Origin of the sequence: Hymenobacter endophyticus (assembly GCF_032464715.1) — a bacterium.
In the GTDB taxonomy this organism is placed as follows: domain Bacteria; phylum Bacteroidota; class Bacteroidia; order Cytophagales; family Hymenobacteraceae; genus Hymenobacter; species Hymenobacter endophyticus.
On record NZ_JAWDJT010000019.1, the window covers coordinates 1 to 49,773 of the forward strand.

43 protein-coding genes and 1 pseudogene are annotated in these 49,773 nt (G+C 61.0%); 16 read left to right on the forward strand and 28 right to left on the reverse strand.

The features are described 5' to 3' along the window. Positions 1–277: 277 nt before the first annotated feature. From ROI90_RS20335 to ROI90_RS20350, 4 genes are all read right to left on the reverse strand, one after another. Complete coding sequence (locus tag ROI90_RS20335) at positions 278–1,147, reverse strand: DUF4097 family beta strand repeat-containing protein (protein WP_316000121.1); 870 nt, start codon at positions 1,145–1,147, stop codon at positions 278–280. Then, positions 1,095–2,030, reverse strand: coding sequence for a zf-HC2 domain-containing protein (locus tag ROI90_RS20340; protein ID WP_316000122.1), 936 nt, complete (start codon positions 2,028–2,030; stop codon positions 1,095–1,097). Before ROI90_RS20340 ends, ROI90_RS20335 begins: the two co-directional genes overlap by 53 nt. Continuing rightward, positions 2,005–2,577, reverse strand: coding sequence for an RNA polymerase sigma factor (locus ROI90_RS20345; protein ID WP_316000123.1), 573 nt, complete (start codon positions 2,575–2,577; stop codon positions 2,005–2,007). The genes ROI90_RS20340 and ROI90_RS20345 overlap by 26 nt, the downstream gene beginning before the upstream one ends. A gap of 210 nt (positions 2,578–2,787) precedes the next feature. Then, positions 2,788–3,135: a low molecular weight protein tyrosine phosphatase family protein gene (locus ROI90_RS20350; RefSeq protein ID WP_316000124.1), complete on the reverse strand. Its 348-nt coding sequence runs from the start codon at positions 3,133–3,135 to the stop codon at positions 2,788–2,790. Between the two features lie 495 nt (positions 3,136–3,630). Between ROI90_RS20350 and bglX the strand changes: the two genes are divergently transcribed. Together bglX and ROI90_RS20360 are read left to right on the forward strand one after the other, a co-directional pair. Next, on the forward strand, positions 3,631–5,952 hold the full coding sequence (bglX, locus tag ROI90_RS20355; RefSeq protein ID WP_316000125.1) for a beta-glucosidase BglX: 2,322 nt from the start codon (positions 3,631–3,633) through the stop codon (positions 5,950–5,952). 3 nt (positions 5,953–5,955) lie between these two features. Then, positions 5,956–7,098: an acyltransferase family protein gene (locus tag ROI90_RS20360; RefSeq protein ID WP_316000126.1), complete on the forward strand. Its 1,143-nt coding sequence runs from the start codon at positions 5,956–5,958 to the stop codon at positions 7,096–7,098. A gap of 387 nt (positions 7,099–7,485) precedes the next feature. Here the strand turns inward: ROI90_RS20360 and ROI90_RS20365 are convergent, their stop codons facing one another. From ROI90_RS20365 to ROI90_RS20405, 9 genes are all read right to left on the reverse strand, one after another. Continuing rightward, positions 7,486–8,952 (reverse strand): glycoside hydrolase family 30 protein, encoded by a 1,467-nt coding sequence (locus tag ROI90_RS20365; protein ID WP_316000127.1) that lies wholly within the window; start codon positions 8,950–8,952, stop codon positions 7,486–7,488. A gap of 31 nt (positions 8,953–8,983) precedes the next feature. Further along, entirely contained in the window at positions 8,984–10,435 is a 1,452-nt protein-coding gene (locus ROI90_RS20370) for a glycoside hydrolase family 30 protein (protein ID WP_316000128.1), read from the reverse strand. 62 nt (positions 10,436–10,497) lie between these two features. Continuing rightward, the gene (locus ROI90_RS20375; protein ID WP_316000129.1) at positions 10,498–12,459 is read right to left on the reverse strand and encodes a sialate O-acetylesterase; all 1,962 of its coding nucleotides are present in this window, start codon (positions 12,457–12,459) and stop codon (positions 10,498–10,500) included. A gap of 257 nt (positions 12,460–12,716) precedes the next feature. Further along, positions 12,717–14,852, reverse strand: a complete 2,136-nt coding sequence (locus tag ROI90_RS20380; protein WP_316000130.1) for an RICIN domain-containing protein — start codon at positions 14,850–14,852, stop codon at positions 12,717–12,719. Positions 14,853–15,073: 221 nt separating this feature from the next. After that, entirely contained in the window at positions 15,074–16,498 is a 1,425-nt protein-coding gene (locus tag ROI90_RS20385; RefSeq protein ID WP_316000131.1) for a glycoside hydrolase family 30 protein, read from the reverse strand. Positions 16,499–16,605: 107 nt separating this feature from the next. After that, positions 16,606–17,898: a sugar MFS transporter gene (locus tag ROI90_RS20390; protein ID WP_316000132.1), complete on the reverse strand. Its 1,293-nt coding sequence runs from the start codon at positions 17,896–17,898 to the stop codon at positions 16,606–16,608. A 583-nt stretch (positions 17,899–18,481) separates the two neighbouring features. Beyond that, the gene (locus ROI90_RS20395; protein WP_316000133.1) at positions 18,482–18,613 is read right to left on the reverse strand and encodes a hypothetical protein; all 132 of its coding nucleotides are present in this window, start codon (positions 18,611–18,613) and stop codon (positions 18,482–18,484) included. A 59-nt stretch (positions 18,614–18,672) separates the two neighbouring features. Further along, the gene (locus ROI90_RS20400) at positions 18,673–20,067 is read right to left on the reverse strand and encodes a DEAD/DEAH box helicase (protein ID WP_316000134.1); all 1,395 of its coding nucleotides are present in this window, start codon (positions 20,065–20,067) and stop codon (positions 18,673–18,675) included. A 131-nt stretch (positions 20,068–20,198) separates the two neighbouring features. Continuing rightward, the gene (locus ROI90_RS20405) at positions 20,199–21,137 is read right to left on the reverse strand and encodes a YihY/virulence factor BrkB family protein (RefSeq protein WP_316000135.1); all 939 of its coding nucleotides are present in this window, start codon (positions 21,135–21,137) and stop codon (positions 20,199–20,201) included. 109 nt (positions 21,138–21,246) lie between these two features. Here ROI90_RS20405 and ROI90_RS20410 point away from each other — a divergent pair, with 109 nt between their 5' ends. Beyond that, positions 21,247–21,774: a DUF2062 domain-containing protein gene (locus ROI90_RS20410; RefSeq protein WP_316000136.1), complete on the forward strand. Its 528-nt coding sequence runs from the start codon at positions 21,247–21,249 to the stop codon at positions 21,772–21,774. A 62-nt stretch (positions 21,775–21,836) separates the two neighbouring features. Here ROI90_RS20410 and ROI90_RS20415 read toward each other — a convergent pair whose 3' ends face one another. The 5 genes from ROI90_RS20415 to ROI90_RS20435 all read right to left on the reverse strand — a co-directional run bounded on the left by ROI90_RS20415 (position 21,837) and on the right by ROI90_RS20435 (position 25,032). After that, complete coding sequence (locus ROI90_RS20415; RefSeq protein ID WP_316000137.1) at positions 21,837–22,823, reverse strand: enhanced serine sensitivity protein SseB C-terminal domain-containing protein; 987 nt, start codon at positions 22,821–22,823, stop codon at positions 21,837–21,839. Positions 22,824–22,967: 144 nt separating this feature from the next. Continuing rightward, positions 22,968–23,384: a c-type cytochrome gene (locus ROI90_RS20420; RefSeq protein WP_316000138.1), complete on the reverse strand. Its 417-nt coding sequence runs from the start codon at positions 23,382–23,384 to the stop codon at positions 22,968–22,970. Next, entirely contained in the window at positions 23,381–24,070 is a 690-nt protein-coding gene (locus ROI90_RS20425; RefSeq protein ID WP_316000139.1) for an SCO family protein, read from the reverse strand. The genes ROI90_RS20420 and ROI90_RS20425 overlap by 4 nt, the downstream gene beginning before the upstream one ends. A 1-nt stretch (position 24,071) precedes the next feature. Beyond that, positions 24,072–24,452 carry a hypothetical protein gene (locus ROI90_RS20430; RefSeq protein ID WP_316000140.1) on the reverse strand — a complete coding sequence of 127 codons (381 nt, stop codon included), beginning with the start codon at positions 24,450–24,452 and terminating at the stop codon, positions 24,072–24,074. 103 nt (positions 24,453–24,555) lie between these two features. Then, on the reverse strand, positions 24,556–25,032 hold the full coding sequence (locus tag ROI90_RS20435) for a DUF4112 domain-containing protein (protein WP_316000141.1): 477 nt from the start codon (positions 25,030–25,032) through the stop codon (positions 24,556–24,558). Positions 25,033–25,178: 146 nt separating this feature from the next. Here ROI90_RS20435 and ROI90_RS20440 point away from each other — a divergent pair, with 146 nt between their 5' ends. Then, a complete protein-coding gene (locus ROI90_RS20440; protein WP_316000142.1) occupies positions 25,179–26,168 on the forward strand; it encodes an aldo/keto reductase in 990 nt (329 codons plus the stop codon). A 234-nt stretch (positions 26,169–26,402) separates the two neighbouring features. Here the strand turns inward: ROI90_RS20440 and ROI90_RS20445 are convergent, their stop codons facing one another. Next, positions 26,403–27,854, reverse strand: a complete 1,452-nt coding sequence (locus ROI90_RS20445; RefSeq protein WP_316000143.1) for a DNA integrity scanning protein DisA nucleotide-binding domain protein — start codon at positions 27,852–27,854, stop codon at positions 26,403–26,405. A gap of 207 nt (positions 27,855–28,061) precedes the next feature. Between ROI90_RS20445 and ROI90_RS20450 the strand changes: the two genes are divergently transcribed. After that, on the forward strand, positions 28,062–28,358 hold the full coding sequence (locus ROI90_RS20450) for a hypothetical protein (RefSeq protein WP_316000144.1): 297 nt from the start codon (positions 28,062–28,064) through the stop codon (positions 28,356–28,358). 18 nt (positions 28,359–28,376) lie between these two features. On the opposite strand, the gene ROI90_RS20455 is transcribed toward ROI90_RS20450, so the two are convergent. After that, positions 28,377–29,612, reverse strand: coding sequence for a BaiN/RdsA family NAD(P)/FAD-dependent oxidoreductase (locus tag ROI90_RS20455; protein ID WP_316000145.1), 1,236 nt, complete (start codon positions 29,610–29,612; stop codon positions 28,377–28,379). Between the two features lie 108 nt (positions 29,613–29,720). Between ROI90_RS20455 and ROI90_RS20460 the strand changes: the two genes are divergently transcribed. Continuing rightward, entirely contained in the window at positions 29,721–30,908 is a 1,188-nt protein-coding gene (locus ROI90_RS20460) for a cation:proton antiporter domain-containing protein (protein ID WP_316000146.1), read from the forward strand. 142 nt (positions 30,909–31,050) lie between these two features. On the opposite strand, the gene ROI90_RS20465 is transcribed toward ROI90_RS20460, so the two are convergent. The 3 genes from ROI90_RS20465 to aroQ all read right to left on the reverse strand — a co-directional run bounded on the left by ROI90_RS20465 (position 31,051) and on the right by aroQ (position 33,388). Beyond that, positions 31,051–31,611, reverse strand: a complete 561-nt coding sequence (locus ROI90_RS20465; RefSeq protein WP_316000147.1) for a MarC family protein — start codon at positions 31,609–31,611, stop codon at positions 31,051–31,053. Positions 31,612–31,723: 112 nt separating this feature from the next. Beyond that, positions 31,724–32,791 (reverse strand): aminotransferase class V-fold PLP-dependent enzyme, encoded by a 1,068-nt coding sequence (locus ROI90_RS20470; protein ID WP_316000148.1) that lies wholly within the window; start codon positions 32,789–32,791, stop codon positions 31,724–31,726. 150 nt (positions 32,792–32,941) lie between these two features. After that, positions 32,942–33,388: a type II 3-dehydroquinate dehydratase gene (gene aroQ / locus ROI90_RS20475; RefSeq protein ID WP_316000149.1), complete on the reverse strand. Its 447-nt coding sequence runs from the start codon at positions 33,386–33,388 to the stop codon at positions 32,942–32,944. Positions 33,389–33,582: 194 nt separating this feature from the next. Between aroQ and xerD the strand changes: the two genes are divergently transcribed. Further along, positions 33,583–34,485 (forward strand): site-specific tyrosine recombinase XerD, encoded by a 903-nt coding sequence (gene xerD, locus ROI90_RS20480; protein WP_316000150.1) that lies wholly within the window; start codon positions 33,583–33,585, stop codon positions 34,483–34,485. Positions 34,486–34,490: 5 nt separating this feature from the next. Here the strand turns inward: xerD and ROI90_RS20485 are convergent, their stop codons facing one another. Beyond that, positions 34,491–34,904: a hypothetical protein gene (locus ROI90_RS20485; protein ID WP_316000151.1), complete on the reverse strand. Its 414-nt coding sequence runs from the start codon at positions 34,902–34,904 to the stop codon at positions 34,491–34,493. Between the two features lie 107 nt (positions 34,905–35,011). On the opposite strand from ROI90_RS20485, the gene ROI90_RS20490 reads away from it, so the two are divergent. From ROI90_RS20490 to ROI90_RS20525, 8 genes are all read left to right on the forward strand, one after another. After that, positions 35,012–36,748: a DUF6044 family protein gene (locus ROI90_RS20490; RefSeq protein WP_316000152.1), complete on the forward strand. Its 1,737-nt coding sequence runs from the start codon at positions 35,012–35,014 to the stop codon at positions 36,746–36,748. Positions 36,749–36,933: 185 nt separating this feature from the next. Next, on the forward strand, positions 36,934–39,945 hold the full coding sequence (locus ROI90_RS20495) for an FtsK/SpoIIIE family DNA translocase (protein ID WP_316000153.1): 3,012 nt from the start codon (positions 36,934–36,936) through the stop codon (positions 39,943–39,945). 109 nt (positions 39,946–40,054) lie between these two features. Beyond that, positions 40,055–40,699 (forward strand): LolA family protein, encoded by a 645-nt coding sequence (locus tag ROI90_RS20500; RefSeq protein ID WP_316000154.1) that lies wholly within the window; start codon positions 40,055–40,057, stop codon positions 40,697–40,699. Positions 40,700–40,847: 148 nt separating this feature from the next. Continuing rightward, a complete protein-coding gene (locus ROI90_RS20505) occupies positions 40,848–42,155 on the forward strand; it encodes a DUF2851 family protein (protein ID WP_316000155.1) in 1,308 nt (435 codons plus the stop codon). Positions 42,156–42,201: 46 nt separating this feature from the next. After that, positions 42,202–43,473 carry a hypothetical protein gene (locus ROI90_RS20510; RefSeq protein WP_316000156.1) on the forward strand — a complete coding sequence of 424 codons (1,272 nt, stop codon included), beginning with the start codon at positions 42,202–42,204 and terminating at the stop codon, positions 43,471–43,473. Between the two features lie 107 nt (positions 43,474–43,580). Continuing rightward, positions 43,581–44,213, forward strand: a complete 633-nt coding sequence (locus tag ROI90_RS20515) for a NeuD/PglB/VioB family sugar acetyltransferase (protein WP_316000157.1) — start codon at positions 43,581–43,583, stop codon at positions 44,211–44,213. An 88-nt stretch (positions 44,214–44,301) separates the two neighbouring features. Beyond that, complete coding sequence (gene trhO, locus ROI90_RS20520; protein ID WP_316000158.1) at positions 44,302–45,255, forward strand: oxygen-dependent tRNA uridine(34) hydroxylase TrhO; 954 nt, start codon at positions 44,302–44,304, stop codon at positions 45,253–45,255. Between the two features lie 189 nt (positions 45,256–45,444). Beyond that, the gene (locus ROI90_RS20525; RefSeq protein WP_316000159.1) at positions 45,445–46,317 is read left to right on the forward strand and encodes a nucleoside phosphorylase; all 873 of its coding nucleotides are present in this window, start codon (positions 45,445–45,447) and stop codon (positions 46,315–46,317) included. A gap of 218 nt (positions 46,318–46,535) precedes the next feature. Here ROI90_RS20525 and ROI90_RS20530 read toward each other — a convergent pair whose 3' ends face one another. Together ROI90_RS20530 and ROI90_RS20535 are read right to left on the reverse strand one after the other, a co-directional pair. Then, entirely contained in the window at positions 46,536–46,847 is a 312-nt protein-coding gene (locus tag ROI90_RS20530) for a hypothetical protein (protein WP_316000160.1), read from the reverse strand. Between the two features lie 227 nt (positions 46,848–47,074). Next, on the reverse strand, positions 47,075–48,100 hold the full coding sequence (locus tag ROI90_RS20535) for an acyl-CoA reductase (RefSeq protein ID WP_316000161.1): 1,026 nt from the start codon (positions 48,098–48,100) through the stop codon (positions 47,075–47,077). Between the two features lie 170 nt (positions 48,101–48,270). Here ROI90_RS20535 and ROI90_RS20540 point away from each other — a divergent pair, with 170 nt between their 5' ends. Beyond that, a complete protein-coding gene (locus tag ROI90_RS20540) occupies positions 48,271–48,621 on the forward strand; it encodes a 4Fe-4S dicluster domain-containing protein (protein WP_316000162.1) in 351 nt (116 codons plus the stop codon). Between the two features lie 258 nt (positions 48,622–48,879). On the opposite strand, the gene aat is transcribed toward ROI90_RS20540, so the two are convergent. Further along, entirely contained in the window at positions 48,880–49,551 is a 672-nt protein-coding gene (gene aat, locus ROI90_RS20545; protein WP_316000163.1) for a leucyl/phenylalanyl-tRNA--protein transferase, read from the reverse strand. 108 nt (positions 49,552–49,659) lie between these two features. Beyond that, positions 49,660–49,773: pseudogene (locus ROI90_RS20550) on the reverse strand (IS5/IS1182 family transposase); the annotation flags it as partial.

The window sequence follows — 49,773 nt, forward strand, 5'->3', positions numbered from 1 at the left end:
GCTGCAAGCACTACTGGCTCACCCCGGACGACTATCGCACCGAGCAAACCCTACGCGACAAGCTCGACTACCTCATGCCCAGAGTCGGAACTGAGTATACGGTTACTTTTAGCTGACCACTTAATGCCGCCACCCACGAGTTTCAGGTGCACGGTGCCGGGCTTGCCCGGCGAGCTTAGCGCCACCACCAGCTGCTCTTTGCTGGTCTGCTGAGCCTGAGCGGACTGCAGCGAAAGGAGCGTGATACAGGTGAAGAGCGTACGATATAGGAGCTGATTCATCGGGTTTGCTGTTTGATGGTAACGTCGCCGTTCAGGGTTTCCAGGCGAATATTGGGCCCGCCTTTTCCGAGGCGTACGGCCGTTTCCTTGCGGATTTTGTAGGTGGTGCCGGCGGTTTCCCGCTCGGTATTCTGGGTAACCTGCACGGGCAGCACTTGCGTCTGCGGAAAGTCGGTATACAGCTCCCCGTGCATGCTCTTGAAGTACAGGTCGGCGGAAGCAGTGGGCGGGTAGCTCACCACAATGTTGCCGTTGATGGTCTTGTAGGAAGCAGCTGCCGAGGGCGCGGCCGTGAGGGTTACTTCTACTTTGCCGTTCACCGTGTGGGCTTTCGAAACCTGCTGCACATTCTGCAGGGAAATACCCCCGTTCACGTTGCTGGCCTGCACCAGCCCGTTCACATTCTCCACCTGCACCTCGCCGCCGTTCACCGTCGAGACGGTTACGTTCATGCCCTGGGGCACTTTCACTGTAAAGTCGAAATTGAAGTGGTAGTGGCGGTCCTCGCTGCTCCAGTTTTGGTTGCGGCGGGGGCGGGAGTCGAAGGGCCCCTGTTGGTATACCACCAGGCTGTCGTTACGCTGCAGGAAGCCCAACTGCACTTCTTTCTGGGCCTGCGCTAGGGAAGCAGCGTCTTCGGCTTTCAGGCTTTTGGTGGCTTCTACCTCTATTTTATTGCCCGTGCTGCCCACTATTCGCACCGAGCCCATGACGTTGTAGAGGACCAGGGTACTGCGGCCGGCATCGGCGGTCAGGGTAAAGTCGCGGCTGATTTTCTCCGTGGCTTCCCGGTTTTGGGCTTGCAGGGAGCAGCTAGGTAGCCACAGAAGCAGCCAGAGTACCAGAGTTATAGGGAAGGGTTTCATTTGATTTTGAAGAGGTTGGAGGTGCCGCGGGGGCACGCTCATGGGACAAAGTCTGAATGCTTTGCTCGATTTTGTTTTTCACTTGCTCGTTCAGGTTGTCCTGCTGGAGCAGTTTGCGCAGGGGGCGCACCGAGCGGCGCTCCTGCAGTTGCACCATCAAATCGGCCAGGGCCGACTGCACGAGCGGAGACTCCTGGTAAGCCAGGGAGCGAACCAGCCCTAAGCGCACCGTAGGGTCGTCGGCCAGGCCGGCCAGCGCATCCAGGGTAGCCAGGCGCACATTCACATTGGGGTCTTGGTTGAGGGTGCTGAACAGCGCCGCCAGTACCCGCTCGTTGGTAGGAGCCACTTCCTCGGCGTCGCTCACGGCTTGCAGGCGCTGCACAGCCGAGGGGTTGTTGAGTCGGGAAATGAGGCCCACCTGCTGGGCCGTAGCCTCAGTAGGTGCCGGTGTGTCCAGCCGGGCCAGGGACTCGTCAGTACCAGTACCCGTTTCGCGGCCTTTCAGTCCATAGCCAATTCCCAGGCCCACTAGCAGCAACACCGCGCTGTAGGCCAGGCGTTGGGCAAAGGCGGGCTGCCACCACTCCCGGAGCCGCTGCAGCAGCCCCGCCACCGACCAGCGCTGCCGGCGCTGCTCTTCGGCCTTGAAGTCGGCCAGCATGGCGTAGAAGTTAGGTCGAAGCTCCTCGCTGGGCGCCGGTACCGGCAAAGCGCCCATGCTTGTCCAGAGCTGCTGCAACGAGTCCAGCTCGTGCTGGCAGCCGGGGCACTGCGCCAGGTGGGCGGCCATGGTTTGCTTGTCCGTTTCCGGCAATTCGCCCGCCAGCCAGTCCATTAGCTCCTGCTGCACTTCCTCACAGTTTCTGAACCTTGCTTCCATTATCCAGTTGCAAATAGATGTCCTTCAATTGGCAGAGGGCCCGGTGCGCGCGCACCTTCACGGCCCCTACCGTAGTATTGAGCAGCTGCGCTATCTGCTCGTATTTCAGCTCCTGAAACCGGCTCAGCACCAGCACTTCGCGCTGGTCGGGGCTGAGACGGGCCATGGCTTGGTGAAGCTGCGCCATTTCCTGAGTGCGCTGCAGGTGGGCGTCGGCCGATGCGCCGCCTGCAATTTTTTCGGCCCAGTCGGCAATGTCCTGGTGGTGGGCCGAGGGTTTGTTTTTCCTGGCCGTATCCGCCAGCACATTGCGCGCTAGGTGGTACATCCAGGTTCGGAATTCGCCTTCCCCCGAGAAGGTGTGCCGGTATTTTAGCATGCGGTAAAACACCGTCTGCACCAAATCCTCGCTGGCCGTGGCGTTGCCGTTGGAGTGGTAAAAGAACGCCAGCAACGGCCGGTGGTAGCGCTCAAACAACAGGCCCATTTTCTCCACCTGACCAGCCTTTACCTGGAGCATGAGCGAGTTGTCGGTTAAGGAGTTCAAGGCGTTGGCAGCTGAGTGAGTGGCGAATTCGGGCGTGGAAACCTCGCCTTTTCGGGAAGGTTACAGCCGAATGAAAAAAAATATTTTTCGGGATGCGGCAACTAGCGGCGCGAACTGTCAGTGCCGCACAATTATCTAGTACCTATAGTGTGTGCTTGAAGCCTCGCAAAAGTGCCTCAGCGTGCCATGCCGCAAATAAAAATTTCCGTTCTACAGAATATCCTCGCCCAAATGCTCCCGCAGCCGCTCCCGCAATACATCCTGCAGGATATGGTCCATGAACTGAAACTTATCGGGGATGCGCAGGGTAATAAGCCGCTTGCCAGCCACCGCCTCCGGAAATTTGTGCCGTAGGTAGTCGGTGTGTTTGCGCTCCATTACTAGTATAATATCGGCCCAGCCCACATGGCCGGCCGTTACGCGCACCCGGGCCCCCGGCTCGGTGCCGGCTGAGCGGGCCTCTACCTCCGGGTGGTTGTCAAACAGCCGTTCGGCCGTGAGGCTACGCCAGCAGTTCTGGCTGCAGATGAACAGGAGCTTGGTTGGGGAGAACTGCATGCAAGAAGGAAACGCCAACGAAGGTAGTAGCCGGGCTTTTTACTAGCCAAACGTCAAAAAAATGAACACCAGCAGTCTTTACTGCTAAAAGCCCTTGCCGTTCATTACGTCACACGTTTCGGCTGGACGCCTGAGGTAAGTAGAGTAGGTAATTTGTTGCAAGCCAAAAAATTGCGGAGTAACCGGTTGCACTGGTACGAGCGGTGGCCGGTTGGCATCAACACTTACGTAACACGCAACAAAACTTGAAGCAGGCAGCAGTGCGAACAGTCGGCAAGCAAACCCTACCTAAGAAGCACTGCCGGGCTTTTGCAGGTAGTGCAGATTTGGTAGTATTGTGCATACAGCGTGGCCCTTTAGTGGCCTATGGAGCCCCACGGCGCGGCCCTCGACCCTCCCAGATTCTGGTTTTTCAATACGAAGTTTTGACCGGGCAGCGGTTTGCCCGCCTCGGTACGCCTAGCTTCCCCTAGTTTTTCAATACGTCATTCCTACATGAAACGAGTTTTCCGAACCGCCCTGCTCATGTCGCTGGGGCTGCTCACGCCCCAACTCCAAGCTCAAAAATCCACCGTTCCCATGGCTGCCTCAGCTATGGCCGACGACCCGAAGATGACCAAGTTCATCAACGAGTTGATGCAGAAGATGACGTTGGAGGAGAAAATCGGTCAGCTGAACCTGATTACGGTGGGCTTCGATGTGACCGGGCCGGTAGTAAGTAAGGATGTGGACGCCAACATCCGTAAGGGCAACGTGGGCGCGGTGCTGAACACGTTTACCCCGGTGGCCGCCCGCAAGCTGCAGGAAATGGCCATGAAGGAAAGCCGCTTGCATATTCCACTCATCTTCGGCTACGATGTGATTCACGGGCACCGTACTATTTTCCCCATTGCCCTGGGCCTGGCCTCTAGTTGGGACCTCACGGCCATGGAGCGTAGCGCCCGCATTGCCGCCGAGGAAGCCTCCGCCGACGGCATCAACTGGGTGTACTCGCCGATGGTGGACATTGCCCGCGACCCGCGCTGGGGCCGCATCAGCGAGGGCTCGGGCGAGGACCCGTACCTGGGCTCCCAGATTGCCCGCGTCATGGTGCGCGGCTACCAGGGCGACGACCTGAGCAAGAACAATACGGTGATGGCCTGCGTGAAGCACTTTGCCCTGTACGGGGCCGCCGAGGCCGGGCGCGACTACAACACCACCGATATGAGCCTGGTGCGCATGTACAATGAGTACCTGCCACCCTACAAAGCGGCCTTCGATGCGGGTGCTGGCTCGGCCATGTCGTCGTTTAATGACATCAACGGAGTGCCTGCCACTGGCAACAAGTGGCTGATGACCGACCTGCTGCGGGGGCAGTGGGGTTTTAAGGGCTTTGTGGCAACGGACTACACGGCCATCAACGAAATGACCGCCCACGGCATGGGCGACGATGCTCAGGTATCGGCCCTGGCCCTGAACGCGGGCATCGACCAGGACATGGTAGGGGAAATCTTCCTCAAAAACCTGGCTCAGAATCTGAAAGATGGCACCGTGAAGCAGGAGCAGATTGACCTGGCCTGCCGCCGCATTCTGGAAGCGAAGTGGAAGCTGGGCTTGTTCAAAGACCCCTACCTCTACACCAACGAGAAGCGCGCCAAGGCCACGATGATGAAGAAAGAGTTCATCACCGATGCCCGCGACATTTCCCGCAAGAGCATGGTATTGCTGAAGAACAGCAACCAAACGCTGCCCCTGAAAAAGCAGGGTACCATTGCGCTTATCGGCCCACTGGCTACCCGTCAGCGGGATATGATTGGCTCCTGGAGCGGGGCCGGCGACTGGAAACAGGCCGTGTCTTTGGAGCAGGGTATCCGGAACGTGGCGGGCAGCGGGGTGAAGATTGTAACGGCTCAGGGCGCCAACTTCACCGACGACCAGCAGATGATTGACCGCCTCAATGCTCACGGTGGGGAGCTGAACGTGGACAAGCGTAACTCGGAAGAAATGATTCGGGAAGCTGTGCAAACTGCGCAGGGCGCCGATGTGATTGTAGCAGCCGTAGGCGAAAGCCAAGGCATGACCGGCGAGGCTGCCAGCCGCGCCGATATTGGCCTGCCGGGCCAGCAGCTGGAACTACTCAAGGCCCTGAAGAAAACCGGCAAACCGCTGGTGATTGTGCTGATGAACGGCCGTCCCATGACATTGCCTTGGGAGGATAAAAACGCCGACGCTATTCTGGAAACCTGGTTTGCGGGTACTCAGGCCGGCAACGCCATTGCCGATGTGCTGTTCGGTAGCTACAACCCCTCGGGCAAACTCACCGCCACTTTCCCGCAGTCGGTGGGGCAGATTCCGTTGTACTACAACCACAAAATGACTGGCCGGCCCTACCAGGGTGTGGCCCTGGATAAGTACAAGTCGCGGTATATGGATGTGAGCAACGACCCGCTATATCCCTTCGGTTACGGGCTGAGCTACACCACTTTCGAGTACAGCAAACCCGAACTCAGCACTGCCACGCTGCCCATGAACGGCACCCTGGACGTGAAAGTAACCGTGCGCAACACCGGTAACTACGACGGCGAAGAGGTAGCCCAACTCTACATCCGCGACATGGTAGGCTCTATTTCGCGGCCGGTGCAGGAGCTGAAAGGCTTCCAGAAAGTGATGCTCAAAAAGGGAGAGAGCCGCACACTCACCTTCCGCCTGACGCCCGAGGATTTGAAGTTCTACAATGCCGACCTGCAGTTCGTAGCCGAGCCCGGCGACTTCCAGGTGATGGTGGGCGGCAACTCCCGCGACGTGCAGATGGTCCCTTTCAAGCTGGCTGCGCAGTAAGTAATGGCTGATACCGTTCCCGCCAAACCGCATTTTCCGGCTCTGGATGCGCTACGTGGCGTGGCGGCATTGCTGGTGGTGGCTTTTCACCTGCTGGAAGTACACGCCACCAGCCACTTGGACCAGCTCATCAACCACGGCTACCTGGCCGTCGACTTCTTCTTCCTGCTCTCCGGGTTTGTGATTGGCTACGCCTATGATGAGCGGTGGAACCAGATGAGCCTGGGAGAATTCTGCCGGCGGCGGCTGGTGCGGCTGCAGCCCATGGTGGTGTTGGGCATGCTGATTGGGGCGCTGGCCTTTTACGGGCAAATGAATCCGCAGTGGCCGCTTATTGCCCAAACCTCCGTGGGTAAACTGGTGCTGGTAACGGTGCTGGGCTGCCTGCTGCTGCCGGTGCCGCCCGCCCTGGATGTGCGGGGGTGGCAGGAAACCTTCCCGCTCAACGGTCCCGGTTGGTCGTTGTTTTTTGAGTACGTGGCCAACCTGCTGTACGCCGTGGTGGTGCGCCGGTTCTCGCGGAGGGCGCTGGCCGTACTGGTGGCGGTTGCCGCGGCGGCGCTGCTGCACCTGACCCTCACCAGCCCCAACGGCGACGTAGTGGGCGGCTGGTCGTTGGAGCCGGTGCAATTACGCATCGGCTTTACCCGGGTAATGTTTCCGTTTTTTGGGGGGCTGCTGCTGTTTCGTACGGTGCGGCCCGGCCGCATCCCCTATGGCTTACTATGGAGCGCCTTGCTGTTGGTTACCCTGCTAGCCTTGCCACGCATAGGTAGCGCGGGGCAGCCGTGGCAGAACGGGCTGTACGAGGCGGGCAGCATCCTGATTGGCTTTCCGCTGGTGGTGTATCTGGGCATTAGCCATGCGCAGGCTTCGGCAACGGTTCAGCGCGCGAGCCGGGTACTGGGGGAGCTTTCCTACCCCTTATACATGGCGCACTTTCCCTTCGTGCACCTATATTTTGCCTGGGTGCACACCCATGGACTAACGCTGCCGCAGAGTGCGCCCGTAGCCGCCGGAGTGTGGCTGGGCACGGTGGCACTGGCTTACGCCTGCCTGAAATTGTACGATGAGCCGGTGCGGGCCTGGCTGAGCCAGCGGGTCCTGCGGCTGGCCCGGCCGGTGAGTAAAGCGCCAGGAGTATAACTACCTAACCCTAACCTGCGCCTTGTGTGGGACAAGCGCGCGGGGGCTCCCGGAAACCAGAATGCTAGTTAGGGGAGCGGACTGATTTTCCGGGAGCCGTGTATACAAAAAGGGCGAAGCCACAATGGCCTCGCCCTTTTTGTTTGTCCTTCCGATCAAGGCGAGGAATCAGGACTTAACTTCTAACGCTAACCCAGATTCCGCGCTTTGCTCGGAAGGACAACTCACTACTCAAACTGCAACTGCTGGTTGAAGAACGGCAGCAGCTTCTGGTACACGCGCCCCTCCCGGCCCGTGCGGTTGCCCTGGTAGCTTTTAGCCAAGGGTATTGATGCTTCGACCTCGCTCAGCATGACGGTCTAGCACTTGTCAGCCGGCAGGGGCTAGTTAGTTCACTACCATCGTCATGATGGAGTGGGCCGGGCTAGTGGTTTGGGCGGCCTGGCCTTTAATCCAGAGCTGGAAGGGCTGCTCTTTCTCGGTCTGGTTCATGACTACCACGGCTACTTTGCCATCGGTGTTCAGGAAAGCCGTGGCCTGCAGCACGTCGCGGCTGGAGGTAACGGCCACGCGCTTGGCCCCGGGGCGGATGAACTTGGAGAAGTGGCCGATGTAGTAGTAGCTGTTGGTGTAGATGAGCTTGCCGCTTCTGGTGTCGCCGATAACGGGGGCGTAGCAGAAGTTGCCCACGTGGTTGGGGCCGCCGGTTTCGTCCAGCAGCACGTTCCAGTCGGTCCAGGCCACGGTGCCGGCATTAAAGTCGTTGATCATGGAGTTGCCGTACCGCTCCCCCAGGGTCCAGTCCTGCACCTTAGCCAACTGAAAATTCTCCACGCAGCCTTCCGTAAACACCAGGTTTTTCTCGGGGTAGGTTTCGTGCACGCGGCGCAGGTTATCGAACTGCATGGCGCTGCCGGTCCAGGTTTCGTACCAGTGAAAGCCCAGGCCCCAATAGTACTGGCTGGCTTCAGGGTCATCGAACAAGGTGCTGGCCCGCTGGAACATCAGGTCCCGGTTATGGTCCCAGCCAATCAGCTTTTTGCCGCCCATGCCGCCTTTTTTAAGGGTGGGCCCGAGGAAGTTTTTCACGAAATCCCGCTCCTCCTCGGCCGTGAAAATGCAGGATTCCCACTTTTGCTTGGCCATGGGCTCATTCTGCACCGTGAGGCCCCACACCGGCATGCCCAGCTTCTCATAGGCCTGAATAAACTTCACGTAGTGGTTGGCCCAGGCCTGGCGGAATTCCGGCTTGAGCTTGCCCCCCTGCAAGAGGCTGTTGTTGTCCTTCATCCAGGCCGGGGGGCTCCAGGGGCTCACGTACAGCGGGAGCTTGCCCCCGGCCGCCTGAATGGCCTGCTTGATAAACGGAATGCGGTACTGCTCATCGTGCTTCACCGAGAAGGTTTTCAATTCTTTATCGTTGTCCTGCACGTAGGTGTAGCTGCCGCTGGAAAAGTCGCAGCTGGCAATGTTGGTGCGGGCCAGGGTGTAGCCAATGCCGTTGCTGGGGCTGAAATAGGCCTGCAGAAACTCCTGCTGCAGGGCCTTGGGCAGCTTGGCGAAGGTTTCGGCCGAGGCATCGGTGAGGGCCCCGCCAATGCCCAGCAGCGTCTGGAAGGTGTGGGTAGGATCGACGAATACCGTGGGCTGGGTTTCCAGGGGCTGGCCCACCTGCTGAAAGGTGAGTTTGCTGCCCGCAGCCAGCCGCTGGGGCGTGCCACTGGCGGTGGTGTACACCTGCACCTGCCGGCCGGCGGCGGAGTAGGGTTTGGCTGCACCCAAAGCAGATTTCTGGGCGGTGGCAGCCGTGCTGAGGCCCGCGGCCAGCAGCGCGGTGAGAAGAGTTTTGTGCATGGGAAAAAAAGGAAGAATCATCGAAAGGAGCTTACCACACGTAGGTGCCCGCCGCGCCGGCCCCCAGGGAGGTGGTAACCGTCTTGTTCCGGTACTGGATATCAAATGTTTGGGTAGCGCCGCCCTTGTTCAGCACAATCAGTACCTTTTTGCCCTCGGGGTTTTTGAAGGCCACGTTGGGCAGGTTGCTTGGTGCATTGGTACCGATGCGCACCGAGCCGGGCCGCACAAACTTAGCCAGGTGGGCCACCGAGTAATAAGCCGGGTTGCGCGTAACGGAGTTGCCATTGATGGTGAGGGCCCCCAGGCAGTTAGGGCACCCACCGGGCGTGTGGGGGCCGTAGTTCTGGTCGGCAGCCAGGTTCCACTCCAGCACATTACGGCTCCAGTTGCGCGTGGCCCCAATCATGAGGTTATCCATGTGCCACGAAAAGTCGCCGTCGAAGTTGCCGGGCCCGCCTACCCACTGCTCCGTGAAGTACACGTTTTTGTTAGGGAAGGCATTGCGCACCGTGCTCAAGGTGGAAATATCCCCGGCATACAGGTGAAAGGCCGAGCCATCCACGTACTGGCTGGCCTGGGGGTCGCGCAGAACGCTCAGGGGGTAATCGGGTACGTCCAGGTTGTGGTCGTAGAGAATGATTTTGGTGCTGATGCCCGCCGCCCGGAATGCCGGCCCTACATGGTCGCGGATGAAGGTGGCCTGCTCGGCGGCCGTCATCACCATGCTGGGGTTATTACCACCATGTAGGGGCTCATTCTGCAGCGTCACGGCATCAATCATCACGCCCTCCGCCTTCATGCCCTGAATGTACTTGACGAAATACTGCGCGTACGCGGCGTAGTACTCAGGCTTTAGAGAGCCGCCCACCGAGTTGTTGTTGGACTTCATCCACACCGGAGCCGTCCAGGGGGAGCCCAGGATTTTGATGTTGGGGTTGATGGCCAGAATTTCCTTGAGCACTGGCAGCAAATGCCGACGGTCGGGGTCGAGGCTGAACCGGGCCAGGGTAGGGTCGGGGGCACCGTCGTCGTAGGTAAACACGGTGGCGTCCAGGTCGGAGGCCCCAATACTTAGGCGCAGGTAGCTGGTTCCGATGTTGGGGCCGTCGGTGGCAAACAGCTCGTTGAGTAGGGCGGCCCGCTCGGTAGCGCCCATCTGGTGCAGGAGCTGGGCGCTACCGCCCGTGAGGGTGTACCCAAATCCATCAATAGACTGGTAAGTTTGGGTGGTATCCACCGTTATGGCCGTGTTCTGGCCATTGCCCGCGACAAAGTTGAGCGGTATGGTGCTCTTGTAAAACCGCGTGGAGGGGTTGGTAGTGGTTAGCCACAAGGCCACTTGGGAGGGCCCGACTGGCCCTGGTGGCAGCGGCGGTTCGGGGGTAGGGTCGGAGCCCCTCTCGTTGCCGCCGCAGCCGGATAACAGGCCCAGGGCCAGCAGCCCGGCCAGGCTCAGGGAGTAGTTGAAGGGGATTTTCATACGGAAGGAATACAGTAGGAGCGGAGAAAAAGAAAAGCGGGCCGGCAGCAGAAAACTGCCCGCTAGCGGGGCCAGGTATCGGAGCGGAAGGGGGAGGCCGGCAACCCGGCTTTGTTGTAGAGCGTGGCGGGCCGGTTGTTGCCCCAGGCATAGCGCACGGCTACGGGGTTGGGTACACCTTCAGCCCGCAGCACTACCGTGTTGCCCTCAACCCGAGCTTGGGCCCACACAAACTTCTCATCGGGCCCGGCCACGGCAAAGGAGGTAATTCCATCAGCGGCCGGCTTTAGTACCAGCCCGCCGCCCAGGTTATCAAAGGACAGAACCAGCTGGCCGCCAACGGGGCTGAGCTTGGTAAAGGTGGGGCCCGAGGCCACAACCGCCTTATCGGCGTAAGCTACGCGGCGGGCTGCCAGGGCCAGGCGGTGGCCCACATCCTGCTTGTTGCGGGGGTGAATGTCATCGGCGTTGCCCAGGTCCAGGGCTACGGCCATGCCGGTTTTGGGCACCGTGAGGCTGGTGTGGCGCTGGGCTTCGCGCAGGTGGGCCCAGTCGGTGTCGGCGGGCGTGGCGGGGTCATGCATGTAGCCGGCCAGCTGCACGAACAGGAAGGGCAGGGCCGGCTGCTGCCAGCGGCTGCGCCAGTCCTGAATCAGTGCCGGAAACAGCTGCTGGTACTGCCCGGCCCGGCCGGCGTTGCTTTCCCCCTGGTACCAGATTACGCCTTTCAGGGCATACGGCAGCAGGGGGGCAATCATGCCGTTGTAGAGGGCGGTGGGCTCATTTTGGGCCCCGCCCGGGTAGGGTGGCCGGGGCTGGGAGCCGGGCGTGGAAGCTGGGCGGTACAGCCACTCCCCGGCCAGCGGCACAGTGGTAGCGCCCACGGTGGCCGTCATGTCGGCGGGTTTTCCCCAGATGCCGCCCCCGCTGCCGGTATCCGTTACGCGCACGGTTACCACGTTGCGGCCGGCGCGCACCAGGTTGGCCGGCACGGTATAGCGGCGCGGCGTGGCATAACCCTGGGTGCCACCCACGGCTACACCGTTAAAAAACGTGCTGTCGGCATCATCTACCTGGGCCAGGCTCAGCGTGAGGGGCTGCCCGGCCGCCGAGGCAGGCAGAGTCAGGTCACGGCGCAGCCACACCACGCCATCAAAGTCGCTGAGCTCGGGGGTGGAGGCCTCCCAGATGCCGGGCAGGGGCATGGTTTTCCAGGTAGCGGTAGGCAGGTTAGTGTCGGCCCAGGTAAGTTGGCCGGGCACCAGGCCCTGGTCCTGGCCCTCGGGGCTGCGCTGCCAGGCACTGAGGCGGGTGGCATAGGCAGCTTCCTGCTCGGCAAAGGAGCCGGTTTGCTGCGCCAGCGAAGCCAGCTTAGGCTGAAAATCGGGGAGCTTACGCAGGGCCTCGGCGCTGGTCCAGGCTTCGGCCGCCGTGCCACCCCACTCGGAGGCAATCAACCCAATGGGTACGTTGTACTGCTGCTGCAAGTCGCGCCCGAAGTAGTAGGCCACGGCCGAAAAGCCGGCCACCGACTGGGGCGTGCACGCCTGCCACTCACCGCCGGCCAACTCGGCCTGGGGCCGCAGCTCGGCGCGGTTGGGCACGTTGAACAGGCGGATGCGGGGGTGGTTGGCGGCCGCAGCGGCGGCGGCTCCCTTTTCGGTGTCGCGCAGGGGCCACTCCATATTCGACTGCCCCGAGGCCAGCCAGACGTCGCCCACCAGCACATCCGTGAGGCGCAGCGTATTGGTGCCTTTTACTTCCAGCTCAAAGGGGCCACCGGCCTGCTGAGCCGGCAGGCTGAGCTTCCAGCGCCCGTCGGGGCCGGCAGTGGTTTGGATAGTTTTTCCCCGAAACGTCACGTTCACCGCCTCGCCCGGCGCCGCCCAGCCCCAGAGCGGCAGCGGCACGTTGCGTTGCAGCACCATGTGGGAGCCAACCAGCCGGGGCAGGCGCACCGTGGCCTGGGCCGCCGGAACAACCAGCAGACAACCGGCAAACAAAGAAATGAAGCAGAGTTTCATAGGGAATCGAACAGCAATACACACCTCCGGGGAATTCCATTGGCCACCGGAAGGTAGCTTCCCAGTGACAATAGCTGCACCAAGGGCGGCAACTGCGTGAGCGGTAGTTTGCCAGCCGCACACTGCCAACCACCGTGGTACCCGGTAGCGTGCGGTGGGCTTGTGGCAGCAAGCAGGTTGTGAGTAGGCGTGTTATCGATAGGCAACCGGCGAAAAACCGGCCCCGAACAAGCTTCGGAGCCGGTTATGAAAACGGATTATTCGTGAGCTATTACCACGCGTCGGGTCAGCTGACCGGCGGGCGTATCCACCTGCAGCAGATACATACCGGCCCGTAAGGAGGCTACGGGCAGCGTCAGGTGGTTGTCGCCGGAGGTGACGGTGCGGTTGGGCTGGTTTACCACGAGGCGGCCAGTAAGGTCCAGGAGGCGCAGGTGCAGGCGCTGGGCCGTGGGGGCGTTGTAGTGCAGGCTCAGCTCGGCATCGGCCGTGGTGGGGTACACTTGCAGGCGCAGGTCGTCGGCGGAGCCGGCCGTGGCCAGGGCCACCCGGGCCGCGCCCTGGTCCGAGAACCACCACCGCTGATTGTCGCCGCCGCCGTAGGTCCACTGGTGCACGGCCGCGCCATCAGCGGTGGAGTTGTTCTGCACATCCAGGGCCTTGCCGCTGAACTTGTTGATGATGCGGAAGGTCCCGTCGCCGTTGCTGATGATCTGCCAGTACTGGCTGTCCTGGCTCAGCCAGTCCCACTGGTGGGTGAGGGCGCCATCGGCAGTGCTGGGGCCGGCCACGTCCAGGCTCTTGTTGCTGTTCAGGTTTACCAGGCGCACGTAGCCACTGCCGGCATCCACCAGCTTCCATTTCTGGCTGGCCGCGCCGACCCAGGTCCACTGCTGCACCCGCCCGCCGTTGGCCTGGGAGTTGGCCGATACCTCCAGGGCCTTGCCGCCATTTTTGGAGCTGATTTCGTAGATGCGCCCAATGGCCGGGCCGCTGGGCGTAGCGGTGGTGCCATTGTAGTTGCCGCCGCCGGGGTAGTTTACAATGCCGTTCTGGTTCGGCGAGACGGCCGCCACGGTGGTGTTGGGCACGCAGTTGGCAAACCGAATGTTAGTCAGCACCTGGTTGAGGCCGGCGGGGCCATCCACCACGTAGGGTGGGTTGATGTGCATGAAGGCCGGGTTGCTGCGGTCCTCGAAGCGCTTATACGTCCAGTGGCACCAGCCAATGCCCACCGAGTTTAGGTTCTTAGCTGCGTCGCGCATCCAGTTGTCGTTATTCTCACCGGTTTCGCCAATCCAGATGGGCACGTTGTGGGTGGAGCGGAAGTTGCGCAGGTTGCCAATGAAGCGCAGGTCGTTGGCCCCGCCGCCGGTGGAGTTTACGCCGTTGTCCATCTCGTAGCCCGTGCCGCTGTAGCGGTGGGAGTTGTACACTAGGTTAGAGCGGTTGGGGAAGGTAAACGGCTCCATGTAGTTGTAGTCGTTGCCCCAGCCGTTGCCCTCCACCAGAATCAGGTGGTTGTCGCCCTGGCCCCGGATGGTGGTAATGAGCCGCTGAAATACGTCGTGGATTTTCTGGTTGCTGGGGTAGTTGTTGGGCTCGTTGATGAGGTCGTACATGGCCACCCGGGCGTCGTTTTTGTAGCGGTTGGAAACAAACGACCACAAGCGGTTAAGCACATCCTGGTTGATTTGCCGGTTCCAGAGGTCATTAGCCACAATCTGGTCGGCAATGTTGGCATCGGTACCCTGGGAGCCGGGGACGGCGTGCATGTCCAGTACCACGTACATGTTGTTGGCCTGGGCCCAGGCCAGGGTATTGTCAATCATGCTCAGCGCCGCCATGTTAGCGGGGTCCGTAAACAGCTGATTGGCGTTGTACCAGTTAGTAAGCTGGCTCACGTAAGAGTCGTACGTAACGGTGCCGCGCATCACGCTGTTGCGCACGGCCCGCTGGCTGGGCGTCAGAAACAGCTCGTAGTGCAGGGGCAGCCGAATGCAGTTGAAACCCTTGCTGGCAATGTAGTCGATGTCGGGCTTGGTGATGAAGTTGGCGCGGTAGTTCTGGTAGAAGGTTTCCACGGCCGCGTCGCTCATGCCCGCGTTGTAGAGGCTCTTTTTCACCGCGCCCTGCGTCTGCTTGGTGGCGCCGTTTATTGTGGCCCCGGGCCAGCCCACCTTCATCATGTAGCCCTCCTGCACGGCCCAGTTGCCCAGGTTCATCCCATTGAGGATTACTTCCTGGTTGCTGGCATTTACAATGCGCTGCCCATCGGCCCGCAAGAAGCTCTGCGCCTGGGCGCTTTGCCCGAGGCCCAAACCGGCGAGTAGCAGCGGCGCATACCGCAACGCCCGGGCCACGCGGCCCCCTGAAAAAGTAGTGGTGTTCATAGAAGTGGGAATTGGTTGTGAAAAAGGAACTGAAAAAAGGCCTTGGGATGGCCCGAAAAGGTCAGTGGAACCAGCCCGTAAGCCGGTGTAATTCGCTAGGTCACTACCATTTCCCACGCAGCAAGAGGGGGCGGGGTACTCTGGGTATTCGGTTACTCGGGCAATGTGCTGGCTAAGGTGCGGCCCGACCTTCTGGGGTTCGGTAGGGCCGCTCAGCGGGTTTACCACACGTAGGTACCGGCCGCGCCGGGCTGCAGGGTAGAGGTGAGGGTTTTGCCCTGGTAGCGCAGGCTGAAAGGCTGGGCCTGTTTGGAGTTGTTCTGCACCAGCACCACTTTCTGCCCATTGGGCGCTTTAAAGGCCACGTTGGGCAGCGTTTCGGAGGCCGTGGAGGCAATGCGCACCGAGCCGGGCCGGGCAAACTTGCTGGCGTGGGCAATGATGTAGTAGGCATCCTCCCGGATGACGGTGCTGCCGTCAATGGTGAGGGCGCCCCGGCACTCGGTGCAGCCCCCGGGCGTGTGGGGGTTCTGCTGGGGGTCGGCGGCCAGGTTCCACTCCAGCACGGTGCGGGCCCAGTTGCGGGTAGCCCCAATCAGGAGGGTGCGCACGTGCCAGGGGAAGTTCTCCTCGAATTTGCTCTTGGAGCCTACCCACTGCTCGGTGAAGTACACGTTCCGGTCGGGGTGGGCGTTGTGCACCTGGCTCAGGGCTTCAATGGGCCCGGCGTAGAGGTGGAAGGCCGAGCCATCCACATACTTCTTGGCCTCGGGGTCGTTGAGGATGGTCAGGGGGTAATCGGGCCGGTCGGCGTTGTGGTCGTACACGATGATTTTCGTGTCGATTTTCGCGGCCTGAAATGCCGGGCCCAGGTGCTTCTTCACAAACTCGGCCTGCTGCTCGGCCAGCATCAGCAGGCTGGGGTTGTTACCGGGGTGCAGGGGCTCGTTCTGCACCGTTATGGCATCAATGCGTACACCCTCGGCCTGCATCTGCTGCACGTACTTCACAAAATACTGGGCGTAGGCCGGGTAAAACTCCGGCTTCAGGGAGCCGCCCTTGGAGTTGCCGTTGGTTTTCATCCAGGTCGGCGGCGACCAGGGAGAGCCCAGGATTTTGATGCTGGGGTTGATGGCCAGGATTTCCTTGAGCACCGGTAGCAAGTTCGCCTTGTCGGGGGCCAGGCTGAATTTAGCCAAGCCGGGGTCGGTCTGGCCTTCGGGCAAATCGTCGTAGCTGAACACGGTGGCGTCCAGGTCGGAGGCCCCGATGCTCAGGCGCAGGTAGCTCACGCCAATGTTGGGGCCATCGGTGGCAAACAGCTCCCGCAGAATGGCTTTACGGGCCTCAGGCGTCATGCGGTGCAGCAGCTCGGCGCTGCCGCCCGTCAGGCAATATCCAAAGCCGTCGATGGTCTGGAAGGTCTGCTTATCATCCACCTCAATTACGGGAGTGCCGGCGGCCGGCGCGGTGCTGCTCCAGGCCGGCGCGGCCTGCTGCTGGAATAGCACCGACTTATCGGGGTTGGTCAGCCAGAAGGCGGCCGAACCCTTGGCCGGGCCCGACTGCGGAGTGCGCTGACAGCCGGCCCCCAGCCCGAGGGCCAGCAGAAAAAGAGCGGAGGAAGAGCGGGAAAGAAAGGACATGGGGCGGAAGGAAAAGGCAAGCGGGTGGCTGTCAACCGGAAAAATCCGGCTGAAAAAGGCAAAAATCAGCTGCAGAAGCAGGCTAGCCGGCTAGCACCGGCTGGCTCTTAGGCCTGAGTAGGCTTGTGGCCTTTCAGGCCGTACCACATGATGTAGAGGTAACAGAGCACGGGCAGCACAAAAGCCCAGCGCAGGGCATGAATACCGCCGCCGCCAATGGTGCTGTCGGCAATCAGGCCAAACAGTGGGGGAATGATGGCCCCACCCACAATAGCGGCCGAGAGCAGGCCCGAGGCATCCTCGGTGTGGCGGCCCAGCCCGGCCACGGCCAGTGTGAAGATGACTGGGAACATAATGGAGTTCATCAAGCCCACCGCCAGTAGGCTGTACATAGCCACTTGCCCGGTGGTGTTAATGGAAATCAGAACCAGCAATACGGCCCCAACGGCATTGACCGCCAGCACTCGGCTGGGCTTTACGGTGCGCAACAGGAAGATGCCCAGGAAGCGGCCAACCATGGCCGCGCCCCAGTAGAATGATACTTTGTAGCCGGCGCTTTCGGGGCTCAGGTTCATTACCTCGGGCTGGCTCAGGTACTTCACAATGTGCGCGCCAATTACCACTTCGGCACCTACGTAAGTAAAGATGCCCACCAGGCCCAGTAGCAGATGCTTGTAGTGCCAGGCGCGGCGAGTGTCGCCTACTTCAGCGGGAGCGTGCGTGATGGTGGGCAGTTTCAGGAAAGCCAGCAGCAGGCTAATCAGGATCAGAACCCCGCCAATGCCCAGGTACAGGTTTTGAACGGGCGAGACATCCAGGGCCGCTGCCTGGGCCGCCGACAGCTTTTTGAGGTTCGGCAGCTTGGAGAGAATCAGCGCGGAGCCCAGAATGGGGGCAATGGTAGTGGCCAGCGAGTTGAAGGCCTGGGTGAGGGTAAGCCGGGACGAGGCCGTTTCGGGCGGGCCCAGAATAGCCACGTAGGGGTTGCCGGCCACCTGCAGCGTTACGATGCCGCTGGCCAGGATGAACAGCGCCCCCAAAAACAGAGGAAAGGTGCGCCCTTCGGCGGCCGGATAGAACAGGAAAGCGCCCAGGGCGGCCACCAGGAAGCCCACCAGCATGCCCTTTTTGTAGCCCAGCTTCTTCACCACCAGGCCTGCCGGAATACCCATAATCAGGTAGGCCCCGAAAAAGCAGAAGTTTACGAGGTTAGCTTCGGCGTTGTTGAGGGTAAACAAACCCTGCAGATAGGGCATCAGGATGTCGTTCAACACCGTGATGAAACCCATCATAAAGAATAGCACCGTGAGCGAAGCCAGCGCCGAGGTATAGCGCGGGGCTTCGGTGCCGGGGGGCGTGGTGAGTGGTGGGTGGGTAGCGGCGGAAATAGGAGCAGCCATGAGGAAAGGAAGAAGGGAAAAACGTCTGGATGAAAAAAGAACCTGCAACATCGACTCTTTTCCGCAAAGTAACCGATAGGTGCTGGTAGGTTGCCGCTTACTCACCCCTAAGGACCGGCCCCACTCCCCTTAAGCAGAGCCGGCCCCCCAACCCCCGGTCGGCCTAGCGCAACCTGGCGAGCAAAACCCGTTGTGCTGGTGAGCAACGAGTAATCTGATCTGGTGCTGGGAAAGAAGGAGAGTGGGCCGCGAAACCCAGCCGGACAGCAACCGGCTGGCCGCAGTGGGCCCGGAGTGAAAAAAGGCGTCGGACGTGGTAGGCAACCGAATCAAATATATCGGTTGATGGAGGCAGAAAACAAACTGTAAAAGCCGGTTTAACTGCCCCATAAGTGCCTTGTAGACGCTTACCACACACTCACAAAACATCGTTTTCAGCACTCAGAGTGCACATTGGCGCGAAATGGCAACGGGGCTTTGCGGATAAGAAACAACGAAAAACTCTGGTAGCTAAGGGCTGCGTTGTGCCGGCCCCGACCCGGCAGATTGCCGCTACCGGGCTCTTACCGCGCCTACTGTTTTACTACCCGGGGTTCTGCTGAGCCTGGGCGTTGTTGTTGCGCTCGGCCTGGGGTAGCAGGAACAACAAATAGTACTTCGCGTCGCGGTGGGCGAGGCGCTGCTCAATACTATTCAGGGCACATAAGCACAACAAAAATGGCCGGCTGTACAAAGCGTTGTACAGCCGGCCATCATTACGGGCTTGCCAGGTAGCTACGCCACCACCGATACACGTATTTTCTTGCCCTTTACTTTCGCTCCGGCCAGGCGCTCGGCCACGGCTTCGGCCTGGCTGCGGGGCACGGCCACGTAGCTGTAGTAGTCAAATACTTCGATGTGGCCTACCTCTTCGCGGCTCACGCCGCCCACGTTCACAAAAGCTCCCACCAAGTCGTGGGCGCTTACTTTGTCCTTTTTACCAGCGGTTACATGCAGGGTTACGTTCTCAGGGCGGGGGGCTTTGGGGGCGGCGGGAGGCAGCTTGGGCGCGTGCATGTCCTTCCAGGTGATGCCGGCTGCCACGGGCCATTTCTTTACGTGGGCCAGCTCCTTATCCGTTACCAGAATGTGGGCCGTGCCCTCGGCGCCGGCGCGGGCCGTGCGGCCAGCCCGGTGCTGAAACGCGTCGGCCTTGTCGGGCGCGTCGTACTGCACCACGGTATCCAGCTGGGTTACGTCAATGCCGCGGGCAGCCACGTCGGTAGCTACCAGCACCTGACTGGAGCCGTTACGCAGCTTCAGCAGGGCCTTGTCCCGCTCGGGCTGGGGCATTTTGCCGTGCAGCACCTCGGCCGCTACGCCCCGGCCTACCAGAAAGCGGGTCAGCTCCATGCACTTCTCCCGGGTATTGCAGAAGATAAGGGCGCGGCCGGTTTCGGGCTTGTTGAGCAGGTGCAGCAGGGCGGCGGGCTTCTTGTCCAGCGGGCCCACGTGGCCCAGCAGGGTCAGGTTTTCAGGCAGCTCGTCGGTGTCCTCGCCGGCGTTTACCACCCGGGGGCGCGTCAGGTTCTTGCGAATCAGCTCCACCACCTTGTCCGACATGGTAGCCGAGAACAGCAGCGTCTGGCGCTGGCGGGGCAGGCGCTTCACAATTTCCACCAGCTCATCCTGAAAACCCAGCTCCAGCAGCTTGTCGGCTTCGTCCAGAATCAGGGTTTTGAGCTTGTTGGGGATGATGGTGCGCCGCTCAAAGTGGTCGAGCAGGCGGCCGGGCGTGGCTACCACCACGTGGGGGGCCTGGGTGAGGGAGGCGGTTTCCTCGCGGAAGGCGTGGCCCCCGTAGAAGGCTGCCACCCGCAGGTTGGGCAAGTATTTGCCGATCTTTTTGAGGGCATCGCGCACCTGCAGGGCCAGCTCCCGGGCGGGCACGAGCACAATCACCTGCACGGCATCCAGCTTCAGATCAAGGGTTTGCAGTACCGATAGGCCGTAGGCGGCCGTTTTGCCCGAGCCGGTGGGGGCTTGGCCCGCTACATCCTGCCCGGCCAGGGCCATGGGTACTACCTGCTCCTGCACGGCCGTAGGGGTCAGGAATTGCAGCTCTTCCAGGGCTTGCAGCAGTTCGGGGGCCAACCCCAGGTCGGCAAAGGAAGCAGTAGTCGAAGTCATAAGCGGTTGTTCTACCCGTAAAGGTACGCTTTATGAATGGGGGAATTGTTGAATGGGAGAATGGGAGAATGGTTGGATGGATGAATGGGTGGATGACTGAATAACAATTCACCCATTCACTCATTCACTCATCACTCCTCTGTTACGTCTACCAGCTTGTAGCGCACGGCCGTTTTTTTGGGGCGGATATCGAGGCCGGTGTAGTGGGCGTAGGCTTTGGTGAAGCAGGCCCCGAAGTAGAAAATCATGGCCGAGTAGAACACGAACAGCAACACCAGCACTACACTGGAAGCCGGCCCGTAAATGGGGCCCAGGTTGCGGGGTACCAGCAACAGGCCCAGCGCATTTTCCCCCAAATCAATGAGCAGGGCCGTGAGCAAAGCCCCGCGCCATACGGCCTTCGGCGGAACTTTGGCGCTGCTCAGGTTGCGAAACGTTACGCCGCACCAAGCCGTCAGAATCAGCAGGGAAAACAGCTGGTTGCCCACCTGAAACAGCACCGAGGAAAACGCCGCCCCAAACTCCTGGGCGTAGTGGGAGAGGAAGGCCAGGGCCGCATCGGAGAGGAAAGCCAGCAGGGACAGCAGCCCCGTTACCAGCAGCAGCCCCAACGAGCGGCTCCGCTCCTTCAGCACCTTGCGGAACTGCCCGGTGCTGCGCCGCACCCGCACCTGCCAGAGCTGGTTTAGGGAGTTCTGAATAACTCCGAACAAGGTGGTGGCAATAAACAGCAGAAACACGAATCCCAGCCAGGTAACCAGCCGGCTGCGCTGAATATTGGTCACGTTTTGCAGAATCTGCTCCACCAGCCCCGCCGCCGAGGAGCCCAGCAACCCCGAGAGCTTGGTGAGCAGCAGTACCCGCACTTGGGAGCGAGAATACAGGGAGCCCAGCAGCTGAATCAGGATGATAACGATGGGCGGCAGGGCAAACGTGGTGAAGAAAGCCGTGGCTGCGCCCAGCCGGAGGGGGTCGTTGGCGGCAAACTCCCGGGCGGCCCGGCGCAGCAGAATTACGAAATCACGCAGAGGATGCCGGCCTGCATGGCCGGACGGGTGTACTTTTGTCATGAGAGGCGCGTACTACCTGCGGGCGAGCCGCCGCACAGAAGCCGAGTTACGAAGGTAGCACCCGGTAGTGGCATCACCCAGCCTCTTTTTTTTAGCAACTATTTTACTTGTGCCGCAGCCGTCTCCCTTACTCGTTCCGGCCTCGCCCGAGCCACCCACCAGCTGGTGGCGCCGTAAGCTGCTACAGCCCCTGCTCAACCTGCTCAAACAGGGCCTTACCCCCCAGCAGCTGGCCCTTACTATTGTGCTGGGTACGGCCACCGGCTTAGTACCGGTACTTGGCATCACTACCCTAACGGCAACGGCCCTGGCCGTGCGCCTGCGCCTGAATGTGGCCGCTACATTGCTAATTGCTCACCTCTGGAGCCCGGTACAACTACTGCTTCTGATTCCGCTGATGAGTCAGGGAGCCAGGCTATGGGGTAGCAACGGGCCGGCCCTCACCCTGGAAAAGCTTCAGTACCTATTCAGCCACGATACCCTGGGAGCGTTGCGGCTGCTGTGGCACGCCATATTGGGGGGGCTGGCGCTCTGGGCCGGAGCCTGCTGCATCCTCGGGCCCGTTCTGTATCTGCTCCTGCGCCCCATCCTAACCCATTTCATGGCCCGCCAAAGACCCCTTGACACTGAGGTATAAAAAAGGCCCCGTAACCTACGTTACGGGGCCTTTTTTATATCGTAAGCCGGGCTGGCTCAATATTAAGCACGCTTGTACACGGGCTCCGAGTTGAGCAGGTACTGAATCAGGGGCTCCTCCGAGTTGGGGTCAATCAGCATCAGATCCACGAACTGGGCCTCGCCGATGTTGCCCTGGATGATGGGGCCCAGATCCTGGAGGAAAGCGGGGTCCTGGTCTTCAGTTTGGAAGGCGAGCAGCAGGCGGCTTTCCTGGGGGTTATGCTGCATGCGCATCTCGGTCAGGAACACGGCCTCCACCTGGGGGCGGCCGGCGCTGTACTCGCGCAGGGCCTCCTTGAGAGCCAGGGGCTCCGGCTCGGGGTCGTGCAGGGAAACCTGCATATCCTGCTGGGGCGGGGCCTCAAACAGCTGACCCGCCAGCAGCGCATCAATTTCGGCCGCTTCCAGCAGCTTGCCTACTGCCGAGAAGGGGTTCAGGGCGCAGTCGGCTCCTTTCACCATCGTGAAGAAGTCGTGGCCCCGCAGGCGCAGGAAGGTTACGCTGCCTTCGGGTACGGCTCCGTTGTCATGAATTCGCTCGGGGGCAGTGAATACGGCAATTTTACCATCGTGCAAGGCCTGCAGCTGAATTTCCATGCCTTCGGTGGGCGTTACCTCTCCGGGCTCCAAGCCCTCCTGAGCGGCCATTACCACGGTAACTTCCTCGCCCAGCAGAGCCTGGTAGAAGGGGGTGCGGAACTGCGGCTCCACGGCGGCTTGCATCAGCAACTGCTCCAGAATGTTGAGCGGCTGGAAATCGGGCATTTGTGGGGCCATGGGCTCACCCACGCCGGGCAGCGGAATGGGCGGGGCCGGCGGAATGAACGGCGTAGCCGCGGGGGCCGGCGTAGCTGGCATTTGGTAATTGGAGCCTTTGTAGCGGGGGCCAGCTGGCTTGCCCGAATCTGAGGCAGGAGCTTCGGGGGAAGGAGTAGCGCCGGGGGTGGGGGTAGAAGCGGGAGCGGGGGTGCCCTCGTCTTTCTTTTTCAGGAAGTCAAACAGACCCATAACAGAACAAACAGATGAAAGTGCAAGCTAAGCAGGTTTGCTGGTAAAGGTGAAATTGTGAAGGGTGAAGTTGTGAAAAATCCCTGGCCTGTTCTTTTAGCAGGTATACACAACTTCACCCTTCACAATTTCACTATCTCACCGCTACTGCCCATCCGAGCCGTTACAGCGGCCCAGCAGCTCAGAGGCTTCCCGGATGGTGTAGGGCTGGTTCTGGTTGCCCCAGTTGGTATGCAGAAAGTTGAGCAGGTTGGTAATCTGCGAGTCGGTGAGGTCCTCGTGGCCGGGCATTACCTGGTTGTAGCTGATGCCGTTCACCACCAGCGGACCCTTCAAGCCCTTGCGAATAATGCAGGGCAAATCGGCGCGGCGCTGGGCCATGAAGTCGACGCCAGCTACGGGCGGAATCAGGCGTTGCAGGCCCTGGCCCTGGTCGCCGTGGCAGCTGGCGCAGTGCGTGGCATAGAGCTGGGCGCCCTCGTTCTGGCGCTCCGTAAAGCAGCCCGTCAGGTTCAGTAGTAATGCTGCGCCGGCAGCCCCCACTAGCAAGGCCCGGTTCATTGGGCGGCCACGGGCTTATCCAGCTGTTCTTCCTTCAAGAGCACGGGCAGCTCGGCAATCAGGCGGTCTACCTGCTCCTTCACCATGCCATCGTACACGCCCCGGATGCGGCGCTGGGAATCGACCAGCACAAAAGCCCCATCGTGGGAGAAGCCGCCGGCCGCTTTCTTATCAATCTGGGCGCCCGAAACGTAGGCGCTGGCCAGCTTGAACACGGTATCCTGCTGGGTGCGGGCAAAGTGCCAGCGCGAGGCATCCTTAATTCCGAGCCGCTCAGCGTAGTCGCGCAGCACCGGAATGGAGTCGTGGTTGGGGTCGATGGTATGGCTCAGGAACAGCACGTTGGGGTTGCCTTCGAAGGCCTTATACACGCGCAGCATCTCACTCTGCATTTTGGGGCAGATGCTGGGGCAGGAGGTAAAGAAGAAATCCGCAACGTACACTTTGCCGGCAAACGTCTGGTTGGTAACCGGCTGGCCCATCTGGTTGATAAGCCGGAAATTGGGTATCGGGTCCGGGAGCGTATCGGAAGGTGAGGTGGGCGCGGCGTGCTTGAGACCGTACACGGACAGGCGCTCGGGCTCCTCGTTGGGGTTGGAGGTGCAGGCCAGGGGCAACAGGCCGCCCAGGGCCAGCAAAGCTGCCAGCGCAACTGTGCGGCGGGCGCGGGAAAGGAACGTGTTCATGTTAGCGGGTAGGTGAGGTGGAGGAAGCCGCCGGCTGCGCCAGCCGGGCCGAGTCCTGGCTGCTGCGGAACAACCGGCCCACGGAATCGATGCGCTGCTGCTGGGCCGCGTAGTAGGCCATGCGGCGGGTTACGGCCACCGTGTCGGCGGGCTTGCGGTAGTGGTGCATCCAGAACATCATGCCCGCTTCGGCGCCCAGCAAAGCCCCCTGTAAACGAGCCACTCGGGCCGTATCGGGTAGCTGCTGCACTTGCTGCCGTAGCGTGTACAGGTTGCCCATCTGGGCCATTAGCTCATCATGACGGGCCAGCAGGGCTTTTTCGGCGGCTTCGGCCTGCTGCTCCTCGCTCTGCAGCGAAAGGCAAGCGGATAGTAAAAGCAACAGGGGGGCAAGGCGGAGTGTTTTCACGGCCGCAAAGCTACAACAGGAACGCCTGAAATTGGGGTGAAGCGCGGCTTTATGCCCCACTTGGTGCCAGAGAGGTTTATATATGGGCGGCGGCCCACTGCCACAACGCCCAGCCGCCCCACACCAGCCCTCCGCCAATAGCCAGCAGCACCAGCGTCAGCAGCACAATCAATCCCGCCCCCGAGCCTTGGTACTTGCCCTCCTGGTAGTGGCGGCGCAGCAGCTCAACGTTGCGGTTGTTGGCTTTATAGGCGAAGTCGAAGATGCTGCCAATTATGGGAATAGCGCCAATCAGAGCATCCAGCACCACGTTCAGCACCATGCGCACCACCAAGTGGCCACTGGCGCCGTGGCGCATCATGGTCAGGATGAGTACCCCGGATACGGCCAGGGAAGGCAGCCCGCCCACCACCGGAATCAGCCCCACTATTGGGTCGAGGCCGAAGCGCCACGTGGTGCCCGGCACGCGAAACTGGCTGTCGAGCAGGTGGGAAATCCGCTCTACCCAGCGCAGGCGGTCATCTTGGTCGAAGGAGGGAATGGGAGTAGGCATACGGGCTCTTCAACGCGAAAACCGGGGGCTGGTTGGCAACAATAGGGCCGGGGAGTGGGTACTACCAACGCCAAGAGCGGGCTGGAACGCAGGCTTAGGACCGCCTTCACCGCGGGCACACTTTTTCACTGAATACAACGCAGCGTATGAAAACTCGTCAACTGGGCCAGCAGGGGCCTATTGTTTCTACCATGGGGCTGGGCTGCATGGGTATGTCCGATTTTTACGGGGACCGGGATGAGGCGGAAAGCCTGCGCACCCTGGCGCGGGCCCTGGAGCTGGGCGTTACCTTCCTGGACACGGCCGATATGTACGGCCCCTACACCAACGAGGAGTTGGTAGGCAAAGCCCTGAAAGGTCAGCGCGACAAGGTAATACTGGCCACCAAGTTCGGGATTCAGCGCGACCCGCAGAACCCGGATAAGCGGGGCATCAACGGCCGGCCCGAGTACGTACGCCAGGCCGTGGAGGGCTCCCTGAAGCGCCTCGGTACCGACTATATTGACCTGTATTATCAGCACCGCGTCGACCCCAACACGCCCATTGAAGAAACTGTGGGGGCCATGGCGGAGCTGGTGAAGGAAGGGAAAGTGCGCTACCTAGGCCTCTCGGAGGCGGCCCCTGAAACTTTGCGCCGGGCCTGCAAAGTACACCCCATTACAGCGCTGCAAACAGAATATTCACTCTGGAGCCGCGACCCAGAAGATGAGATTCTGCCTACCTGCCGGGAATTGGGCGTGGGCTTCGTGCCCTACTCCCCGTTGGGGCGCGGGTTTCTGACGGGACAGATCCAGCGGTTTGAGGATTTGGCCGCCGACGATTACCGCCGCCACACGCCCCGGTTTCAGGGTGAGAATTTTCAGAAAAATCTGGATCTGGTAGCCCGCATCAAGGAAATAGCCGCTGAAAAAAGCTGCACGCCCGGGCAGTTGGCCCTGGCTTGGGTGCTGGCCCAGGGCGAGGATATTGTGCCGATTCCGGGTACCAAGCGGGTGGCGTATCTGGAGGAAAACCTGGGAGCGGCCGAAATCCTGCTTTCCCTGGAAGACCTGGCTCGCATCAACCGGATAGCCCCCCACAACGCCGCCGCCGGCCAGCGCTACCCCGAAGCCATGATGAACAGCGTGAATGGGTAAATGGTGAAATTGTGAAGGGTGAAGTTGTGAAGCACCCGAAAGACACCGTAGCTAATCCGTGCTTCCCCAAAGCACAAAGCCCCTGGCGTGAGGACGCCGGGGGCTTTTGATTAGGTAAGGGCTTTGCATGAAGTAAAGGACAGATTAACTGCGCTGTCCTTCGGGTGCTTCGGCCTGCGGCCTCGCAATAATACGCCGCCCATCCACAACTTCACCTTTCACAATTTCACCACCTTACCGCCGGGCGGGGGGGAGCAGGTCTATCCAGCCGTCTTCGCTGACTACAATGGCCAGCACGGGGTAGCGGCTGCTTTCCACGTAACGCAGGGCCGAGTTGTAGCGGGAACCCCGGCTGGAGTCGCCCTTCTCGGTGGCCAGCCCGTCCAGGATTACGCCGATGGCGTGGCAGGTGCCGGCCGGGTCGATGAGCACGGCCCCGTCGATGTTGGTAACCAGCCGCAGCACGGAGGGCGTCATCAGGCGGGGGGCCACCCGGAAGCACTGGCGGGTGAGGCGGGCCGCCTCCTGCCCGGCCCCTTCCGAAATAACCAGAATAGTGCCGTTAGACTGCGTGGTGGCCTTGAGGGTCAGCTCCCAGAGGTAGGCAATACCAGCAGTATCCACGGCCGGAAACACGCGCCGGACGGCTTCCGTGAAGTTGTCCTCATCCACGGTGCCCCGGGGCAGGCGGGGCGTGTTGGACACTACTTTCATCATAGTGTGCCCATCGTGGCTCAGCTCCCAGCTATAGTGCTTGGTGAAATGCACCGTGAACAGGGGCTCGTACTGCGGGTCGGTGGACTCTACCAAATAGCCCAGGCCGAATACGTCGGTAGCATCGGTAATCAGGGATGTGCGGTCTTCGCTGAGCTCCAGTAGCTTGCGGATCCGGCGGTAGTCGCGCAGGGGAATGGGGGTTTCGAGGGTAAGAACCGGTACCACGGCCGAGTGGTTACGCCGGGACACGAGCATGGTGCCCACCCCCTCCCCGCCCTCGTGGCGTAGGGCCGCCACGCCGTTGCAGGCATCGTAGAGGCCGTGGGAGCCGGCGGCGGCCCGCAGCATAAAGCGGCGGCCAGCGGCGCGCAGCACCTCGTTGTAGTCCCGGTCCAGTACCGGCCGGTCATCATCCGTATCCGATTCGCGCAGGGCCCGGGAAGCATCCTGAAGTACCTCCTGCACAGTGGCCGCCAGCAAAGAGGCGGGCCGGGTGGGGCCGGTAGGGCCCGGCAGGGCGTAGTAGCTCTGGTACGCTTCCGCGTTTAGCTGCAGCACAATCACTACCAGGTAGCCGCCCACGCTTACTGGCTGCGAGCAAAAGCTCACGCGCTCCTCCCGGAAGCTGCTAACCAGGTCGTTGAGGGTATGCTCAGTGGCGCGGCGCAGCAGCTCATACCAGCGCTGCTTCTCAAACCGGTCGTGGTCGAGGGGGTGCAGGTGGTACACTACTTCCCGAGGTCCGTCGGGCTCCAGAGCGGCGGCGTGGGCTTTGATGGCGGCAAAATCCTGGGGCTGGTAGCGGTGCATACGAGGCTCCACTACCACGGCATCCGGCTCGTTGGTTTCGCGGGCGGAGGCTAAGCCCAGTAGAAATACCTCTGGTTTCAGCGTACGGTCAAGCAGATTAAAAACGCCATCAGCAAATAACTGGGCTGAAACGCGGAAAAGACTTTGATTTTCCCACATACGGGAGAGCTAAACGAAAACGGGGAGGAGCGGAAAACTGTACGTACGCAAAAAGCCTGGTACGGGTGGTAGCGCCGGAAGAATTAGCTGGCAGCACAGCTTCTGAAAACAACCTGATTGCGGGCACGTTATAGGAAAGTGGCCGGCTTCGCACCCCATCGATGCCTTCCACTATATCGTCCAGTCTGCTTTTTGGCTTTAGAAATCATGGTAGGAGACGTTGGGCCTTGGCTGGATATGCGGCCGGTATTCGGATTAATGCTGGCATTTTTGCTGCTGGCGGGCTTGTTGATGGTCGCTTTTACCTCTGCCTATTGCGCCCGGAGCCACGGCCGCTCCTTCTGGCTATGGTTTGCTTTGAGCCTGGTGCTGCCCGTGGTGTCGTACTTTGTGTTGTTTGCGCTTATTCTGCATCAGCACATGAACCAGGGCCAACGGCTGCTGAACGAGGCCCGCGCTATTCTGGCAGCTGCCGCCCGGGCTGCTCATCCCGAAGAGCACTAACCTGCTGAAACCAGCCCGTTAGCCAACAGCCGATAGCCACTCCCGTATGCCCTGCGCTGCCCAGGCCCCGGTGCTGAAACAGCCCTGCAGCAAATAGCCACCGGTGGGCGCTTCCCAGTCCAGCATTTCACCCGCCACGAAGATGCCGGGGAGCTTTTGCAGCATCAGCTGTCCGTTCACCTCCGCCCAGGCTACCCCCCCGGCCGTACTGATGGCCTCATCCAGGGGCCGCAGCCCCGCCACCGGAATGGGCAGCTGGGTAAGCAATTGAGCGGCTTCAGCGGCCCCGGAAGGGAGGTTGAGCATTCCCACTTCCCGCAACAGCGTGGGCACCGGCGGCCCCAGCCGCAGAGTCTCCTTCAGAAAGGAGGCCCAGCTGCTGCCCGGCCGCCGCTGGCTGAGCCTGGTAGTGAGTTGCGCCGGGGCCAGGTCGGGCTTGAGGTTGAGGTGCAGGTAGGTGGGGTGGCCGGTGGCCAGGGCTGCCCGCAACTGGGGCGTGAGGGCATATACGGGCGTCCCTTCCAGACCGTACTCCGTCAGCATAAGCTCGCCGCGCACAGTATGGGGGCCGCAGCTAAGGGCAATGTTCTTGAGCGGCTGCCGCCCCACTTTCTCCCGGAAATACGCCGACCACGCTACCTCCGCCCCGCAGTTGCTGGGCTGAAAGGGCGCGCAGGCTATGTTTTGTTGCTCCAGGATGTTGGTCCAGTGTCCATTAGAGCCGGTTTTGGCCCAGCTGGCTCCCCCTAAAGCCAGCAGCGTGGCAGCCGGCTTTACCGTCAGCTCCTGGCCGGTGGTTTCCTGAAGAATGCGCAAGCCTTTGTCAGCAGTGAAGCCCAGCCAGCGGTGGCGGGTATGCAGCTCTACGCCCAACTGTTGCAGCCGCTCCAGCCAGGCCCGCAGCAGCTGGGCCGGCTTGTACTCCGCCGTCGGGAATACCCGGCCGCTGGTGCCCACAAAGGTTTCTATGCCCAGTGCCGCTGCCCAGGCCCGTAAATCATGGGGGGAAAAGTGCCGCAGGTAGTGGCTAAAAGCTGGGGCGTGGGTTGCGTAGCGGGCCGCAAACCGGCTTTCCTCCTCACTATTGGTCAGGTTGAAGCCCCCGTGCCCGGCCACCAGAAACTTGCGGCCCACGGTGGCCTGCGCCTCATACACCCGCACGTGGTAGCCGGCTTCGGCCAGGTGCTGGGCCGCCAGCAGCCCGGCCGGGCCGCCGCCCACAATGGCTACATTAAGGGGAGGAGTCTGCTGCATGGGGTAAAGGTACTAGGCTTGGGTGGGTAGCCGGGAAACCCTTTGCAGCGGCCATTGTCCGGGGTTACCCGTATAGACTCCCAACATTGTTGGGCTTAACTGCGCCGTATGGGTTCGTATTCTATTCTGATTGGCCTGAGTCTGGCCATCATCCTGTCCTACCTCTTCGACCTGGCCGCGCGGGCCACCAAGGTGCCCTCGGTGCTCATGCTGCTGCTCTCGGGCATTGCCCTGCGCCAGGCCGCCGAGTACTTTGATTTCACCCTGGGCATCCCCAAGGTGATACTGGAAATGTTCGGCATCATCGGGCTCATCATGATTGTGCTGGAAGGCGCCCTCGACCTGAAAATCAGCCGGGACAAGGGGCCGCTAATCCGCCGGTCGTTTTTTGCGGCCGCCCTCATTCTGGTGGTGCAAGCCGTTATCATTGCCCTGATTCTGCACTTCTGGCTGCACGTCAACTTCCAAAGCTGCCTGGTGAATGCCGTGCCGCTGGCCGTTATCAGCTCGGCCATTGCCATTCCCAGCGTGGCCAGCCTGCAGGGCGAGAAGCAGGAGTTCATAGTGTACGAAAGCACGTTTTCCGATATCCTGGGCATCATGTTCTTCAACTTTGCCTTACAGGATAACTTTGCCCAAGGCGCGTCGGTATTCACCTTCGGGGCCGATGTGCTGGCCGTGCTGGTGGTGGCCGTGCTCAGCACCGCCGCCCTGGCCTTCCTGCTCGACCGGATTCGGCTGCACGTGAAGTTTTTCCTGATTCTGGCGTTTCTGGTGCTGCTCTACAGCGTGGCCAAGAAGCTGCACCTCTCGTCCTTGGTGCTGGTGCTGGTGTTCGGGCTGGCCGTAAACAATGCCGATACCTTCCTGAAAGGCCCGTTGCGCCGCTGGTTCCGGCCCGAGCGGCTGAGCGAGGAGGTGCACCAGCTGCGCAGCATCACGGCCGAGTCGGCGTTTCTGATCCGCACGTTCTTCTTCCTGCTGTTCGGGTTTAGCATCACGCTCAACAGTCTGCTCAATCCCCAGTTGCTACTCCAGGGCGTGCTCATTGTGGCGGCCCTCACGGCCATCCGGTTCGTGTACCTGCGCTACATTGCCCGCACCGACCTGATTCCGGAGCTGTTCATTGCGCCCAAGGGCCTGATTACGGTTCTGCTGTTCTACAGCATTCCGGAAAAACACCTCATCGGGGAAGTCAGCGAGAACATCCTGTTCGTGGTTATCCTGCTTACTGGGGTGCTGATGATGGTAGGGCTGCTCATGAGCCGGCAGCAGCCGGAAATAGGGGAGTACTAGAGCCAGAAAGCAAAGCCCCCTTGTCATCCTGAGCACAGCGAAGGACCTCGTAACGATGGAACGAGTCGTTGTTACGGCAAGTGTTCTAACGTGATAAGGTCCTTCGCTGTGCTCAGGATGACAAGGGGGGCTTTGACTTAACCTAAAAGTTGGATTTGAACAGCTTGATGGCAATAGCCAGCAGAATCACGCCGAACACCCGGCGCAGAATATCTTCGCCGGCCTTGCCCAGCTTACGCTCAATCCAGGCGGAGCTTTTCAGCACCAAGTATACAAACACCAGGTTCACCACAATGCCCGCCAGCACGTTGGGCAGCTGGTAGGCTGCCCGCAAAGACAGGAGCGTGGTCATGGTGCCGGCGCCCACAATCAGCGGAAACGCCAGCGGCACAATGGAACCCGTGCCGGTGAGCGGGTTGTGCTTGAACAGCTCCACGCCCAGAATCATCTCCATGCCAATAAGGAAGATGATGATGGCCCCGGCTAAAGCAAACGATTGGAAATCAACCCCAAATAGGCTGAGAATACTCTGGCCCAGGAACAGGAAGGCCACCATCAGCATACCAGCCACCAGCGTAGCCACCTCGGCATTGATGCCGCCTTCCCGCTGCCGAATCTGGATGATGATGGGAATGGAGCCCAGAATATCAATGATGGCAAAGAGCGTGAGCGTAACGGCGGATATTTCCTTGAGGCTGAACATAGGTGAAATTGTGAGATGGTGAAATGGTGAAAGGTGATGTTGTGAATTGTCTGATATGCGCAAACTGCGCGGGTGGAACAACTCACAACTTCACCTTTCACAACTTCACGCTTCAGGCGAATTCCTTGGCGAAGAACTGGACGAGCTGCTCGAAGGCCTCATCGGGGATGGCGGGGAAGTTGGCAATGCGCAGGCTGGTGGGTTTCCAGGAGCCGTAGCCGCTGCCCAGCTGCAGGCCCTGGGCCAGGGCCCGGCGCTTTACTTCATCAATCAGGGCCGGCGCACCCTGCAGGCCGATAACCGTGGTGGAGCGGGTTTCGGGGTTGCTGACGAGGGGCGTGAGCTGGGTGGCCTGGTCGAAGTAGTCGTAGAGCTTGGTGGCGCGGTCCTGTAGGTGCTGGTGCACCTGCTTGATGAGGGGCCGGTCGGCGAGGCTGCGGCTCAGCAGATAAATACCCAGCACGTTGGGCGTGTGGGTGGTCTGGAAGTTGAGCATCTTCTCGTACTGGGCCGTGAGGGAGTTGTAGTGGCTCCGCTCGTTAATGCGGCGCAGGCGCTCCACGGCCTTCGGCGACAACAGCATGATGGACAGCCCGGCTGGCAGCCCGAAGCACTTCTGCACCGAGGCGTACCAGATATCGGCCTTGATGTACTTGAGCTGGACGCCGGCCATGGAGGAGGTGGCATCTACGGCCAGCAGGGCGTTGCCGGGCAGGCGGTTGTACAGGTTCAGAATAACCCCGTCGCGGAGCTGGGTGGCGTTGCTGGTTTCATTCTGCGTGATGCACACCAGGTCGGTTTTCTCATCAAGGCCGGGCAGGTTGTGCACGTCGGGCACCTCATCCAGCCCGAACCGGATGCCGGTGCTGGCCGGGCGCAGGGCCTGGGCGTACTCAAACCACTTCTCCCCGAAAGCCCCGCTGTACAGGTGCAGGCTTTTGGTGGGCGTGAGGCTCTGGGTGAGCACCTCCCAGCACTCGGTGGCCGAGCTCATGAAGAACACGGTGTAATCCTGGGGTACGTTGAGCTTATTTTTCAGCTCCTGAATGGTCTGGCGCATGAGCTGCACAAACCGCTCGCCGCGGTGCGGGGCCGAGAGCCAGCCCTCATCAAAGGCATCCTGCAGGTAGCGGCGCACCTGGGGGTACACTTGAGAAGGGCCCGGATTGAATGTATACATAGGTTGGAAAGGCTAAAGGAGAACGGCAAAGGTAACCAAAGGTGAAATGGTGAAGTTGTGCAATGGAGAAGTTGTGAAGTGGTTGGTAGGCGCAAACTGCGCGGAAGAAACGATTCACAACTTCACCATTGCACAATTTCACTCTTGTCATCACACCTTAAACCCTACGCGCTTGGGGCGCTGCCCGTCGAAGTAGTGCAGGGCCAGCTTATAGCTCTCGAGCTTGAAGCCGCTGATGCTGCCGATGCAGTTGCGGCCCAGCAGGCTTTTCTGGCGGAACTCCTCGCGGGCGTGCAGGTTGCTCAGGTGCACTTCCACCACGGGCGCGCCAATGGCGGCCACGGCATCGGCCAGGGCCACGCTGGTGTGGGTGTAGCCGCCGGCGTTCAGCACAATGCCGTGGTGGCTAAAGCCCACCTCGTGCAGCTTGTCGATGAGCTCACCCTCGTGGTTGCTCTGGAAATACTCCAACTCCAGGTTGGGGAAGGCTTCGCGCAGTTCGGGCAGGTAGTCTTCGAAGGAGCGGGTGCCGTAGATGCCCGGCTCGCGGCGGCCCAGCAGGTTCAGGTTGGGGCCGTTAAGGAGGAGAATTTTCATGGGAGTGCGTAGTGGTTAGTGCGTAGTGCCTGGCAGGTAGTGAGGCAGGCCGAAGACAGAGTTTGTAGCTTGCGCAGGAAGCTGGTGCTGCAAGCTACGGCTGCAGGGCAAGTAAAGCGAAGTTTTACCTGCGTTGCGGTGGCCGATGGCCAAATGTCCAGCACTAGGCACTAACCACTACGCACTACTCAAACATGTCTACCTGGGCCCTCACCATCAAGCAGTTTGCCGGCTACCTGCAGCTGGAGAAGTCGTTGTCCTCGAACTCGGTGGAAGCCTACGTGCGCGACGTGGAAAAGCTGCGGCAGTACCTGGAGCTGGAGAAGCTGCCGGCCTCGCCCCAGCAGGTAACCACCCGCATCCTGCGCGACTTTTTGGCTTGGCTGGGCGGGTTGGGCATGGAGGCCACCTCCCAGGCCCGCACCCTCTCGGGCATCAAGGCCTTCTACCGCTACCTCATCATGGAGGATTTGCTCACTATTGACCCCACCGATACGCTGGACGCGCCCAAAACCGGCCGCAAGCTGCCCGACACGCTCAGCTACCCCGAAATTGAGCAGGTGCTCAGCGCCATTGATCTGAGTACGCCCGAAGGCACCCGCAACCGAGCCATGCTGGAGGTGCTGTATAGTTCGGGCCTGCGGGTGAGTGAGCTCACGGGCCTGCGCCTCTCCAACCTCTACGCCGACCAGGGGTTTGTGCGCGTGACGGGCAAGGGCAACAAGGAGCGGCTGGTGCCCATCGGGCGGGACGCGCTCAAGCACTTGGGTTTCTACCTGCAAGGTATTCGGGCCCACCTGGATATCAGGCCCGGCCACGAGGATACCGTGTTTCTGAACAAGCGGGGCAGTGGTATTTCGCGGGTGTCGGTGTTTACCATTATTAAGGCGGCGGCCGAGGCGGCGGGTATCCGCAAGAGTATCAGCCCCCACACGTTTCGCCACTCCTTCGCCACGCATTTGATAGAGGGCGGGGCCGATTTGCGGGCGGTGCAGGAAATGCTGGGCCACGAGAGCATCACCACCACTGAAATCTACACCCACCTCGACCGAGACTACCTGCGGCAGATTATCACGGAGTTTCACCCGCGCAGCTAGGCTTGTTATTCCTGGCAGCTGCTGAGCCACTCAATGGCCTCCGGGGCGTTATCGAACAGTTGAATTTCAAAGGCGCTGAACAGCATGTGTACCGGAGTGGCCGTGAAGGACGTGGCAAACTTGTGAGCCTGGGTAACGTGGGCCACGTAGCGCAGGCCCGCCCGGGCCGCCGCCGGCCCCCACTCGTGGGTCAGCCAGTGCACCGAGTCGAACCAGGGCCCATCGAGCTGGCTGTTGTCGTTGAGCAGGTAGGGGCAGTGAAACTCGTTGAGCATTTCCAGACTCACAATACCGCCCTGCTGAGCCTGATCGGGCCCCACAAAGCCCCGCCACACGGTTCGGAGCCACTGGCTGGCGGGGTCGTAGGTGAGTTGGCAATACACAGTGGCATCGGGGGAGGAGAGTAGGCGTTGCGTCATAGCGGTAGGCAGCAGTAAGGGCGAAGCATGTTGAACGCGGAGAAGCCCGTTGAGGATGCTGTGGAGGTAACGACTATTTTTGCCGGTTCGCCGTCGTAGCCTTTTATATGCCCGAAGTTAGGTCTGTTTTTCCTTCGCGCCTCCGGGTATCCTGGCCGCTATGGGGGGCAGTGCTGCTGTTACTCCTGCTCAGCGCGGTGTACCTGGCCCCGGGCGGCCGCACTTACATCCTCCTCGATGACAACCTAGATACTGAGCTGGTAGTGCCCTACGTGCTGGTGCAGGAAGGTAAGGCCCTGGACTACCGGCCCACTACACGGGTTGAGCACCTGATGGGCGGCATCCCGCGCAATGCGTTGCGGCCGGGCCTGCAGCCGCTGGTGGGTTTGATTGCCCTGCTGCCTCCCCTGCCGGCCTACCTCGGGCACGAGCTGCTGGTGCGCCTGGCGGGGCTGCTGGGCATGTACGTGCTGCTGCGCCGCTACGGCTTGAGGGGGCCTCAGCAAGCCTGCGCCTGCGCCGCCCTGGCCCTGGCCTGGGCCGTGCTGCCAACCTACACGGCCTACGGGGTATCGGTGCTGGGGCAGCCCTGGGTACTGTGGGCGTCGCTGAACCTAAGGGCCGGGCAGCAGCGGGCGGCCAGCGTTGCGGCTCTGGTGGGGTTTGCGCTGTGGTCGAGCCTAGTGCTGGCCGGGCTGTTTGTGCTGGCCGGGGCCGGTGGGATACTGCTCTACGATGCGCTGCGTAACCGGCGGCTGGTGTGGGGGCCGTGGCTGGGGCTGCTGGTCATGGCGGCTACCTACTTGGTGGTCGAATACCCACTGGTATCGTCTCTGCTGATTCAGCGGCAGTTCGTGCCCCACCGCCTGGAGTTCGACCTGGGTCAGCTGGCCCCCGGTGGGGTGGGGGTGGGGCTGGTGGCAGCAGCCCGTTATTTTGCCCTGGGCCAGTACCACGCCAGCTTGTTTCCCCGGCTGGCCCCGCTGCTGGCCGCCGGGGCTGCCGTTACCCTGGCCACTCCCGGCCCGGCTCGGCAGCTACTCCGGCGGCGCCTGGCCCTGGGGTTGGCGGCGCTGTCGGTACTGGCGTTGTTCTGTGGTTTTTATCCCCAGTTACTAACAGGCCTGCAACGGGCCGTGCCGCTGCTGCGGACCTTCAACCTCACTCGCCTGCACTTCCTCACGCCGCTGGCGTGGTTTGGGGTGCTGGTTTTGAGCTTACGCCATTTGCCGGCCGGCCGGCCCCGGTGGGCGCTCATTGGGCTGCAGCTGGTAATGGGCCTGGGCCTGAATACCGAATGGACGCGCAATGTGCAGCGGCAGCTGGGCCGCCTGCCGGCCGCCGAGCCTACCTACGCGGCCTACGTAGCCCCCGAACTGCTGAGCCAGGTGCAGCAGGATATCCGGCGGCACACTGGCCAGGAGCCGGCCGCCTACCGCGTAGCCTCCCTGGGGTTGCCGCCGGCCGTGGCCTCGCTCAACGGCTTCTATACCCTGGATGCTTACCTCAACAACTACCCGCTGCCCTATAAGCACGCATTTCGGGAAATTATAGCCGGGGAGCTGGCCAAAAGCCCGGAATTGCAAACGTACTTTGATGCCTGGGGCAACCGATGCTACCTGTTTTCGGCCGAGCTGGGCAAGAACTTCCGGGTGGGGGCGTTACCTGAGCGGGTGGTACAGCACTGGGCTTTCAACGGGGCCGCGTTCCGCCGTTTGGGCGGGCGCTACGTGCTGTCGGCCGCTCGCCTGGCCCGCCCCCGGGAAAGTGGGCTGCGGCTGTTCGGGCACTACACCCAGCCGGGGGCCTACTGGCAGCTGTGGGTGTACGAGGTGAAGTGGTGAGTTGGTGAAATGGTGAGTTAGACGTTCTGCTTGCGCTACACCGGGCAAACCGCGCAAGTAGTGCAAGCAGAACGTCAAACTCACTATTTCACCACTTCACCATTTCACCAACTCACCACTTCACCATTTCACCACCTCACCAACTCACCGTTTATGCCTAGATTTGGTCTTTGGCGAGTATCCTGATGGCTAAAAATACCTACAAGCAACAACCTGACTCGGCCGCGGGCCGCTCCAACGAGCCCCGGCCCGTAGCCGAGCCCAAAACGGCCCGCAATCAGTCGCGCCCGGCTGCGGAGCCGGCCCGGGAGAACCGCCGGAATGAGCCCCGTACTGTCGCGCCCAAACCCCCACGCAAGCCCATCAAGCTGCCCTCCGTTAAGCTCGGCGGGCTGTTCGATTTTCTGCGGGACCGGCGCTTTCAGCTGTTTCTGGGCTTCTTCTTCCTCATCGGCTCCATTTACCTCACCATTGCCTTCATTTCCTTCCTGTTTACGGGCCACGCCGACCAGAGCGTAACCGAAAACGTGGGCAATGCCACCGTGAACCAGGCCGGGCAGGAAACCAGCAACTGGCTGGGCCTGCTGGGGGCCCTCACGGCTCAGCTCCTCATTCAGAACGGCTTCGGGGTGGCGGCTTTTGCGGCCATTCCCATCGTGTTCTTCTTGGGCTACAAAATCGTGTTCCGCCGGGCCGATGTGTCCTTCACCTACGTGCTGGCGCTGTGCCTGTTTATTATGGTATGGCTGAGCGTGCTGATGGGTTACGTGGTGCTCAGCATCCAGGGCCCCGGCACCGACCCGGCTGTGGCCCATAGCCTCGACTTCCTGTGTGGCCGCGTGGGCTACGAAACGGCCTTCTGGCTGGATAGCCTCATTGGCTGGGGCACGGTGCTGCTGCTGGCCTTCGTGCTGATTTCCTTCGTGGTCTTCTTCTTCAACGTCACCAGCCTCAACCTGAACCTGCGCCGCAGTGCCGGCGACGAGGAGGAAGAGGAGGACGAGCCCGCCGCCGCGCTGGCTTTTGCCGGCAACCGGGCCGCCACCGCCGCGCCCTGGGCCGAGCAGGAAGAGGAAGAAGAGCCCGAACTGGGCATCACCCTCCGGAAAGTAGGCCCGCTGGCAACCCCGGCGGCCCCCGCAGCGCCGGAGCCGGTTGCCGCTGAGCCGGTCCGTACCGGCCCGGTAGCCTCACCCGCTTTCAGCGCGGCGGTGCCGGAAGTAGAGCCCTTCACAGCCCCCGTAGCAGCCTCCGCGACGGTGGCGGCCGGTGGTCTGGCGGCTTCCGCCGCTGCCGTGCCGCTGAGCGTGGCGGCGGCTACGGGCGCTGCCGTAGCTGCGGCGGCGCTGCCGGCTGCCGCCCCGGCCGGGCCCAGCTTTTCCTTTGAAGTGGCCCCCGAAGAGCCCGTGCAGCCGGTGCGCCCGGCGGCTCCGGTGGCTTCTGCCAGCGTGCCCACGCCGCTTTCTTTGGCTGATCTGGCCGATGACGATGCGCCGCTACCGGCTCCGGTAGCCCCGGCAGCGGTGCCGGTGGTGGCCGCGCCGGTTGCGCCGGTGGTAGCCTCCGGCCTTTCTTTTGAGGTAGAAGATTCCACCAGCACCCCCGAGCTGGACCCTTCCGCCGGGGCGGACATGGCTGTTATTGCCGAGGAAGCGGAGGATGAGGAGGCCATGCCCACCGGCGAGTACGACCCCACCCTCGATTTGCCTCGCTATCAGTACCCCACCCTAGAGCTGCTCAACGACTACGGTGTGGCCAAAGCCCAGGTATCCAAGGAGGAGCTGGAGGCCAACAAGGACCGCATCGTGGAAACCCTGGGGCACTACGGCATCAACATCGCCAGCATCAAAGCCACCATCGGGCCCACGGTCACCCTCTACGAAATCGTGCCCGACGCCGGGGTGCGCATCAGCAAAATCAAGAGCCTGGAGGACGATATTGCCCTGAGTCTGGCCGCCCTGGGCATCCGGATTATCGCGCCTATTCCGGGCAAGGGTACTATTGGTATCGAGGTGCCCAACACCAAGAAGGAAATGGTGAGCATCCGCTCGGTATTCAACACCGAGAAGTTCATCGGCACCGAAATGGATTTGCCCATTGCCTTTGGGCGCACCATCACCAACGAGGTGTTTGTGGTGGATCTGGCCAAAATGCCCCACCTGCTCATGGCCGGGGCTACGGGCCAGGGTAAATCGGTGGGCCTGAACGTGATTCTGGCTTCCCTTCTCTACAAGCGCCATCCCTCGCAGCTCAAATTTGTGCTCGTCGACCCCAAGAAGGTGGAACTGAGCATCTTTAACAAGATTGAGCGCCACTTCCTGGCCAAGCTGCCCGAGTCGGACGAGCCCATCATCACCGATACCAAGAAGGTGGTGAACACGCTCAACTCCCTGTGCATGGAGATGGACCGGCGCTATGATTTGCTCAAGGATGCCGGCTGCCGCAACCTCAAAGAGTACAACCGCAAGTTTGTGGAGCGCCGCCTCAACCCCAAAAAGGGCCACCGCTACATGCCCTTCATTGTGCTGGTAATTGACGAGCTGGCCGACCTGATGATGACGGCCGGCAAGGAGGTGGAAACGCCCATTGCCCGCCTGGCCCAGCTGGCCCGCGCCATCGGTATTCACCTGATTGTGGCCACCCAGCGCCCCTCCGTGAACGTTATTACCGGCATCATCAAGGCCAACTTCCCCTGCCGGATTTCCTTCAAGGTGACCAGCAAAATCGACTCCCGCACCATTCTGGATGCCGGCGGGGCCGACCAGCTTATCGGCCAGGGCGACATGCTGATTTCCCAGGGCTCGGACATCATCCGGGTGCAGTGCGCCTTCATTGATACGCCGGAGGTGGATCGCCTCTGCGACTTCGTGGGCGAGCAGCAGGGCTACCCCAACGCCTACGAGCTGCCCGAAGTACCCGGGGAAAGCGGCAGCGGCAACGGCGACGGGGACGAGTTTGATATGAGCGACCGGGACGCCATGTTTGAGGAGGCCGCCCGCGTGATTGTGCTGCACCAGCAGGGCAGCACCTCCCTGATTCAGCGCAAGCTCAAGCTGGGCTACAACCGCGCCGGCCGCCTCATCGACCAGCTGGAGCACGCCGGCATCGTGGGGCCATTTGAGGGCAGCAAGGCCCGGGAAGTATTAATTCCGGACGAATACAGTTTGGAACAGTTGTTGAATAGCCTGTCCAAGTAAGAAGCGAACCGGCAGACGGGAGTGCCCAACGGGTTTTTCAGTTGTTGTGTAAACAAAGTCCCGTTTCTCACGTCTCTGTACTCACTTCCCCAATCCACCAACCATTGCAATGAAGAAATATTTCGCCCTGCTCGCTTTGTCCGTGTCGTTGACTTCTGTGGCCACGGCGCAGCAGGACCCCAAAGCGGGTAAGATTCTGGACCAGATGAGCGCCAAGTACCAGGCCATGAAAGCCTTCAAGGCCACGTTCACCCAAACCCTGGAAAACGACGCGGCCAAGGTGAAGGAAAACCTGTCGGGGGATATTACCGTGAGCGGCCAGAAGTTTCGCCTGAAGATGAGCGGCCAGGAGGTCATCAACAACGGCAAAACCATGTGGACCTACATGAAGTCGGAAAACGAGGTGAATATCTCGGATTACGAGCCGGAGGAAGGGGAGGTGTCGCCTTCGCAGATTTACACCCTCTACAAAAAAGGCTACAAGTACGCCTACGTGCAGGAAGCCAAGGAAGGTGGCGAAGTGGTGGACGTAATTGACCTCTCGCCCGAGGACCGTAACAATCCCGTGTATAAAGTGCGCCTGAAAGTGGGCCGCAATGATAAGGCGGTGAAAAGCTGGCAGATGTTCAAGAAAAACGGCAACCGTTACACCTACCGTATCAGCAAGTTCCAGCCCAACGCCCCGGTGGATGCCACCACCTTCAACTTCGACAAAGCCAAGTATAAAGGCGTGAAGGTGATTGACCTGCGCTAATCGGACTATAAAAGTTCTGGCCGACCAGCCCGCTTCTGCAGCAGCAGGGGCGGGCCGTTTGCTTTTTGGCCCGGTAAAGCGGTACTTCGGCTAAACTGTTGAGCTGCTGGTAAAGTGGCGGCAGTGGTACCGCTATATTTCCTGGGCTATGGCTATTCCGGTGATGAAAGAAGACTTTCTGCATTATGTGTGGCAGTTGCAGTACTATGATAAAACCGACCTGCGCACGGAAAATGGCCAGCCCGTAACCGTGCTGCGGCCCGGCCACCGTAACCCCGATGCCGGCCCCGATTTCCTGAACGCCCGCCTGACCCTGGGCGAAGTGGAGTGGAACGGGGCGGTAGAAATCCATATCCGGGCCTCCGACTGGCACCGCCACCAGCACCAGACCGACGGCAAGTACGACCAGGTGATACTGCACGTGGTGTACGCGGCCGATGCACCGGTGCAGCGCACCAACGGCTCCGATATTCCGGCCCTGGCCCTGGGTGCGCGGCTGGCGCCCGGCCTGCTGGCCGCTTATGAGCAGCTCAGCAACCAGCCGCTCGAGGCGGCTTTGCCCTGCGCCCCGCTGCTGCCCCAGGTGCCCGAGCTTACCCGCACCATGATGCTGGGCCGGGCGCTGCTAGAGCGCGTGGAGCAGAAGGCCGACCGCATTGCCGACCTGCACCAGCAAGTAGCCGACGACTGGGAAGCCACCGCCTGGCACGCGTTGGCCGGGGCCTTCGGCTTCCAGAAAAACGCCGAACCCATGAACCGACTGGCGCAGGCGCTGCCCCTGAACTTAGTGCGCCGCCACCGCCACGATGCCCGTCAGCTGGCGGCTTTGCTCTTCGGGCAGGCCGGCTTTCTGGGGGAGGAACCCGCCGATGCGTACAGCCGGCAGCTGCGCACGGAGTTTGAGTTTCTGCGCCATAAGTACAATCTGCACGGTACCGCCCTGGCCCCCCACGACTGGAATTTTCTGCGGATGCGGCCGGCTAACTTTCCCACGGTGCGTCTGGCCCAGTTACTGGCCCTGCTGCACGCCCGCCCCACGCTCTTCGATGCCCTGCTAACGGCCCGGGACGTGCGGGCTTTGGAGCAGTTTTTTGCCGCGCCCCTGCCCGAGTACTGGCAAACGCACACCCGGCCGGGTAAGCCGGGGAAAATAGCGGTGCTGGGCCGGAGCAGTATTCATTTGCTCATCACCAATGTGGTAGTGCCCTTGCGGGTGGCCTACGCCCGCTCCACCGGCAACCCCGAGCAGGTGGAAACCGCCGTAACTCTGCTGGAGCAGCTGCCCCCCGAGCACAACCACCTCACGGCCCCCTACGAAGCAGCCGGCTTCCAGAACAAAGCCGCCGCCGACTCCCAGGGGTTGCTGGCGTTGCAGCGCGGCTACTGCGCCCCCCGCCGGTGTCTGGCCTGCGGTATTGGGGCCCGGTTGCTGCGGCAGCCGGCCGGGGCTCTGTAACTGCGGGCCGGCTGTTACCTTTGAGGCTGGCTATATTTCCTATCCGTTGCTGTTTCGAATTGTATTTGCCCTGACCCTGAACGCCGGGCTACTACTGCTCTTGTGGTGGTGGCTGCCCCGGGTGCGGCAGTTGCCGGTGGTGGGTAAATGGGTCGTGCCTACGCTGGTCCTGAAGCTGGTGACTACGGGGCTGGTGGTCTGGCTGATGAGTGAGGATGCCCGGTACTTCATGCTATGGTCTGCTCGCATGACCGACCAGTTGCACCATGCACCCGCCCAGTGGGTTTACATGCTCGGCCAGGATGAGTTTCGGTGGCGGAACTGGGAGCTGGTTTTTCACGGGTTTTCCAACACGCTCTTTCTCATCAAGCTGCTCTCCGTGCTCAACCTGGCCAGCCTGGGCAATGCCTGGCTCAATGGCTGCTACCTGTCACTGTTCAGCTTCGTGAGTGGGTGGGAACTGGTGCGGAAGCTGCGCCTGCGCTGGCCCGAAACCCCGGCCGGATCCGGCGTGGTAGCCTTTTTGGGCTGGCCCACGGTGGTGTACTGGACCTCGGGCCTGACCAAGGAAAGTCTGCTGGTGGGTAGCGGAGCCTTGGTGCTGGCCCTAATGATGCATCTGGGCTACGGCGGCACGCAGCGCCGCGGCTGGGCACTGGCAAGCCTGGTCGTTGTGGTCGGGCTGCACTTCAAAATGCGCTATTTCTTTGCCGTGGTGCTGTTTGGCGTGTTGGCGGGCCTGGCCTTGGTGCTGGTGCTGCAACGCCTGGGCACGGCCCGTTCCCGGGTGGCACAGGTTGTTGTGTTGGTCGGTTTGCTGCTGCTGGGGGCTTGGGCGGCCAGTGAAGTAAGCCCGGTATTTCGGGCCAACAAGTTCACCTCCCAGCTCCAGCGCAACTACACCGAGCTGCTGGCCTCCTCCGGGCAGCGGCCCCACCTGGAGTACCCCCAGCTGCAGCCTACCACCGAAAGTGTCCTTAAGCACACGCCCGAGGCTGTTTTCAATACGTTATCGAGGCCCTGGCCCTGGGAAGGCGATACGCTGCTGTACATGGTGGCGGGCTTGGAAAATCTGCTGCTGCTGGCATTGGTAGTGGTGGCCATAGGCGCTACGGTACAGGGACGAAGCGGACGGTTGCCCTTTGGGGTGGTGCTGGCTCTGCTGGTGTACTGCGTTATTCTGGCGGCGCTATTGGGCCTCACCACGCCCAACCTGGGTACCCTGAACCGCTACCGGGTAACGTTTCTGCCATTTCTGGTGTTTCTGGTTCTGCAAAACGACTACGCGGCCCGGCTGCTGCGGCGGGTGGGGCTGTGACCCCAGGCTCCACCGGAAACTCCCCACTTAAAACTACCGGGCTACCCGTATCTTTGCCCTTCTTATATGAAACCTCACCGGCCGCCCCGCGGCCGTTTTTGCTACCGATGGAAAACCCCGTAATCATCCTGGGCGCGCAAGCCGTAGGCACCGCCGCCCTCGATGCCTTTCAAAGCAACGACGTAGTAGTGTATTGTCTGCTCGACGACAAAGCCGAGCTGCAGAACACTGAGCTGAACGACGTGCCCGTGATGGGCAACACCGACGATAAGGAGCTGCTGAAGCTGCTGGGCAAAAAATGCGAGGTATTTGTGGCCACCGAAGACACCGCCAGCCGCCGCAGCCTCACTAACATGCTCCGTGAAGAATACACCGTGGCCCCCGTCAACGCCATTCATCAGCGGGCCAGCGTATCACCCCACGCTTGGCTGGGCCACGGCAATCTGGTGGGCGCCAACGCCGTGGTGGCCGGTACCGCCAAACTCGGCGACGGCTGCATTCTGGGCGCCAATGTGGTAGTGGACGTGAAAGCCGAAGTAGGCGACTACGCTCAACTCGGCGCGGGCGCTATTCTCAACGCCGAAGTGCAGGTAGGCGAATTGGCCTTCATCGGGGCCGGGGCGGTAATCGTGGCCGGCGTAAAAATTGGGGCCAAGGCCCGCGTGGGTGCTGGCTCGGTAGTGGTAGCCGATGTGGCCGCTGGTCAAACCGTGTTTGGCAACCCCGCCCAGAAAGTTTAGGGCCAAGAACTTAGAAGATAGAACGGAGAGCCGAACTCCCTCACAGGCGTTGCAACTCTCAGTTCTGACATCTTACTTCTATACAAAAATGGACTACCTCGTTTTACTGTACTACTGCTACACGCCCATTGATAATCCGGAGCAGTTCCGGGAGGAACACCACCGGCTGTGCCTGGGCCTGAATTTGCTGGGGCGCATTATTGTGGCGGCTGAAGGGTTGAACGGCACCGTATCGGGTCGGCGGGAGGATTGCGTGGAGTACATGCGCCTGATCAAGGTCGACCCGCGCTTTGCGGCGCTGGAATTCAAGGTAGAAGAGGCTCCGGCCCACACCTTTCAGAAGCTGCACGTGCGCGTGAAATCGGAAATTGTGCACGTGGGCCTGCCCCATATCAAGCCTTACGAGCGCACCGGCATTCACCTGTCGCCCACCGAGTTCCGGGACCTGAAAGACCAGGAAGATGTGGTGGTGCTGGATGTGCGCTCTGACTACGAGCATAGCCTGGGCCGCTTCAAAAACGCCGTTACCCTCGACATTGAGAATTTCCGGGAGTTCCCCGAGAAAGTACAGGAGCTGGAGCAGTATCGGGGCAAGAAAATCCTGACCTACTGCACCGGCGGCATCAAGTGCGAGAAGGCCTCGGCTTTTTTGCTGGAGCAGGGCTTCGAGGATGTGTACCAGCTGCACGGTGGCATCATCAAGTACGGCTTGGAGGCTGGGGGCGAGGATTTTGATGGCAAGTGCTACGTGTTCGATGGCCGCGTGGCGGTAGACGTAAACAGCGTCAACCCCACCGTCATCAGCCAGTGCCACCACTGCCACACGCCCTCCGACCGAATGGTGAACTGCGCCAACCCCCACTGCAACGCTCACGTACCGCTCTGCGAAACCTGCGGCGCTCAGTTGGAGGGTGCCTGCTCCACTACCTGCCAGCAGCACCCCGATAAGCGCCCCTACGACGGCACCGGTACCTACCCCAAAGTCAGCAACCACTACAACCCTGAGCAGGGTTTGCTTTCCTACCGCGCCCCGGCCCGGTAGGGCTGAGCCAAGTACACAGCTGTCATCCTGAGCTTGCGCAGGATCTTCCCCTCACGACTGCAACGGGTGCAAACGACCAGTTCAGTCGGGGATAGATCCGGGCCGGTTCAGGATGATAAGTTTTTCCGGCTGCCTCAGCTATGTTTTTTCCCGTACCATTGCACCTTTCTTTCCCAAAAATCCCCCGTTATGCCCATCGCCGAATCGGAGCTGATCCTCAACAAAGACGGCAGCATCTACCACCTCAACCTGCTGCCCGACCACCTATCCGAAACCATCATCACGGTGGGCGACCCGGAGCGGGTGCCTTCCGTTAGCCAGCACTTCGACTCCATCGAAACCAAAATCCACAAGCGCGAATTTGTGACGCACGTGGGCTACTACAAGGGTAAGCGCATCAGCGTTATCAGCACCGGCATGGGTACCGATAACATTGATATTCTGATGAATGAGCTGGATGCGCTGGTGAACGTAGACCTGGTAACCCGGGAGCCGCGCCCCCTGGAGGAGCGCATCAACCTGCGCATCGTGCGGGTAGGCACCAGCGGCTCTTTGCAGGCCGATATTCCGGTGGGCTCTATGCTGGCCTCCGAGCACGCCGTGGGCCTGGACTCCCTGATGCAATTTTACCCGCTGGTGGAAACCGGCCTGGAGGTAGAAGTGGCCACCGGTATTCAGCAAGCCCTGCAGCTGCCCTACCGCCCGTACTGCGTGCGGGGCTCCGATTTGCTGCGTGAGCAGCTGGGCTTTGATATGGTAAAGGGCAATACGCTCACCTGCCCCGGTTTCTACGGCCCCCAAGGCCGGGTGCTGCGCCTGGATCTGCGCCTGCCCAATCTGATTCAGGAGTTCCAGCAGTACCGCCACCAGAGCGCCGAGGGCGAGTTCCGCCTGACCAACTTCGAAATGGAAACGGCCGGCTACTACGCCCTAGGCCGCATGCTGGGCCACGAAGTACTGTCGCTGAACGCCATTGTGGCTAACCGCGCCACCGGCGAGTTTGCCACCAACTCAGAGCAGGTAATCAACGACCTCATCCAGAAAACCCTGGACCGCCTCTAAAACCACTGATTCCACGGATTTTTCGCGGATTTCACGGATTTTGTGGACGATTCCACCCTTTAGGTTCAGCCGTTTGCACTGATGACCTGCACCGATTATACACAACGAGAGAGGCTTGCCAGTTGGCAAGCCTCTCTCGTTGTTAAACCAAGTTACACCAAAGACAAATCGTCCACAAAATCCGTGAAATCCGCGAAAAATCCGTGGAATCAGTGGTCTTAGTAGAAGTCGAAGGCTACCACGGCCCGCAGGGGAATGGTGATGCCGGCTTTCAGAGTAATGTATTCCTCGTGCAGGGCCCAGAGCGTGGTATACACGCGCTTGGTGGCACCATCAGCCGTCTGGAAGTAAATGTCGAGCTTGCCGTGGTAGCCGTTGCCCAAGGTAGTGCCGCGTTCCGCATCGTGACGGCGGCGCTTGATGTCAGCGGGGTCGGTGAGTACATCCTGAGAAGGGAACTGCAGGGTTGGAATAACTTCCTTCTCGATGGTTTCAATAGCGGCGTCGGTAGGCTTGAGTTCGGGTATCATGGGAGAGCAGGTAAAAGGGCCGGAGGCAGGTGGTTGCTGCGGCAAGCATACGGAAGGCCGGATGGAGTGCAGATGAACATTCCCAGCGGCTTTCTGATCCGGGAATGGCCATGCGGTGTGCCTCTGTGTACGTAACAACTACCCTCAGGGTACAACCACAACCGTGCCCAAGTGCCTCACAATGCCGTTGTGCCAGCCCTAGCGCCCGGAATATCTGCGGATTATGCCTAGATAAGCTGAGCCAGGAAATTCATTGTGTCAACCCCATCAGCATAGTCGGAAATACCTGGGTGCTGGGCTTGGCCGAACGCCACGCTGCCCGGATACTGCGCCCCTCCCGATACCAGACACTGAGTTTGGGCAGCTACATCCGTGAGTTGATCCAGCAGATCTACCTCACTGGCATAGGCCGCGTGGTGCAGCACCGAAATAGGCGAAACCAGCTGGGCACTTTCCATGAGCAGCAGGAACCCGGAGTCCAGGTGGGGTACTCGGTTCACCAACAGAATGCTCTTGTTGTAGTCGTAGTTGTTCTGGTAGCGGTTGTGCTCCAGCACGCGGTGCCAGGGCTGCAAGGCGTCCAGCAGCGGCGTGAAGTCGTAGCCCTGGGGGGCGTACAGCTTGCTCACGTTACGGCAGCCCAAACCGTAATACCGGAAAATATCCTCGCCCAGCAAACCCAGGTCGTGGTCGGTTTCACGGCCAGTCAGCACCGCCAGGCTGGTGCGGTTGCGCCGGATGATGTGGGGCTTCTTACCGAAATAGTAGTCAAAGTAGCGGGCCGTGTTGTCGGAGCCAGTGGCAATGAAGGCGTCGGCGGCGTTCAGGCGCTCAACCAGCTGAATCCGGTCGGCAAAGCGGGGTTCCAGCTGCACCAGCTCATCCAGCACCCAGCGCATAAGCACGGTATCATCCTTGCTAAGCTTGGCCAGCAGCACGTGCCCGGACAGCAGCACGCACAGCGCGTCGTGAAAGCCTACCAACGGAATATTGCCGGCCATTACCACGCCCACCAGGCGCGGGGTGGTGGGCTCCGGAGGGTAACGGGCCGCCCAGCGCCGCAGGGGCTCCTCGCGCAGTAGCTCGGCTACGCCGCGCAGGGCTGCCAGCACGTTGGGTTGGTCGAACCACGGGTTTTGGTTGCGGCACTGGCTCAGCAGGGAGTACAGCGCGTCGTCGGGCTCCTGGGTGGGCAGGGTGGCGAGGCGGTGGCCCAGGGCTACAAAGGCGGCCAGGCGGTCGGGGTGCTGCATATCGGTGGGGAAGGAAAGTCGGGACAGAAAGAAAAACAAACAGGAACGGCGGCAAAATTACTCAACTGTGTACGGCTTATTCCTAATTTTGCCGGGTCGCATCCTGCCACCGGCCGGTTGCGTACTCTCTCTTACCGATTCTTTCTACCGTTTAACTGAACCCCGCGGCTATGGCCATCATGATAACCGACGAGTGCATCAACTGTGGTGCCTGCGAACCGGAATGCCCCAACACGGCTATTTACGAGGGTGGTGCCGCCTGGCGCTGGGCCGATGGCACCCGCCTGAAAGAAGTGCAGCAGGATGGAGGCAAAGTAGTATCGGGCGTGGCCCCGCAAACCCCCATTTCCGACGAGTACTACTACATCGTGTCCGATAAGTGCACGGAGTGCGTGGGCTTTCACGAGGAGCCCCAGTGCGCCGCCGTGTGCCCCGTTGACTGCTGCGTGGACGACCCGGACTACCGCGAATCCCAGGACAAGCTGCTGAGCAAAAAGCAGTGGCTGCACCAGGAAGCCTAGCTCACGGATTTCCACGGATAAAGACGGATTTGTCGGATTTCGTGGTTTTTGCCGTGTAATGAAAAAAGCCTCCCATTTGGGAGGCTTTTTTGTTTGGTGTGCTGTGAGACGGTTTGGAAAGATGAAAAAAACTGTCATCCTGAGCTTGCGAAGGACCTTATCACGTGAGAGCGAAACCGTGATAAGGTCCTTCGCTCAGCTCAGGATGACAAGCATAAAGCACTTATGTGCCACTTACCAACCGGCGGTGCTGCCGAATCAGGAGCCGAAGCGGAGAATTCGGCCGGCGGCTTGCTCCTGGGCCAGCAACGCCAGAAACTCCCGGCGGCTGACTTCTTCGGCCCCGAGGGCGGCCAGGTGGGGCGTCAGCTGCTGGATATCGAGCAGGCCCGCGCCCTGGCTGCGCAGGCTCTCAGCCAGTGCCAGTAGGGCCAGCTTGGAGGCATTGGGCTGATAGTGAAACATACTTTCGCCCGCAAACACGCCTCGCACCGCCACGCCGTAGAGGACACCAATCAACTCTAGCCCGTCCCATACTTCTACGCTGTGGGCGTAGCCGGCCTGGTGCAGAGCCGTGTAGCCGCGCAGCAGCTGGGGCGTAATCCAGGTGCCATCCTGATTGGGGCGGGGCTGCTGCTGGCAGGCGCGCATCACCTGCTCAAACGCCTCGTTGAAGCTGATGCGCCAGGTAGACTGCCGTTGCGCCCGCGCTAGGCTACGGCCCACGTGCAGCCGCTCCAGACGCAGGATACCGCGGCGGGGCGGGCAAAACCAGGGCAGCACCGGCCAGCCCGGCACCGGCCACGGAAAAATACCCCGGCTGTAAGCGGCCACTAAGTTCTCGACAGTTGGTATACCGCCTACCAACACCAGTCCCTCCACGGAGTCGTCGGCGGCAGCATCGGGGTTGTTAGGGAAGGGCAGGAGCATCAGGTGCCGCAGTTGAAGTACTTGTCGTAGGCCGACTCCGGAATGAGGCGAAACTGGCTCAGGAGCTTGATGGGCCACTTCAGCAGCCGGATCAGTGTATAGGAAGTGTTAACAGTCACGCAGCCAGAGTACGGTTGCGGCAAGATGAACAAAGGCCAGAAAATGGGCATCCAACTTGTCATAGCGCGTGGCCACGCGGCGAAACTGCTTGAGGCGGCTAAA

Excerpts from the sequence above, each read along its gene's own strand:
- ROI90_RS20440 (WP_316000142.1), top strand. The coding sequence starts at position 25,179 with ATGAAAACTCGTCAACTGGGCCAGCAGGGGCCTATTGTTTCTACCATG.
- bglX (WP_316000125.1), top strand. The coding sequence starts at position 3,631 with ATGAAACGAGTTTTCCGAACCGCCCTGCTCATGTCGCTGGGGCTGCTC.
- ROI90_RS20415 (WP_316000137.1), bottom strand. The coding sequence starts at position 22,823 with ATGGGTCTGTTTGACTTCCTGAAAAAGAAAGACGAGGGCACCCCCGCT.
- ROI90_RS20495 (WP_316000153.1), top strand. The coding sequence starts at position 36,934 with ATGGCTAAAAATACCTACAAGCAACAACCTGACTCGGCCGCGGGCCGC.
- ROI90_RS20500 (WP_316000154.1), top strand. The coding sequence starts at position 40,055 with ATGAAGAAATATTTCGCCCTGCTCGCTTTGTCCGTGTCGTTGACTTCT.
- trhO (WP_316000158.1), top strand. The coding sequence starts at position 44,302 with ATGGACTACCTCGTTTTACTGTACTACTGCTACACGCCCATTGATAAT.
- ROI90_RS20490 (WP_316000152.1), top strand. The coding sequence starts at position 35,012 with ATGCCCGAAGTTAGGTCTGTTTTTCCTTCGCGCCTCCGGGTATCCTGG.
- ROI90_RS20385 (WP_316000131.1), bottom strand. The coding sequence starts at position 16,498 with ATGTCCTTTCTTTCCCGCTCTTCCTCCGCTCTTTTTCTGCTGGCCCTC.
- ROI90_RS20380 (WP_316000130.1), bottom strand. The coding sequence starts at position 14,852 with ATGAACACCACTACTTTTTCAGGGGGCCGCGTGGCCCGGGCGTTGCGG.
- ROI90_RS20370 (WP_316000128.1), bottom strand. The coding sequence starts at position 10,435 with ATGAAAATCCCCTTCAACTACTCCCTGAGCCTGGCCGGGCTGCTGGCC.
- ROI90_RS20535 (WP_316000161.1), bottom strand. The coding sequence starts at position 48,100 with ATGCAGCACCCCGACCGCCTGGCCGCCTTTGTAGCCCTGGGCCACCGC.
- ROI90_RS20420 (WP_316000138.1), bottom strand. The coding sequence starts at position 23,384 with ATGAACCGGGCCTTGCTAGTGGGGGCTGCCGGCGCAGCATTACTACTG.
- ROI90_RS20365 (WP_316000127.1), bottom strand. The coding sequence starts at position 8,952 with ATGCACAAAACTCTTCTCACCGCGCTGCTGGCCGCGGGCCTCAGCACG.
- ROI90_RS20375 (WP_316000129.1), bottom strand. The coding sequence starts at position 12,459 with ATGAAACTCTGCTTCATTTCTTTGTTTGCCGGTTGTCTGCTGGTTGTT.
- aroQ (WP_316000149.1), bottom strand. The coding sequence starts at position 33,388 with ATGAAAATTCTCCTCCTTAACGGCCCCAACCTGAACCTGCTGGGCCGC.
- ROI90_RS20405 (WP_316000135.1), bottom strand. The coding sequence starts at position 21,137 with ATGACAAAAGTACACCCGTCCGGCCATGCAGGCCGGCATCCTCTGCGT.
- ROI90_RS20340 (WP_316000122.1), bottom strand. The coding sequence starts at position 2,030 with ATGGAAGCAAGGTTCAGAAACTGTGAGGAAGTGCAGCAGGAGCTAATG.
- ROI90_RS20390 (WP_316000132.1), bottom strand. The coding sequence starts at position 17,898 with ATGGCTGCTCCTATTTCCGCCGCTACCCACCCACCACTCACCACGCCC.
- ROI90_RS20400 (WP_316000134.1), bottom strand. The coding sequence starts at position 20,067 with ATGACTTCGACTACTGCTTCCTTTGCCGACCTGGGGTTGGCCCCCGAA.
- aat (WP_316000163.1), bottom strand. The coding sequence starts at position 49,551 with ATGCTCCTGCCCTTCCCTAACAACCCCGATGCTGCCGCCGACGACTCC.
- ROI90_RS20435 (WP_316000141.1), bottom strand. The coding sequence starts at position 25,032 with ATGCCTACTCCCATTCCCTCCTTCGACCAAGATGACCGCCTGCGCTGG.
- ROI90_RS20470 (WP_316000148.1), bottom strand. The coding sequence starts at position 32,791 with ATGTATACATTCAATCCGGGCCCTTCTCAAGTGTACCCCCAGGTGCGC.
- ROI90_RS20455 (WP_316000145.1), bottom strand. The coding sequence starts at position 29,612 with ATGCAGCAGACTCCTCCCCTTAATGTAGCCATTGTGGGCGGCGGCCCG.
- ROI90_RS20530 (WP_316000160.1), bottom strand. The coding sequence starts at position 46,847 with ATGATACCCGAACTCAAGCCTACCGACGCCGCTATTGAAACCATCGAG.
- ROI90_RS20525 (WP_316000159.1), top strand. The coding sequence starts at position 45,445 with ATGCCCATCGCCGAATCGGAGCTGATCCTCAACAAAGACGGCAGCATC.
- ROI90_RS20335 (WP_316000121.1), bottom strand. The coding sequence starts at position 1,147 with ATGAAACCCTTCCCTATAACTCTGGTACTCTGGCTGCTTCTGTGGCTA.
- ROI90_RS20505 (WP_316000155.1), top strand. The coding sequence starts at position 40,848 with ATGGCTATTCCGGTGATGAAAGAAGACTTTCTGCATTATGTGTGGCAG.
- ROI90_RS20465 (WP_316000147.1), bottom strand. The coding sequence starts at position 31,611 with ATGTTCAGCCTCAAGGAAATATCCGCCGTTACGCTCACGCTCTTTGCC.
- ROI90_RS20485 (WP_316000151.1), bottom strand. The coding sequence starts at position 34,904 with ATGACGCAACGCCTACTCTCCTCCCCCGATGCCACTGTGTATTGCCAA.
- ROI90_RS20425 (WP_316000139.1), bottom strand. The coding sequence starts at position 24,070 with ATGAACACGTTCCTTTCCCGCGCCCGCCGCACAGTTGCGCTGGCAGCT.
- ROI90_RS20460 (WP_316000146.1), top strand. The coding sequence starts at position 29,721 with ATGGGTTCGTATTCTATTCTGATTGGCCTGAGTCTGGCCATCATCCTG.
- ROI90_RS20450 (WP_316000144.1), top strand. The coding sequence starts at position 28,062 with ATGGTAGGAGACGTTGGGCCTTGGCTGGATATGCGGCCGGTATTCGGA.
- ROI90_RS20540 (WP_316000162.1), top strand. The coding sequence starts at position 48,271 with ATGGCCATCATGATAACCGACGAGTGCATCAACTGTGGTGCCTGCGAA.
- ROI90_RS20515 (WP_316000157.1), top strand. The coding sequence starts at position 43,581 with ATGGAAAACCCCGTAATCATCCTGGGCGCGCAAGCCGTAGGCACCGCC.
- ROI90_RS20350 (WP_316000124.1), bottom strand. The coding sequence starts at position 3,135 with ATGCAGTTCTCCCCAACCAAGCTCCTGTTCATCTGCAGCCAGAACTGC.
- ROI90_RS20360 (WP_316000126.1), top strand. The coding sequence starts at position 5,956 with ATGGCTGATACCGTTCCCGCCAAACCGCATTTTCCGGCTCTGGATGCG.
- ROI90_RS20445 (WP_316000143.1), bottom strand. The coding sequence starts at position 27,854 with ATGTGGGAAAATCAAAGTCTTTTCCGCGTTTCAGCCCAGTTATTTGCT.
- xerD (WP_316000150.1), top strand. The coding sequence starts at position 33,583 with ATGTCTACCTGGGCCCTCACCATCAAGCAGTTTGCCGGCTACCTGCAG.